Annotated in this window: 46 protein-coding genes (1 of these 46 running past the window's edge); 25 read left to right on the top strand and 21 right to left on the bottom strand. The window is 71.4% G+C overall.

Translation table 11 applies throughout. The features are described from left to right. Window positions 1–1011: the end of a protein kinase domain-containing protein gene (locus ACWD3H_RS03900; protein WP_451953930.1), read on the top strand. Its footprint begins 1038 nt before the window's first position; only the last 1011 of its 2049 coding nucleotides appear in the window; the start codon falls outside the window, past its left edge; it ends in the stop codon at window positions 1009–1011. 93 nt (window positions 1012–1104) lie between these two features. Here ACWD3H_RS03900 and ACWD3H_RS03895 read toward each other — a convergent pair whose 3' ends face one another. After that, complete coding sequence (locus tag ACWD3H_RS03895) at window positions 1105–1638, bottom strand: TetR/AcrR family transcriptional regulator (protein WP_451953929.1); 534 nt, start codon at window positions 1636–1638, stop codon at window positions 1105–1107. A gap of 126 nt (window positions 1639–1764) precedes the next feature. Between ACWD3H_RS03895 and ACWD3H_RS03890 the strand changes: the two genes are divergently transcribed. Continuing rightward, window positions 1765–3999, top strand: a complete 2235-nt coding sequence (locus ACWD3H_RS03890; protein ID WP_451953928.1) for an MMPL family transporter — start codon at window positions 1765–1767, stop codon at window positions 3997–3999. 41 nt (window positions 4000–4040) lie between these two features. Here ACWD3H_RS03890 and ACWD3H_RS03885 read toward each other — a convergent pair whose 3' ends face one another. Further along, the gene (locus ACWD3H_RS03885) at window positions 4041–5144 is read right to left on the bottom strand and encodes an alcohol dehydrogenase catalytic domain-containing protein (protein ID WP_350912792.1); all 1104 of its coding nucleotides are present in this window, start codon (window positions 5142–5144) and stop codon (window positions 4041–4043) included. Window positions 5145–5403: 259 nt separating this feature from the next. On the opposite strand from ACWD3H_RS03885, the gene ACWD3H_RS03880 reads away from it, so the two are divergent. From ACWD3H_RS03880 to ACWD3H_RS03850, 7 genes are all read left to right on the top strand, one after another. Next, entirely contained in the window at window positions 5404–6660 is a 1257-nt protein-coding gene (locus ACWD3H_RS03880) for an ABC transporter substrate-binding protein (protein ID WP_451953927.1), read from the top strand. A gap of 230 nt (window positions 6661–6890) precedes the next feature. Then, window positions 6891–9617: an ABC transporter permease subunit gene (locus tag ACWD3H_RS03875; protein ID WP_451953926.1), complete on the top strand. Its 2727-nt coding sequence runs from the start codon at window positions 6891–6893 to the stop codon at window positions 9615–9617. A 1-nt stretch (window position 9618) separates the two neighbouring features. Continuing rightward, the gene (locus tag ACWD3H_RS03870) at window positions 9619–10386 is read left to right on the top strand and encodes an ABC transporter ATP-binding protein (protein ID WP_451953925.1); all 768 of its coding nucleotides are present in this window, start codon (window positions 9619–9621) and stop codon (window positions 10384–10386) included. Between the two features lie 261 nt (window positions 10387–10647). Next, window positions 10648–12366: a trypsin-like peptidase domain-containing protein gene (locus tag ACWD3H_RS03865; protein ID WP_451953924.1), complete on the top strand. Its 1719-nt coding sequence runs from the start codon at window positions 10648–10650 to the stop codon at window positions 12364–12366. A gap of 265 nt (window positions 12367–12631) precedes the next feature. Beyond that, window positions 12632–13786: an acyl-CoA dehydrogenase family protein gene (locus tag ACWD3H_RS03860; RefSeq protein WP_451953923.1), complete on the top strand. Its 1155-nt coding sequence runs from the start codon at window positions 12632–12634 to the stop codon at window positions 13784–13786. Then, the gene (locus ACWD3H_RS03855; RefSeq protein ID WP_451953922.1) at window positions 13783–14769 is read left to right on the top strand and encodes an acyl-CoA dehydrogenase family protein; all 987 of its coding nucleotides are present in this window, start codon (window positions 13783–13785) and stop codon (window positions 14767–14769) included. The genes ACWD3H_RS03860 and ACWD3H_RS03855 overlap by 4 nt, the downstream gene beginning before the upstream one ends. Window positions 14770–14848: 79 nt before the next feature. Beyond that, complete coding sequence (locus tag ACWD3H_RS03850) at window positions 14849–15670, top strand: TIGR03619 family F420-dependent LLM class oxidoreductase (protein ID WP_451953921.1); 822 nt, start codon at window positions 14849–14851, stop codon at window positions 15668–15670. Between the two features lie 13 nt (window positions 15671–15683). On the opposite strand, the gene ACWD3H_RS03845 is transcribed toward ACWD3H_RS03850, so the two are convergent. Beyond that, entirely contained in the window at window positions 15684–17237 is a 1554-nt protein-coding gene (locus ACWD3H_RS03845; RefSeq protein WP_451953920.1) for a CHAP domain-containing protein, read from the bottom strand. A 524-nt stretch (window positions 17238–17761) separates the two neighbouring features. Between ACWD3H_RS03845 and ACWD3H_RS03840 the strand changes: the two genes are divergently transcribed. Both ACWD3H_RS03840 and ACWD3H_RS03835 read left to right on the top strand, forming a co-directional pair. Beyond that, entirely contained in the window at window positions 17762–17971 is a 210-nt protein-coding gene (locus ACWD3H_RS03840) for a DUF5999 family protein (protein WP_350912810.1), read from the top strand. After that, window positions 17968–18513 (top strand): ATP-binding protein, encoded by a 546-nt coding sequence (locus tag ACWD3H_RS03835; RefSeq protein WP_355557563.1) that lies wholly within the window; start codon window positions 17968–17970, stop codon window positions 18511–18513. The genes ACWD3H_RS03840 and ACWD3H_RS03835 overlap by 4 nt, the downstream gene beginning before the upstream one ends. A gap of 162 nt (window positions 18514–18675) precedes the next feature. Here the strand turns inward: ACWD3H_RS03835 and ACWD3H_RS03830 are convergent, their stop codons facing one another. From ACWD3H_RS03830 to ACWD3H_RS03800, 7 genes are all read right to left on the bottom strand, one after another. After that, entirely contained in the window at window positions 18676–21066 is a 2391-nt protein-coding gene (locus ACWD3H_RS03830; RefSeq protein ID WP_451953919.1) for an ATP-binding protein, read from the bottom strand. A 138-nt stretch (window positions 21067–21204) separates the two neighbouring features. After that, a complete protein-coding gene (locus ACWD3H_RS03825) occupies window positions 21205–21954 on the bottom strand; it encodes a glucose 1-dehydrogenase (RefSeq protein ID WP_343966456.1) in 750 nt (249 codons plus the stop codon). A 1-nt stretch (window position 21955) separates the two neighbouring features. Then, on the bottom strand, window positions 21956–24124 hold the full coding sequence (locus ACWD3H_RS03820) for an acetate--CoA ligase family protein (RefSeq protein ID WP_451953918.1): 2169 nt from the start codon (window positions 24122–24124) through the stop codon (window positions 21956–21958). Window positions 24125–24177: 53 nt separating this feature from the next. Next, the gene (locus ACWD3H_RS03815; protein WP_355554906.1) at window positions 24178–25767 is read right to left on the bottom strand and encodes a class I adenylate-forming enzyme family protein; all 1590 of its coding nucleotides are present in this window, start codon (window positions 25765–25767) and stop codon (window positions 24178–24180) included. Window positions 25768–25819: 52 nt separating this feature from the next. After that, the gene (locus ACWD3H_RS03810; protein ID WP_350912823.1) at window positions 25820–26161 is read right to left on the bottom strand and encodes a VOC family protein; all 342 of its coding nucleotides are present in this window, start codon (window positions 26159–26161) and stop codon (window positions 25820–25822) included. Next, the gene (locus ACWD3H_RS03805) at window positions 26158–26532 is read right to left on the bottom strand and encodes a Zn-ribbon domain-containing OB-fold protein (RefSeq protein WP_350912825.1); all 375 of its coding nucleotides are present in this window, start codon (window positions 26530–26532) and stop codon (window positions 26158–26160) included. The genes ACWD3H_RS03810 and ACWD3H_RS03805 overlap by 4 nt, the downstream gene beginning before the upstream one ends. Window positions 26533–26563: 31 nt before the next feature. Further along, window positions 26564–28684: a protein kinase domain-containing protein gene (locus tag ACWD3H_RS03800; RefSeq protein WP_451953917.1), complete on the bottom strand. Its 2121-nt coding sequence runs from the start codon at window positions 28682–28684 to the stop codon at window positions 26564–26566. Between the two features lie 175 nt (window positions 28685–28859). Here ACWD3H_RS03800 and ACWD3H_RS03795 point away from each other — a divergent pair, with 175 nt between their 5' ends. Further along, complete coding sequence (locus ACWD3H_RS03795) at window positions 28860–29480, top strand: isochorismatase family protein (protein ID WP_451953916.1); 621 nt, start codon at window positions 28860–28862, stop codon at window positions 29478–29480. After that, on the top strand, window positions 29480–30271 hold the full coding sequence (locus ACWD3H_RS03790) for an SDR family NAD(P)-dependent oxidoreductase (protein WP_451953943.1): 792 nt from the start codon (window positions 29480–29482) through the stop codon (window positions 30269–30271). The genes ACWD3H_RS03795 and ACWD3H_RS03790 overlap by 1 nt, the downstream gene beginning before the upstream one ends. A 143-nt stretch (window positions 30272–30414) precedes the next feature. Here ACWD3H_RS03790 and ACWD3H_RS03785 read toward each other — a convergent pair whose 3' ends face one another. After that, on the bottom strand, window positions 30415–31773 hold the full coding sequence (locus tag ACWD3H_RS03785) for a serine hydrolase domain-containing protein (RefSeq protein ID WP_451953915.1): 1359 nt from the start codon (window positions 31771–31773) through the stop codon (window positions 30415–30417). Between the two features lie 36 nt (window positions 31774–31809). Here ACWD3H_RS03785 and ACWD3H_RS03780 point away from each other — a divergent pair, with 36 nt between their 5' ends. The 3 genes from ACWD3H_RS03780 to ACWD3H_RS03770 all read left to right on the top strand — a co-directional run bounded on the left by ACWD3H_RS03780 (window position 31810) and on the right by ACWD3H_RS03770 (window position 35173). Then, the gene (locus ACWD3H_RS03780; RefSeq protein ID WP_355554914.1) at window positions 31810–32733 is read left to right on the top strand and encodes a cyclase family protein; all 924 of its coding nucleotides are present in this window, start codon (window positions 31810–31812) and stop codon (window positions 32731–32733) included. A 376-nt stretch (window positions 32734–33109) separates the two neighbouring features. Further along, complete coding sequence (locus tag ACWD3H_RS03775) at window positions 33110–34339, top strand: ROK family transcriptional regulator (RefSeq protein ID WP_355554897.1); 1230 nt, start codon at window positions 33110–33112, stop codon at window positions 34337–34339. 201 nt (window positions 34340–34540) lie between these two features. Then, the gene (locus tag ACWD3H_RS03770; RefSeq protein WP_355554895.1) at window positions 34541–35173 is read left to right on the top strand and encodes a ThuA domain-containing protein; all 633 of its coding nucleotides are present in this window, start codon (window positions 34541–34543) and stop codon (window positions 35171–35173) included. A gap of 59 nt (window positions 35174–35232) precedes the next feature. On the opposite strand, the gene ACWD3H_RS03765 is transcribed toward ACWD3H_RS03770, so the two are convergent. The 3 genes from ACWD3H_RS03765 to ACWD3H_RS03755 form a co-directional block, all read right to left on the bottom strand. After that, window positions 35233–36618 (bottom strand): GH1 family beta-glucosidase, encoded by a 1386-nt coding sequence (locus ACWD3H_RS03765; protein WP_355614061.1) that lies wholly within the window; start codon window positions 36616–36618, stop codon window positions 35233–35235. A gap of 307 nt (window positions 36619–36925) precedes the next feature. Continuing rightward, complete coding sequence (locus ACWD3H_RS03760; protein ID WP_451953914.1) at window positions 36926–38425, bottom strand: AMP-binding protein; 1500 nt, start codon at window positions 38423–38425, stop codon at window positions 36926–36928. A gap of 73 nt (window positions 38426–38498) precedes the next feature. Next, window positions 38499–39557 (bottom strand): LLM class flavin-dependent oxidoreductase, encoded by a 1059-nt coding sequence (locus ACWD3H_RS03755; RefSeq protein ID WP_355554889.1) that lies wholly within the window; start codon window positions 39555–39557, stop codon window positions 38499–38501. Window positions 39558–39724: 167 nt separating this feature from the next. Here ACWD3H_RS03755 and ACWD3H_RS03750 point away from each other — a divergent pair, with 167 nt between their 5' ends. Then, window positions 39725–40984, top strand: a complete 1260-nt coding sequence (locus ACWD3H_RS03750; RefSeq protein WP_355554887.1) for an alpha/beta fold hydrolase — start codon at window positions 39725–39727, stop codon at window positions 40982–40984. Between the two features lie 59 nt (window positions 40985–41043). Here the strand turns inward: ACWD3H_RS03750 and ACWD3H_RS03745 are convergent, their stop codons facing one another. From ACWD3H_RS03745 to glnII, 4 genes are all read right to left on the bottom strand, one after another. Beyond that, window positions 41044–42465 carry an ATP-binding protein gene (locus ACWD3H_RS03745; protein ID WP_355554885.1) on the bottom strand — a complete coding sequence of 474 codons (1422 nt, stop codon included), beginning with the start codon at window positions 42463–42465 and terminating at the stop codon, window positions 41044–41046. Window positions 42466–42499: 34 nt separating this feature from the next. After that, on the bottom strand, window positions 42500–44164 hold the full coding sequence (locus ACWD3H_RS03740; RefSeq protein WP_355554883.1) for an FAD-dependent oxidoreductase: 1665 nt from the start codon (window positions 44162–44164) through the stop codon (window positions 42500–42502). 70 nt (window positions 44165–44234) lie between these two features. Next, the gene (locus ACWD3H_RS03735; RefSeq protein ID WP_355554881.1) at window positions 44235–45146 is read right to left on the bottom strand and encodes a TrmB family transcriptional regulator; all 912 of its coding nucleotides are present in this window, start codon (window positions 45144–45146) and stop codon (window positions 44235–44237) included. A gap of 402 nt (window positions 45147–45548) precedes the next feature. Beyond that, window positions 45549–46562 carry a glutamine synthetase gene (gene glnII, locus ACWD3H_RS03730; protein WP_451953913.1) on the bottom strand — a complete coding sequence of 338 codons (1014 nt, stop codon included), beginning with the start codon at window positions 46560–46562 and terminating at the stop codon, window positions 45549–45551. 445 nt (window positions 46563–47007) lie between these two features. On the opposite strand from glnII, the gene ACWD3H_RS03725 reads away from it, so the two are divergent. Beyond that, complete coding sequence (locus ACWD3H_RS03725; protein ID WP_451953912.1) at window positions 47008–48090, top strand: thiolase C-terminal domain-containing protein; 1083 nt, start codon at window positions 47008–47010, stop codon at window positions 48088–48090. A gap of 88 nt (window positions 48091–48178) precedes the next feature. Here the strand turns inward: ACWD3H_RS03725 and ACWD3H_RS03720 are convergent, their stop codons facing one another. Further along, window positions 48179–48547, bottom strand: coding sequence for a hypothetical protein (locus ACWD3H_RS03720; RefSeq protein ID WP_451953911.1), 369 nt, complete (start codon window positions 48545–48547; stop codon window positions 48179–48181). A gap of 189 nt (window positions 48548–48736) precedes the next feature. Here ACWD3H_RS03720 and ACWD3H_RS03715 point away from each other — a divergent pair, with 189 nt between their 5' ends. The 6 genes from ACWD3H_RS03715 to ACWD3H_RS03690 all read left to right on the top strand — a co-directional run bounded on the left by ACWD3H_RS03715 (window position 48737) and on the right by ACWD3H_RS03690 (window position 54833). Further along, window positions 48737–49621, top strand: coding sequence for a MurR/RpiR family transcriptional regulator (locus ACWD3H_RS03715; RefSeq protein ID WP_343980466.1), 885 nt, complete (start codon window positions 48737–48739; stop codon window positions 49619–49621). 2 nt (window positions 49622–49623) lie between these two features. Further along, the gene (locus ACWD3H_RS03710; RefSeq protein WP_355554874.1) at window positions 49624–50388 is read left to right on the top strand and encodes an SIS domain-containing protein; all 765 of its coding nucleotides are present in this window, start codon (window positions 49624–49626) and stop codon (window positions 50386–50388) included. A gap of 39 nt (window positions 50389–50427) precedes the next feature. Further along, complete coding sequence (ngcE, locus tag ACWD3H_RS03705) at window positions 50428–51837, top strand: N-acetylglucosamine/diacetylchitobiose ABC transporter substrate-binding protein (RefSeq protein ID WP_451953910.1); 1410 nt, start codon at window positions 50428–50430, stop codon at window positions 51835–51837. A 126-nt stretch (window positions 51838–51963) separates the two neighbouring features. Then, complete coding sequence (locus ACWD3H_RS03700) at window positions 51964–52866, top strand: carbohydrate ABC transporter permease (RefSeq protein WP_451953909.1); 903 nt, start codon at window positions 51964–51966, stop codon at window positions 52864–52866. Continuing rightward, on the top strand, window positions 52866–53777 hold the full coding sequence (locus tag ACWD3H_RS03695; protein WP_051751340.1) for a carbohydrate ABC transporter permease: 912 nt from the start codon (window positions 52866–52868) through the stop codon (window positions 53775–53777). The genes ACWD3H_RS03700 and ACWD3H_RS03695 overlap by 1 nt, the downstream gene beginning before the upstream one ends. 183 nt (window positions 53778–53960) lie before the next feature. After that, window positions 53961–54833 carry a chitosanase gene (locus ACWD3H_RS03690; protein ID WP_451953908.1) on the top strand — a complete coding sequence of 291 codons (873 nt, stop codon included), beginning with the start codon at window positions 53961–53963 and terminating at the stop codon, window positions 54831–54833. A 143-nt stretch (window positions 54834–54976) separates the two neighbouring features. Here the strand turns inward: ACWD3H_RS03690 and ACWD3H_RS03685 are convergent, their stop codons facing one another. After that, window positions 54977–55669 (bottom strand): DNA alkylation repair protein, encoded by a 693-nt coding sequence (locus tag ACWD3H_RS03685; RefSeq protein ID WP_451953907.1) that lies wholly within the window; start codon window positions 55667–55669, stop codon window positions 54977–54979. Between the two features lie 87 nt (window positions 55670–55756). Next, entirely contained in the window at window positions 55757–56446 is a 690-nt protein-coding gene (locus tag ACWD3H_RS03680; protein ID WP_451953906.1) for a TetR/AcrR family transcriptional regulator, read from the bottom strand. Between the two features lie 124 nt (window positions 56447–56570). Between ACWD3H_RS03680 and ACWD3H_RS03675 the strand changes: the two genes are divergently transcribed. Then, on the top strand, window positions 56571–57671 hold a 1101-nt coding region (locus ACWD3H_RS03675; RefSeq protein ID WP_451953905.1), incomplete at its 3' end, for an acetyl-CoA C-acetyltransferase.

Genomic DNA, 57671 nt, shown 5'->3' with positions numbered 1-57671 from the left:
TTCGACGAGCCCCGCACTCACCCGGGGCGGGCGGCCACCAGGGCGTCGATGGCGGTCTCCGGGGCGCTGCTGGTGAGCGCCGCGGTGCTGGTGGGGGTGCTGGTCCCGGCACTGAGCGGTGTCACCCCGAAAGGCGCGGCGGTACCGCCGGCGGTGCCGGTGGTGGAGAGCAGTCCCCAGGTCGAGACGGCGCCGCAGCCGAGCAGGACGAGCCCGCCGGTCAGGCCGCTCCCGACGAATCCGGCCAAGCCGCCGCGCGCGGAGGGTGTCAGATCCTCCCCGCTGCCACCGCCCGAGGTCATGACGGTCGTGCCGGCCCTCGTCGGGCTGGACCGTTCCGGGGCGGCGCGCCTGATCAAACAGGCCGGGCTGGTCGCCGGGACCGTCCAGGCGGTCAACTCCAACCGGCCGGTCGGGGAGGTGCTCGCGAGCAACCCGGTGGCGGGGACCACACTGCCGAGGAAGGGCAAGGTCAACCTGGAGGTCTCCGCGGGGATCCAGGTGCCCACGCTGGTCGGCCTCGCCAGGAGTGCCGCCCAGGCGGCGCTTACCCAGGCCGGGCTGGTCGCCGGAGGGGTGAGTACGCGCTGCTCGGACCAGCCGGCCGGGCGGGTGCTGGCGAGCACCCCCGGCGCGGGCAAGCACGTCTCGCCGGGCAGTGCGGTGGCGCTCGTCATCTCCAGGTACGGCGTTCCGGTGCCGTCGATCACCGGCCAGAGCGCGGCCGATGCCTCGAACACGCTCGGCGGGGCGGGTTTCGCGGTACGGACCCGGGCGCGGCTGGTCACCGACGACGCACAGGACGGTGTGGTGCTGGCGCAGAGCGTGGCGCCGGGCACCTGTGCCCGGCCGGGCGCGACGGTCGTGATCACGGTCGGTGTGGCGGGCCAGAGCGGGCCTGGTCCGGGGCCTGGTCCGGGACCGAGCCACGGCCCGGGGGAGACCACCGCGCCTCCCGATCCGCCCGACCCGCCGGATCCGGTGCCCGGGGAGGCGGCTCCGTCGGGATGACGGCATCCCGGTACGGCGGCGGGCCGGGGCGATGGGCGCCCGCGGGGGAGCGGGGAACTCGGGTGTGGTGTTCGCGGGGCGGCGGGGTAGCGGTCAGATGGCGGCCAGGGTGGTGGCCAGCAGGGCCTTCCTGACGTCCTCCTGGGGGAGGTCGATCGTCTTGACCACCCCGTACTGAAGCGACCCCAGCAGGGCCCAGGCCCAGACCCGGCGGTCGGGATCGGGGTCGGGTCCGGCCAGCCGGTGGTAGATCTCGTCACGGAAGGCGCGGATGATCTCGCCGGGGGAGCCGGGTGGCGCGTCGTCGGCGCCGCCGATGTCCTCCATGATCAGCCGGATGATCGCCCGATACCTGACCACGAAGGTCACCAGGGCCTCGACGAAGGCGTGGTCGTCGTCGAAGTCGCTCTCGATCAGGACCATGATGTCCTCGGCGGCGGGTGCGAGCAGCTCGGCGGCCAGCCGGTCCTTGGGATGGAAGTGGTAGGCGACGGCGGTCTTCGTCAGGCCGACGGCCGCGGCGATGTCGGCCAGCGAGGTCGCCGCATAGCCGCGCTCGGCGAACAACCGGCGAGCGGCGTCGAGGATCCGGCCGCGCGTGTCGTGTCCATGTTCAAGTGTGGTCATCGTCTCAATCCCACGCTATTGGGAGTATTTCCCAGTTTGCGCGCCTACTCTCGTATCGTAGGTTCTGTACGGCCGTACAGTACGGCGTTTCAGGCACATTTCAGACTTTAATAGGGCGGTCACCGAATGTCTGGTTTGCTGGGGCGGCTGGGGAGTTGGTGCGCGCGGCGCGGCAAGGCGGTGCTGGCGCTGTGGGTCGTCGCCGCGGCACTGCTGATGGCGGGCTCGGTGCTGTTCCCCGGACCGGCCACCAACGACACCAGCCTCCCCGGCACCGACGCCCAGCGGGCGATAGACCTGCTGAAGGACGGCTTCGGCCCCGGTTACGAGATGGGTGGTTCGGTCCAGCTCGTCCTTTACTCTCCCGACGGCTCCCTCATCGCCGAGCCGAGGAAGAGCGCGGTGGAACGCGCCGCGGAGCAGATCCGCAAGGTCCCGCACGTGGTGGAGGTGACCCCTCCCTCCCGGACGGGCGGGATCGCGCCCAGCCTGGAGATCGGTTTCATCGCGGTCAAGCTTGAGGGGCACGACACCACCAAGACGGCCGAGACCGCCAAGCTCCTCGTCGAGGCGGCCGAGCCCGCGCGGGCGGCGGGCCTGGAGGTCGTGCCCGCCGGCTCGTCGAGCCCGGCGAACAAGGAGATCAAGACCGGGACGAGCGAGATCATTGGAGTGATCTGCGCGCTGCTGGTCCTGCTGTTCGCGTTCGGCACTCTGGTCGCCGCGATGATCCCGATCTTCGTCGCGCTGGTCAGCATCGCGACCGGGCTCGGCACGATCGGCCTGCTCGGCCACCTGGTGGACGTGCCCAAGCAGGCGCCGATCCTGGCGACGATGATCGGCCTCGGCGTCGGCATCGACTACGCGCTCTTCCTGCTCAGCAGGTACCGCAAGCTGCTGGCCGACGATGTGCCCGTCCACGAGGCGATCCGCCGGGTGGTCGCCAGCTCCGGCGGTGCGGTGGTGTTCGCCGGCGGCACGGTGATCATCGCGCTCAGCGCGCTCCTGCTCGCCGACTTCCCCATGCTGCAGACACTCGGCTGGATCACCGGCATCTCGGTGGTCTGCGCGGTGCTCACCGCCGTCACGCTGGTCCCCGCGCTGCTCGGGATGCTCGGACAGCGGGTCAACGCGTTCCGCCTGCCGTTCATGGGGCGCCGGGGCAGCCACGGCTCCTCCGGCTGGGCCTCGCTGGGCAACTGGGTGGCCAGGCGTCCCTGGAGCGTGCTCGCGCTCAGCGTCGTGCTCCTGGGAGCGCTCGCCGCCCCCGCCCTGGGACTCAAGCTGGGCACGCTCGACAACGGCTACGGCGATCGCGGCACCGACGCGCGGCGCTCCTACGAACTGCTGCAGGCCGGGTTCGGACCCGGCATGAACGGCCCGCTCATCGTGGTGGCGGATCTGGAGACCCCGGTCGTCGACCGGAAGCCCGCCCCGGCCATATTGCAGAACCTGAAGGACCGCGTCGCGGACGTCGAAGGGGTGGCCCATGTCGGCGACCCGGTTCTCAACGAGCGCGGCACGGCGGCCCTGGTCCAGGCGATCCCCGACTACGCCCCCAGTGACCCTCGGGCGCTGGATGTGGTCAAGGCGGTACGCGCGCTCGAGATCGAGGGAGCCAAGGTACACGTGGGCGGTGAGGTCGCGGGCATGGCCGACGCCAACTCCAAGATCGCCGCACGCACCCCGCTGGTCGTCGGCGTCGTGGTCCTGCTGAGCGCACTGCTGCTGCTCCTGGCGTTCCGTTCGCCGGTCGTCGCGATCAAGGCCGCGGTGATGAACCTGATCTCGCTCGGGGCCGCGTTCGGCGCGCTCTCGCTGGTCTTCTCCCTGGGGCTGGGCAGTGGCCTGGTCGGCATGGACCCGCCGGTCAACGTGGACGCCTCCTATCTGAGCACGCTCTTCTTCACCGTGCCGATCGACAGCTACATCCCGCTGATGCTGTTCGCGATCCTGTTCGGCCTGTCGATGGACTACGAGGTCTTCCTGCTCACCGCCGTGCGGCAGGCGTACCTGAGGCACGGCGACAACCGCAGGGCGGTGGCCGAGGGGCTGGGGTCGACCGGCCGGGTGATCACTTCCGCCGCTCTGATCATGGTCTCGGTCTTCGTCGCGTTCGTCGCCTACCCCGATCCGATGGTAAAGATCTTCGGTGTCGGCCTGGCGGTGGCCATCGCGGTGGACGCCACGATCATCAGGGGCCTGCTGGTCCCGGCGACCATGGTCCTGCTCGGCAGGTTCAACTGGTGGTGCCCCGCCTGGCTGGACCGTCTCCTGCCCAACCTCTCCATCGAGGGGCAGGAGGAGGACGAGGAGATCGAGGAGCCGAGCAGGGAACTCGTCGGCGCGGGTCGCGGCTGAGCCGAAGCGGCGACCGGGGAGGTCGTGCACGAGGGCGGTGGTCAGTCGAAGACGATGACGCTGCGGGCCACCGCCCCCTCGCGGACGTGCCGGATCGCCTCGTTGATCTCCTCCAGCGGGAGGCGCTCGCTGACCAGGCGGTCGAGGTCGAGGCGGCCGCGCAGGTACTGCTCGGCGAGCATGGGCAGGTCCCTGATCGGGGCGGCGTCGCCGCCCTGGGTGCCCATCAGGCGTCTGGAGGCGAACAGCAGGCCCGGCTCGACACTGAGCGGCTCGCCCTGCGGCGGGCTGCCGACCATCACCGTCGTGCCGCCGGGCTGGGTGGAGGCGAGGGCGGCGCCGAGCACGCCGGCCACGCCGGTCACGTCGAAGGCGTAGTCCACGCCGCCCCTGACGATCTCGCCCACCTGCTTGGGCAGGTCGGTGACGAGGATCGTGTGGGTGGCGCCGAACTCCTCGGCCAGCTTCAGCTTCTGTTCGGCCACGTCCGCGGCGACGATGGTGGTGGCTCCGGCCAGCGCGGCGCCCTGGACGACGTTCAGCCCGACCCCGCCGCAGCCGACCACCAGCACGCTGGAGCCGGGGGTGACCTGCGCGACGTTCAGCACCGCGCCGACGCCGGTGATCACCCCGCAGGCCAGCAGGCACATGGTGTCGAACGGCGCGTCTTTTGCGATCTTCACGCACATCGCCTCGTTGACCACGGCGTACTCGGCGAACGAGCCGATGCCGATCATCGTCCTGGCACCGTCGCCGTCCACGGTGATCCGGGTACCGCCGTCGCGCATCGTGCCCATGATGGCCGCCATCCTGGCGGGGCCGCCGCACAGGTGGAACCGGCCGGCGCCGCAGTTGCGGCAGCGCCCGCAGGCGCCGTTCATCGCGATGATCACATGGTCACCGGGTCTGACGCCGGTCACCCCGGCTCCGGTGCTCTCCACGATCCCGGCGCTCTCGTGGCCGAGTACGAAGGGGAGCCGTCGCACCACCGGGCTCTTGCCGTCCAGCGCCTTGATGTCGGACCCGCAGACGCCGGACGCCTTGATCCGCACCCGCACCTCGCCGGGTCCCGGGTCGGCGATCTCGACCTCGCGTACCTCCAGCGCCGTGCCGAACCCGGTGAGTACGGCCGCACGCATCAACATGTCCGCTCCCGTCGAGCCGAGGGCCCCGTGTGCTCCGCACGCTAGCCCGGAGCGGCGTTATAAGCAAGCAGTTGCTTGGTTATCTACCGTGCCGGGGTGCCGCCGCGCCTTCCAGGTGGTCGGGTGGCCCGTGTGGGGGGTGTGGTGATCTTCCATTGACACCCCCGGATGCCAAATCTACGCTGACGAAACCAAGCGAGCGCTAGGCCAAATTGCGTCAAGCGCGCGCCGCACGGCACGGCACGGCAGGGAGCGACCTATGAGACGGCAGGCAGTGCGACTCATCGGCCTGGTGGCCGCGGCGGCGCTCGCCGCAGGCGGCTGCGCGGCCGAGCAGAAGGCCGCGGGGGGCGGTGGCTCCGAGGGGGCGGCGGGGGTGACCGCCACGACGGTCAAGGTGGGTGGCGTGCTCACCAAGACCAGCGCGAGCGGCTACTCCACCAAGGACGCGGAGATCGGGGCCAGAGCCAGGTTCCAGCGCGCGAACGAGGCCGGCGGCGTGCACGGACGCACCATCGAGTTCATCGGGGCCGAGGACGACAACCAGGACGCGGCCAAGGGGGATGCGGCGGCCAAGAAGCTGGTCCAGAAGGACAGGGTGTTCGCGCTGGTCCCCGTGCACGCGCCCAACTTCGGCGGCGCGACCTTCCTGGAGCAGCAGGGCGTGCCGTGGTTCGGCTGGGCCACCGGGCCGCAGTGGTGCGGCACGAAGACGGGCTTCGGCTACAACGGCTGCCTGGCACCGCAGCCGGGCGCGGGCTCGCAGACCTGGTGGGGCAACCAGATGGCCGAGCTCATCGGCGGCTCGGCGGGCAAGAGCGTCTACATCCAGACGAGTGACTCCAGCGGCAGCAAGTACGGGGGCAAGACCATCTCGCAGTCCTTCGAGGCCGCGGGCTTCAAACTGGTCGGCCTCAACTCGGGTCTGCCCGCCGCGGCCCCGCCGCCCGACTGGCTCCCGTACATCAACAAGATCATGACCTCCGACGGCGGCGGGCCGCCGGACCTGGTGGTCTCGATCATCGCCGGCACCAAGTTCAACGTCGGCCTGTACGGCGCGCTGAAGAAGGCCGGCTACCAGGGCCTGATCTCCGACGCGACCAGCTACGACGCCGCGATCCTGGCGGACCCGGCGATCGCCCAGGCGCTCGAAGGCGTGATCGCGGCCCCCATGTTCGAGCCCTTCGAGTCGCAGGCCCCGGAGATCGCGCAGCTCAAGGCGGACGTGGAGAAGGCCGCACCGGGGACTCAGCTCACCCAGCATCTGGCCATCGGCTACTGGGCGGCCGACATCTTCCTCAAGATCCTGGAGCAGACCGGCAAGGAGCTGACCCGGGAGAGGTTCCTGGCCGCGGCCAACGGCTCCTTCGACTACGAGAATCCCGGCTTCGGCCGGATCCGCTATCCCAGGGACCACACCGAGCCCAACGGCTGCGGCGCCCTGGTCAAGCTGGAGGGGGGCGTCTTCAAGGTGGCCAAGAACATGAAGTGCTTCGACAACGTCCCGCTGAAATAGCGGGCGCGGGCTTGCCGCTCACGCGTCTGGCGGGCCACGTGAGCGGCGAGCCGGGGGCACCTCCGGCCGCCCCGCCGGCCCTCACCCGTCAACCCCACCATCCGACCGTCGTCCTCTTCGGGGAGCGGCTCCGGCCCGCGCGAAGGCCGGCCGTACCGGTCCCGCAGGCGAACGGGTCACACCCGTGAGCAGTCAGCAACCAGGCGCGAAATTCCGGGGTGATGGCCCTTATGTCCGAGCTTGTTGGTTACATTCTCAGCGGCCTCGTCACCGGAGCCGTCTTCGCGGTCATGGCCTCGGGGCTGACCCTGTCCTACGCGGCGACGGGCGTGTTCAACTTCGCTCACGGAGCCATCGGGTTCCTGGCCGCGCTGCTGTACTTCGAACTCAACGTGGGCCTCGGGCTGCCCGCCTGGGCGGCCGGGGTGGTCGCGGTGGCGCTCTTCGCACCGCTGCTCGGATACCTGCTGCACAGGGTCATGTTCCGCGGCCTCGCCCAGGCGGGGGAGACGGCGCAGATCGTCGGGACCATCGGCCTGACGATCGCGCTCCCGGCACTCGGGCTGCTGGTCGTCGACCTGGTCGCCGAGCCGCTCGGGCTGCCCCGTGCCGACGCGACCTCGCTGCCACGCGGCCTGGGCCCCTACCCGGCGGCCACCTACGCCTTCGGCGGCGTCCACCTCGACTCCGACCAGCTCATCACCTTCGCCTTCGCGGTGCTGGCCGCCGCGGGGCTGTGGGCCTTCATGCGGCACACGCCGTACGGCCTGAGAATGCGCGCCTCGGTGGACTGCCGCGGGCTGGCCACCCTGCGCGGGATCGACGTCGACGCCTCCTCGGCCATGGCCTGGACGCTCAGCTCGACACTCGCCGGGCTCGCCGGGGTGCTGGCGGTCTCGACCCTGGGCCTGGATTCCACCGCGTTCACCGTGATGCTGTTCGTCTCGGCGACGGCCGCGGTGTTCGGCCGGCTCCGGTCGATCCCATGGACGTTCGCGGCCGGGCTCGGGCTCGGCGTGGTGCAGAACCTGGTCGCGGGGTACGCGGACTTCGCCGAGGACGTCACCGGACTGCGCACGGCGGTACCGGTGATCCTGCTGTTCGTCGGGCTGATCCTGCTCAACCGGTCCAGGGGCCGCATCGCGGGGTCCGCCGCCGAGGACGCGCCGCCGCCCGACCACCTGGCCGACCTGCCGCCGTGGCGGCGGCGCCTGCCGTGGGTGCTCGGCCTGGTCGCGCTGCTGGCCTGGACCCTCACCCGCCCGGCCGACGACTTCTACGTGAGCGTGGTGGCCCAGGGGCTCGTCCTCGCGCTGATCTTCTGCTCGTTCGTGGTCGTCACCGGCATCGGCGGCATGGTCAACCTCGCGCAGGCGTCCTTCGCCTCGATGGCCGCGCTCACCTGCGGCTGGGCGTTCTCCTCCGGCCTGCCCCTACCGGTGGCGATCCTGCTGGGGGTGCTCGGCGCGACAGCGGTCGGCGTGCTCGTCGCGCTGCCCGCCCTCCGGCTGGGCGGCCGGATTCTCACCCTGGCCACGCTCGCCCTCGCCCTCCTCGCCGACCAGGTGCTCTTCCAGATCGACGAGTTCAGCAACGGCACGATCGGCTGGCCGCTGCCCGCCCTCGGACTGGGGTTCGCCGACACCACCGACCCCCGGGTACGGGTCCTGCTGTTGCTGGCCCTGATCGGGCTGGTCGGGCTCCTGGTGCGGAACCTGGAACGGTCGGCCTCGGGCCGGGCGGTCCTGGCGGTCCGCTCCGCGCCCGCCGCCGCGACCACCTCCGGCATCTCGGCCCCCCGTACCAAGATCATGCTCTTTGCCCTGGCCTCCGGGATCGCGGGGCTGGGCGGAGTGCTGTTCGCGATCTCCAAGGGCTCGGTGACGGCCACCGACCTGCCGGCCTTCTCGGGTTTCGTCTGGCTGGCCGTGGTCGTCCTGCAGGGCGTCCGCAGGATCGGCGGCGCGGTGCTCGGCGGGCTGATCGCCGCGATCTTCCCCGAGTTGCTGGCCGGGTGGCACGTCTCCGCGCACGTCGGGGCGATCCTCTTCGGGGCCGGCGGGATGATCCTGGCCAGGCATCCGGACGGGGTGCTCGCCCAGCTGGGCGAGGCCCGCCACCGCCGGCGCACGCGCGGTGACCGCGCCGTGGCCCTCCAACGCGAGACACCCCCGCGCGAGGGGGACGAGAGCGCGGGGCCCGCTCCGGAGCCGAAGGCGATGAACGGGACCGGCCACCGCCCGGTCACCGCACCGCCGCGGGCACCCGCCGTCGAGGACGCGCTGTTCCGGCTGGAGGGTGCGGTCGCCGGGTACGGGGACGTCACGGTGCTGCGCGGGGTGGACCTCGCGGTACGGCCGGGAGAGGTGGTGGCGCTGCTCGGCGCGAACGGCGCGGGCAAGTCCACCACCTGCGCGGTCGCCGCGGGGGATCTCCGGGTGACGGCGGGGCGGGTGGTCCTGGACGGGGTCGACGTGACCTCCTGGCCCGCCCACCGCCGCGCGCGGGAAGGTGTGCTGCTCGCACCCGAGGGGCGCGGTGTCTTCCCCGGGCTGACCGTGGACGAGAATCTGCGGACCTGGCTCGCCGATCCGGGTCCCGTCTACGAGCGGCTGCCGCAACTCGCCAGGCGCCGGGGGCTTGCCGCCGGGGCACTCTCCGGCGGTGAGCAGCAGCTGCTCACCCTGGCTCCCGCTCTGGTCAGGCCGCCTCGGGTCCTGATCGCCGACGAGCCCTCGCTCGGCCTGGCACCGCTCGTCGTCGAGCAGCTCTTCGAGGTCTTCGCCGAGCTGCGCGAGCGCGGCGTCGCGCTGCTCCTGGTGGAGGAGAAGGCCACCTCGGTGCTCGAACTCGCCGACACCGTCGCGTTCATGCGCCTGGGCAGGGTCACCTGGACCGGCCCCCGGGCCGAGGTGGACGGCGCCAGGCTCACCGCCGCCTATCTGGGGGTGTCGTGACATGAGAGACGGGGTGGCGATGAGCGTGGCGCTGCGGGTCGAGGCCGTGTCGGTCTCCTTCGGGGGCGTCCACGCGCTCACCGATGTCTCCTTCGAGGTGCCGGCGGGCCAGGTCTGCGGGGTGATCGGGCCCAACGGGGCGGGTAAGACCACGCTGTTCGACGTGATCTCCGGACTGCGCCGGCCGACCTCGGGTTCCGTCTCGGTGATGGGCCGCGAGAGCACGGGGATCCCGGCGGTGCGGCGGGCGCGTGCCGGACTGCGCCGTACCTTCCAGCGGACCCAGGTGTTCGGCCGGCTGACCGTGGCGGACAACGTGCTGGCCGCGATGGAGTGGCGGGGCGGGGGAGGTGGGCTCCCGGCCGACCTGGTCGGCTGGCGGGGACGCCGGAACCTGGAGCGGGCACGTGGGGAGCGGGTGGACGAGGTGCTGGAGCTCTGCGGGCTGAACGGGCTGCGCGACGCCTACGCGGCGGCACTTCCCGCCGGGTCGCGACGCCTGGTCGAGCTGGCCCGCGCCCTCGCGGACGCGCCGTCGCTCCTGCTGCTCGACGAGCCCACGTCCGGTCTGGACGCCGACCAGACCGCTCGCATCGAGGAGGTCATCGGGGCGTTGGAGACGACGATCCTGCTGGTCGAACATGACATGGGATTCGTGATGGACACCTGTGACCGTCTCGTCGTCCTCGACCTCGGCCACGTCATCGCCTCGGGCGCTCCCGCCGAGATCCGCGAGGATCCCGTGGTCCGTGCCGCCTATCTCGGCTGACCTCGTTCTCCGTGCGGGTGAGATTCCGGGGCGATCGGGGGCCGCGCGGCGCGTACGGATTCGACGCTCGCCGTTGTGGGCATATACTCGCCCATACCTTGATCGCTTACCGGCGCGAGGCCGTCCTGCCCGTTGAGCGCCGGGAGGGTTCCAGCACGTCGTCGGGCGCTCTCGGCGGCCTACCAGTCGCTTCCAAGTACTCCCCAAGTGGTCCCCGTCATGCTCTCGCCTCGGGAAGCAAGTTTTGGGGAGAGTACGAAGATGTGGGGAAGAATCAGCGCCGTCGCGGGCCTGGTGCTGGCGAGCACGCTGGCACTGCCGGGTACAGCGGTGGCCAAACCCAAAGAGGTCGACGTCCCCGTCGGGACGTGGCTGGCCGCCAGGACGCACCCGTCCGTCCAGCTGACCTCGGTGTCCTACACGGCGGATGTGGCCGTGCCGACGCCCGAGGCGAACCTGGAGGCGATCAGGACCCTGACGCAGCAGGGGATCAACGCCGTACAGAGCGGCAAGATCTCCTCCGACGAGAACAGCATCTACCGCTGGGTCGTGCAGCAGATGGCCAAGAACCCGGGCCGCTACTTCTCGCCCGGCGGGCAGGAGCGGGTCGTCGAGGCGACGGCGGGCGGGCTGTGCACCGGCTGGTGGATCACGCCGGACGGCTACATGGTGACCGCGGCGCACTGCGTCGGCCAGGAGGACACCGAGCTGGCCCAGACCTTCGCGGCACAGGCGCTCACGAAGATCAACGAGAAGGATGCCGCGGACCTGGTCGCCAGCCTCGGAGACATCGCCTCCGACGAGGAGATCCTCCGGAACGCGGCGAAGATCTTCCAGATCTGGAACGCGGAGAACATCAAGATCCGCAATGTCCAGAGCTCGCTCTCGCTGCTGCAGAGCCTGCCGGGCGGCGGCGTCGACAAGACCACCAAGACGGTGCCGATCGAGCTGGTCGCCAAGGGCACGGTCTACCCGGGCAAGGACGTCGCGATCCTCAAGGCCAACGGGCAGAGCAACCTGCCGACCGTGCCGCTGGGCGAGGACTCGGACGTGCGCGTCGGCGACACCCTCTACATCAGCGGGTTCCCCGGCACCGTGACGCAGACCTCGATCTTCAACCTTGAGTCCAAGCTCGACCCGGCGTTCACCGAGGGTCCCTACAACGCCAGCCGCCAGACCCCCGAGGGGGTGCCGTACATCCAGACCCAGGCGCCCTCCTACCCGGGCAACTCCGGCGGTCCGGTGTTCAGCAAGGACGGCAAGGTCATCGGCATCCTGGTCGGCGGCCTGATCCAGCAGGACGGCGGTTCCACCGAGGGTGAGAGCTTCGTGCTGCCGGTCAGCATCGTCAAGGAGAAGCTGAACGAGAAGAACATCAAGCCGGCCGAGTCGACGACGACGAAGGCCTACAACGAGGCGCTCGACTTGTTCTTCCAGAACAGGTACTCCGACGCGCTGCCCAAGTTCCGCGAGGTGCAGGCGCTGCAGCCGAACCACCCGTACGTCGCCAAGTACATCAGCGACTCCCAGCAGGCCATCACCGCGGGCAAGGACGAGAGCGGCACCCCGATCCTGCCGTGGCTGCTCTGGGGCGGCGGCGGCCTGGTCGCCGCGTTCGTGATCGGCACGATCGTCGCGGTCGCCAGGGGCAAGAGCCGCTCCAAGGGGCCGGCCTCCTTCCCGCCCGCTCCGTACGGGGCGCAGCCCGGCTACCCGGCGCAGTTGCAGGGCGGCCAGCCACAGTACGGCCAGCAGGGGCAGCCGTACGGCGCGCCGCAGCAGCAGTACCAACAGCGGCCGCCCTACCCGCTCCCGACGGGGCCCGAGACCCGGGCGGTCCGCCCGCAGTCGCCGTACGGCCCGCCGCAGCCCCAGCAGGGGACGGGCGGACCAGGAGCGAACACCCGGATCGCAGGTCTGGAGGCGGAGCTGGAGCAGCTGCGCCGGAACATGGGGCAGCGCCCGCCCGAGCAGCGCTGATCACGTCCGCTCGGGTGGGTGCCCGCTCCTGGGGGGGAGCGCTGGCGGCGCCCGCCCGAGCGGAATCGGCGTCACCCGTCCGAATGCGCCGGACGGTCGTCCGCGCAGCGGCGTTCGGACAGGTGACGCCGGGCAAGCACACGGGTGGTGCCCTTCGGGCGAGGGGCACCACCCGTGTGTCGAGGTCCGGAGCGGAACCACCGCTCCGGGCCTTTCGCGGTACGGCCCGCTGTACGCTTACCCAAGCGTGCGCTAGGTTGGTGTAGTGGATCTGGACTTCACTCCCGCGGAGCGGGAATTCCGGGCCGAGGTGCGGGACTGGCTGGCCCGGCATGTCCCGGCCGTCCCGCTGCCCTCGATGGACACGAGGGAGGGCTTCGAGGCACATCGCGAGTGGGAGCGCCTGCTCGCGGCCGACAGGCTGTCGGTGGTCTCCTGGCCCGTCGAGTACGGCGGGCGGGGGGCGAGCCTCGTCGAGTGGCTGATCTTCGAGGAGGAGTACTGGGCCGCGGGCGCCCCCGGCAGGGTCGGCCAGAACGGCATCTTCCTGCTGGCCCCCACGATCTTCTCGTACGGCACGGCGGAGCAGCGGGAGCGCTTCCTGCCCGCGATGGCCAGGGCCGACGAGGTCTGGGCGCAGGCCTGGTCCGAGCCCGAGGCGGGCAGTGACCTGGCCGCCCTGCGGTCCCGCGCGGAGCGGGTGGAGGGCGGCTGGCGGCTGTACGGGCAGAAGACCTGGAGCTCCCGGGCCTGTTACGCGGGCTGGGGCTTCGGCCTGTTCCGGACCGACCCCGCCTCGGCCAGGCACCGGGGCCTGACCTACTTCATGTTCCCGCTGGCCGACGTCACCGTACGGCCCATCGCCCAGCTCGACGGCGAGCACGGGTTCGCCGAACTGTTCTTCGACGGTGTCGAGGTCCCCGACGACCTGGTGCTCGGCGCCCCCGGCGAGGGCTGGCGGATCGCGATGGCGACCACCTCCTCGGAGCGGGGACTCACCCTGCGCAGCCCCGGCCGGTTCACGGCCACGGCCGACCGGCTGGTCCGGCTGGCCCGCTCGGGTGGCACCGAGGGCACCGATCCCGCCCTGGCCGACCAGGTCGCCCGCGCCTGGCTGGACGCCGAGGCCTACCGCCTGCACACCTTCGGCACCGCCCGCCGTCTGGCGGCGGGGGAGGAGATCGGCTCCGCCGCCAGCATGGGCAAGGTCTTCTGGTCCGAGCTGGACGTGCGCATGCACACCCTCGCCCTGCGGCTCCTCGGCGAGCGCGGCCTCCTGGACGGGGGTGCCCCCGAGGCCGAGGACGGCGGGCGCTGGCTGGACGGCTTCCTGTTCTCCCTGGCCGGACCGATCTACGCGGGCACCAACGAGATCCAGCGCAACATCATCGCCGAACGCGTCCTGGGGCTTCCACGATGAACTTCGCCTTCACCGATGACCAGCTCGCACTGGCCGCCACGGTCAGGGAGGTACTCGCCGCGCACTGCCCGGCTCGGGCCGCGCGGACGGAGCGGACCCCCGCCTGGTCCCGGCTCGCCGAGATCGGACTGTTCGGGCTGCTGGTCCCCGAGGAACACGACGGCCTCGGGCTGGGGCTCCTCGACGCGGTGCTCGCCTTCGAGGAGACGGGCAGGGTCGCGCTCCCCGGTCCGGTGGCCGAGACCGCGGTGGCGGCCCCGATGCTGCTCGCCGGCGACCCGGGGCTGGGCAAGCTCGCCGCGGGCTCGCTGCGGGTGAGCGTGCGCATCGGCGACCAGGTCTACTCTCCCGACGCGGACCTGGCGGACCTGCTGGTCGTCGAGCGCGACGGCGTCACGTACGCGGTGCGGCCGGGGCGGGCGCGGCTCACGCCCCAGTCGGGGGTCGATCGGACCAGAAGGCTGTTCGCGGTGGACTTCGACGCGGGGTCCGGCGGTGTGACCCGGCTCACGGCCCCGGTGGCCCCCGCGGTCCGCGCGGTCACCGTGGCGGTCGCCGCCCAGCTGGTCGGGGCGGCCAGGCATCTGCTGGAGACGAGCGTCGGCCACGCGCTGACCCGCAGGCAGTTCGGTGTCCAGATCGGGTCCTTCCAGGCGGTCAAGCACCTGCTCGCCGACGTGGCGGTGGCCGTCGAGTTCGCCGCGCCGCTGGTCTACGCCGCGGCCTTCGCGGTGGACAGGGAGTTGCCGACCGCCGGCCGGGACGTCGCCGCGGCCAAGGCCGCCGCGGGAGAGGCCGCCGAGCTGGCCGCCAGGACCGCGCTTCAGGTGCACGGCGCGATCGGCTACACCGAGGAGCTCGATCTGCACCTGTGGCTCGCCCGGGTGTGGTCCCTCTCCGCCGCCTACGGCGGCACCGCCCTGCACCGGTCCCGGCTGAGAGCCGAGATCCTCGGTTCCGCCGGACCGGTGAGGTGGCCGTGAGCCGGGAGGTCCCGGCCGGCCACGAGCGGGGCCGGTCACACGGGGGCGCGGTTCCCGCACGGTCACCGAGGGAGGCGTCGTGAGGTTCGGGGTCCCGCTGGGGCTGATCCATCCGGACGCGTGGCGGGACGTCGCGGTCGCCGCCGACGAGCTGGGGTTCGAGTCGGTCTGGCTGCCCGAGCACCTGGTGTTCACCACCGACCTGTCGCTGGCCGTCTATCCGGGAACCGACAGGCCGGGTATCTCCCCGGTCACCCCGCTCTTCGACGCCCCCGCCTACCTGTGCTGGCTGGCCGGGCTGACCTCGCGGGTACGGCTCGGCACCGCCGTGCACCTCTACGCGCTGCGGCATCCCTTCGTCTCCGCCCGCGCCTTCGCCACCCTGGACAGGGTCTCGGGAGGGCGGGCGATCTGCGGGGTCGGCGCCGGTTGGTACGAGGGGGAGTGGCTGGCGGCCGGGGTGGACTTCGCGACCCGGGGCCCACGCCTGGACGAGGCGATCGAGGTGACCCGGCGGCTCTGGTCCGAGCCGGTCGTCGCGCACGCGGGACGCTTCTACGACTTCCCCGAGGTCGCGTTCGAGCCCAAACCGGTCCAGGACCGGCTGCCGATCCTCGCCGGGGGCGAGTCGGGCGCGGCCCTGCGGCGGGCCGCCCGGCTCTGTGACGGCTGGATCAGCATGCCGCACTCCCTGGAGACGATCCGCTCGCAGCTCGACAGGCTCGCCGCGCTCCGCGACGACCGCCCCTTCTCGGTCACCGCGCACGCCTACGAGCTCGGCGGCCCCGCCGAGATCCCGCGCTGGGAGAGGCTCGGCGTGGACCGCATGATCGTCCGCCCCTGGCGACGCAGCCGCGACGCCGTGGCCGCGCTGGCCGCCTTCGCCGCCGACCATTTCTAGATTCATCGGGTCCCTAGGCCGGCACCCCTGTCCTGCGGCGGCGCCCCCGGTAGCCGCTGTGCACCAGGACGTCGCCCGGTTCGGCGGGTGAGGTGAGGGAGCCGGCCGGGATGGCGGGACCGCCCCAATCGCCCCGACCGCCCCGACCGCCCCGACCGCTCCGGGCCACCGGGAGGGAGGCGGAGACGGTGGCCGTTCTCGGGCCGGTGGCCCGGTGAGCGGGCATGGTGGAACGGGCGGGGTGGGCGGAATGGGCCGGGGTGGCCGGGATGGTGGTGGTGATCACGGGGTCGGCCCGGCGGTGGCGGCGGCCGCGTAACGGGGCGTCCTGCATGAAGGTGGACGACTCCACCACGGGACGCTCGTGCAAACGACGCCTGCCCCGGTAGGGCGCGTTGGAACGGCCGGCGGCGCCGGTCCGGGCGGGGGTGCCGGTCCGGCCGGGGGCGCGGCGGCGGCCCGGAGCCCCGCGGGACGGGGTGGCCGGCGCGGTGCGCTCGGCGGCGAGCGCGAGCCGTACCCTCGACTGCTTGGCCCTGGTGTGCGCGATGATCGCCGCCGCGGCGAGCAGCACCGGCGCGAGCACGGCGGGGGTGCCGAGCTCCGGGGGATGCACGGTGAGATCACGGACGGTGGCGGTCGGCGAGACGGCGAGCGCGCTGGTGTCGGCGGTGGAGGCCTTGGCGTGCTTGCCCGGCGAGGTACGGCCGGCGGGGGCCGGCACCTGGGCCTGACCGGGTGTTCCGGCGGCCGCCCGGTCACCGTCCGAGGTGTTCGCGGTGCCGCTCTGCCGCGATGCGGCGGCCCCGTCGCCGTTTCCCGGGACGGTCCTGCCGTCATCTCCCGAGGCGGTCTTGCCGCGGTTCCCCGAGGTGGACTCCCGGCCGTTTCCGGCGGCTGTCCCGGTGGCGTGCCCGGGGGCCTGTCCGGCCTTGCCGGGGCCCGCGGACGCCGGGGTCTTTCTCGCGGGGACGGGGGCGGGGACCAGGGCGAGCAGGTCGGGTCCTGGATCGATCGCCACCAGGTTGCCCCCGCCCCCGCCCCCGCCCCCGCTCGCGGTGGTGGCGGCGGCGGGATCGAGAACCGCCTGCTTCTCGGTGGCCTCCCGGTCCAGCCGGGCCTTGATCTTCTCCGGATACCCGTAGCCGACGACCTTGCCGGTGTCGCGCTCCTTGCGCTTGGCGATCCCACCGTCGATGTTGCCCTCGATCGTGTGGATCCTGTCCCCCTCGACCCGGGTGACGATCCCCACGTGGTCGATGCCGTCGATCCTCTTCGAACCGCTCCAGTCGAAGAAGACGATGGCCCCGGGCTTGGGAGTGGTGCCCCAGGCGTCCTGCTGGCGGAACCACCGGGCGTGGTAGACGGTGTAGGCGAACTGGCCGATCCACTCCTCGTAGCCCAGCTTGGCGGCCGCCCAGGAGAGGTACATGTCGCACCAGGGGGCGGCGGTGTAGTCGGCGTCGAACTCGACGGTCCTGCCGTACCAGTCGCCGAACTTGGTGTAGCCGCCGCTCTTCTCGGAGTATCCGAGCTGGCTCTCCAGCAGCTTGATGAACTTCTGCATCTCAGAGGTCATATGAGGTTTCAGGGGACCCCCGGTGGCCGTGCGGGCATGGTCGCTCCGCCTCGCGACCTGGCCACCGGGAACGGGGTTGAGCGACGGCGCGTTCACGCGAGCCTCCCGGGGACGGGTGAGACGCGTGCGGCGGCACCACTGGCCGGTTGTCTTCCGTGACGAGGGAGGCTACCCGGCCTCAAGGACAGGTCACGACAGTCTAAAGTGCACGCAAAGTCACTCGGCGTCATATACCTAGACAAAAGGCGACGTCAGGGGGCTTTCGCGCGATCTTGCGTGAGTAGAGCATTTGGCGAAAAGATCTACGGGGCGTCCGCAATCGGAGCCAGGAGCGCTGTCTCCGCGCGGATCGGTCCTGTTGACCATCCCCCCTGCCGAGGGCCGATCTCTTTACCATCGGCGAAATGGGTATGGATATGGGTATTTATCCCGATATGCCGTGATCGGTGCTGGGAGATGCTCGTCACATCGAAGGCTCAACTGCAACCAATGAAGGATCAAAGGTACGAGCCATGTGTCAGCACCAGCCGCGATGCCCTCTCGCAAGCGCCCCCGATCACGAAGCCGCGTCCCTCGTGGCCTTCCACCCCGAGCAGGGGTGGGGTCTGCTCTGCAACGGCGTCGTGGTCTTCGATGACACCGGAGCGCTCCTGCCGGACGGGCGGAGCACTCCCGTCCACGACATGCCCACTCACCGCGTTCCAATGAGGCAGGCGGCATGAGTCCGGTTCGCGTTTCCGCCGGCCAGGGGGCGAGCACGCCGCTCCAGCGGGTCACCCAGCCGTGGCCGGTCGCCGACGGTGGCCGCGTGCGCGAGCCGCACCCGGTCGAGGTGGCGCCCATGACACTCTTCCCTGAGAAGCCGGACGTGCAGGAGACGTCGTTCTCCCTCACTCCCGAGTCGTCATCCGTGCCCCGGGCCCGCCGGATGACCCGCGCCTGCCTGGCGGACTGGGGGCTGCGGGAGGAGCACAGCACGGTCGCCGAGCTGCTCGTCAGCGAGCTGGTCACCAACGCGCTGCACCACTCGCGGGGGACCATCAGGCTCGCCCTCTCCTTCGAGGACGGCCTGCTGCGCTGCGAGGTCGAGGACGCGGACACGGACCCCTCCCCGATCCGCGTGTACCAGGCCTGCGAGGACGACGAGCGGGGACGCGGGCTGCACCTGCTCGACCTGCTCTCCTGCTGCTGGGGTAGCGACCGTACCTGCGACGGCAAGGCCGTCTGGTTCGAGCTTCCCGCGCACGCCGCCGCCGAGTGCTGACCGCGGGTCCGCCATACGCGCCGGTGACCCCCGCCCCCGCCGGGAGCCGAACCCACGTACCACCTCCGAAAAGCGGAGGCAGAGTTCCCCGACTCGCCGTCCGCCGGCCGCCGGAGCCGACGAGATCGCCGCACTCGTCGGCTCCGGTGTCCCCTTCTCCCATCAGGTGTCGGATGGGTGACTCCCGTCCGTGTCCCGGTTGCGCTCGCCGATCCAGACGGCGATCTGGGCCCGGGAGTGGAAGCCCAGTTTGGTCATGATGTGCTCGATGTGACCCTCCGCGGTGCGCTGGGCGATCGTCAGCGAGGCCGCGATCTCCTTGTTGCTCAGCCCCTGGGCGACGAGCTGGGCGATCTCGGTCTCCCTGCGGGTCAGCGGGGACGGCGACGGCTCGGCCCTGTCGGGATGCCTGCCGGAGCGAGTGCCCTCGTCGAGGGCGAAGGCCAGCGCCTCGTCGCAGGGCAGCTTCGCGCCCCGCCTGACGGTGGCGTCGAAGGCCGCTTTCCCGAGGGTCTCACGCGTACGGGCCTCGCACTCGTCGTGGTAGTGCATGAGGTGTCCGAACCCGGACATCGGCGCTCCGATCGCCTGCCAGATCGTCTCCAGGATCCCCAGTAGTACGGCCGCCCGCCGGTGGTCTCCCTCCGCGGCGGCGATCCAGGCCAGCACCTCCAGGTTGACGCCGACGCCCAGCAGGTCGTCGAGCGAACGGTTGAACCTCAGGCTCTCCTTCTCCAGCTCGATCGCGCGCCGGGCGTCGCCCCGGGACCAGACCCCGATGCCGAGCGCCATCATCGCGTAAGCCCGGTGCCAGCCCTCCCCGTGGGCTTCGCAGAGCGTGAGGCACTCCTCGCCCGCGGAGACGGAACTCGTCCAGTCGCCCAGGAAGGAGTGGGCGAGGCAGAGCCGGATGAGCGTCAGGGCCAGGCCCGCCGGGTCGTCGTCGATGCGGTGACGCGCCGCCGCCTCCTCGTAGAGCTCGATCGCGGCTCCGAGGTCTCCCCGGGACATGGCGATCATTCCCGAGTAGAGCGCGACGTAGCCCAGGATCGGCTCGTGCCCCGGCCGGTCCCCCAGCACCCGGGCCTCCTCCAACATCGCCGCGGCGGCGGTGACGTCGGCCTGGATGATGGCCAGCCAGCTGTTGGACCACAGCGCGCGGCCCCGGATCTCGTCGGGCCCGGTGACGGCCGACAGGCTCCGGTCCAGCCAGTGGCGTCCCTCGCTGAGATAGTGGCTCGTGATCCAGTGGTAGAGCAGGTCGGCGGCCATGCCCAGGGCGGCGGGGGTCCCCTCGGGGTCGGTGAAGCAGTACTCCAGCGCGGTGCGCAGGTTGGCGTGTTCGAGATTCAACCTGCCGAACCAGGCCACCTGGAACGGGCCGAACCGCTGCACGTACGCCTCCACGGACAGCCGCCGGTAGTGGTCGCGGTGCAGCCGCCGGAGCGCGGTCTCCTGCCCCAGGTCCACGAGCCGTTCCCGGCCGTACTGCCGGATCGTCTCCAGCAGCCGGTAGCGGGTCACCGAGGGGGTGGCGGGGGAATCCTCCTTGATCAGGACGGACTTGCCCACCAGCCCGATCACCAGGTCGATCACCTCCTCGCGATCGATGCCGTCCCCCGAGCAGACCGCCTCGGCCGCCTCGAGGTCCAGGCCGTCGGCGAACACCGAGACGCGCGCCCACAGCAGCTGCTCCTTCTCCGTGCAGAGGGCGTAGCTCCAGTCGATCAGCGCGCGCAGCGTCTGCTGGCGGGGCAGCGTCGTGGGCGAACCTCCGGTGAGCAGCCGGAACCGGTCGTCCAGCCTGGCCAGCAGGTCCTCGGGAGAGAGCGCGCGCAACCGTGCGGCCGCCAGCTCGATCGCGAGCGGGATGCCGTCCAGCCTGCGGCAGATCTGCTCCACGGCGGCCCGGTTGGCCTCGGTGACCGTGAAATCCGGTAGGACGGCGCAGGCCCGCTCGGCGAACAGCCGTACCGCCTCGGACTGCGTGGCGGGCTCGGCGGGCAGTCTCGGACGGTCGGAGTCGGGTGCCGGCGGCGGCAGCGGCAGCGTCGGCACGGCCAGCGTCTGCTCGGCGGCGATGCCCAGCGCCTGCCGGCTGGTGGTGAGGATCCGCAGGCCGGGGGCCGAGCACACCAGGATCTCCACCAGCACGGCGCAGTCCCGCAGGAGGTGCTCGCAGTTGTCGAGGATCAGCAGCGCACGCTTCTCCCCGAGGTGCTCGACGACCATCTCCACCGGGGGGCGGTGCGAGGTGTCCCTGATCGTCAGGGCCTCGCTCACCGACGCGCCGAGCAGTTCGGGGTCCTTCAGCCCGGCGAGCTCGACCAGCCACACCCCGTCGGGAAAGGCCCGCTGGACGTCGGCCGCGACGCGCAGGGCCAGCCGGGTCTTGCCGACACCGCCGGGGCCGGTGAGGGTCACCACGCGGGCTTTGGACAGCAGGCGCCTGACCTCGGCCACCTCATGCCGACGTCCTACGAAACTGGTCACCTCGGGTGGCAGCCCCGCTGTCTGCCACCGTTTCGGGGTGGCCGGTGCCACCTCATCCATCAGCGTTCATCAGCGCCTCACGCCGGCCTCGGCAGGCGAACCGTCACATGTTCGGGTCCGACCGGCACCATCCACACTATGCGCAGGGGGGTTCGCCCCCGTACGCGCCGTGACCGTGACCGGATGGGCGCCGGTGGATCAGTAGCCCGCGCCGGTCAGCAGGCCGCCGTCCACCGTGAACTCGCTACCGGTGCAGTAGCTCGCCCGGTCGGAGGAGAGGAAGGCCACCACATGAGATACCTCGACAGGCTTGGCGAAACGCTTGATGACCATGGACTTCATGAACGCCTCCGCGTCCACCTTGGCGATGATCTCCGGATCCAGCACCATGGAGGTGTTGATCGCACCGGGGTGCACGGAGTTCACCCGGATCTTGAACTGGGCGAGCTCGCGGGCCGCGGCCTTGGTCACCCCGCGTACGCCGAACTTGGAGGCGGAGTAGGCGGACATGCCCTCGGCGCCGATGAAACCCTCGACCGAGGAGATGTTCACGATCGAGCCCCGGCCGGCGGCCCTCATGGGCTCGATGACGGACTTGACGCCGAGCCAGGTGCCCTTGAGGTTGACGTCGAGGACGCGCTCGAACTCCTCCAGCGCCATGTCCTCGATCCGACGAAATTTCAGGATTCCGGCGTTGTTGACCAGGACGTCGAGCTTGCCGTAGGTATCGACGGCGGCGCCGACCGCGCGCTCCCAGTCCTCGGGCCTGGTCACGTCCTGGTGGACGAAGAGCGCCCCGGTCTCCTCCGCGAGCGCCTTGCCCTCCTCGTCGAGCACGTCGCCGAAGACGACCCGCGCCCCCTCCTGCAGGAACAGCCGTACATGGGACTCGCCCATGCCCCTGGCCCCACCGGTGACCAGCGCGACCTTGCCGTCCAGAAGACCCATGTCAAGCTCCTCGGATGAAACGTGCGGCGGCGGCGACGGCCACGGCGGCCGCCTCCATCGAGCGGTAGACGGGGATTCCCGCACCGGCGGCGATCGCGCGGACCTCGTCCTCGACTCCGGACGGCGCGCACTCGCCGTTCCTGGTGACCAGGGTGATCCTGGTTCCCGGCAGGTCCCGCTGTGCCCGGGCGAGGTTGTGCGCGTACGCGTAGAGAGGGTCGGCGGAGGTTCCGAAGGTGAAGAAGCTCTGCACGTTCACGTGCGCCACGACGTCGGGGTACGGCCGGCGCGCCACGATCGCCCCGATGACCTCCCTGACCAGCTCAGGGCGGCCTCGCGGACCGACCGGGACCTCCAGCGGATTGGCCGGAGAGGTGCCGGCGGCCCCCGCGCCCAGGGCCTTCAGCACGTCCCGCGTCTCGTCGGGCAGCGCCGCCAGCACCAGCCCCGCCGCGTCGAGGACGTCCGCCGCCAGCACGCTGGCCCCGCCGCTCGGGCCGATCACCAGCACGGAGGGAAGGCCGTCCTCGCCGTGGCCCGTCCACGGCCCCCGCGCGGTGTCCGCGACGGACCCGGCGGGGGGAGCGATCCTGGAGGCGTGGGACTGGAAGAAGGACAGGGCGCCGATCAGGTCGTCCTGGCTGCCGACCAGGACGGCGCCGGTCTGGTCGGCCAGGGCCCGCCAGACGCGGCCGTCGCCGACCATGCCGCCGGTGTGCGAGGCGGCCGCCCTGCGCCCCTGGCCGCTCCGGCCGCCGACCAGCAGGACGACCGGGAGCCGTCCGCGCACGGACATCAGGGCCTCGAAGAGGGCACGGCCGTCCCGGGGGTCCTCCAGGTACATGCCGACGACCGAGGTGTGCTCGTCACCGCCGAGCCAGCCGAGCAACTCGGCGGGGGTCACGTCGGCGGAGTTGCCGACCGTGGCCACCCGGCTGAACGCCAGCCCGCGCCGCTCGCCCACCCTGACCACCTCTCCGGCCAGGCCGCCGCTCTGCGAGATCAGCGCCACCTGACCCGGAGGCCCCGGCTCGCCGCCGATGAAGGTCTGCCCGCCGCGCGGGCTGTAGACGCCCATGCAGTTCGGTCCGAGCAGCCGGGCCCCGGCCTCCCGTGCCGCCCTGACCAGGTCGGCCTCCAGCCCGGCGGCCCCGGCCTCGCCGAACCCGCCGCTCATCACCTGGACGAACGAGAGGCCCTTCGCATGGCGTACCACCTCCGCGCAGCGGTCGGCCGGTACGGCGACCAGCGCGTAGTCGGCGTCCGCCTCCGCGAGGGTCGGCACCGTGGGCACACCGTTGATCTCGTCCGCCTCCGGGTGCACCGCGACCAGCGGCACGCCGGTGGCCTTGTAGAACTCCAGGAACATGTTCCCGAAGTTCGGTCTGCTCGCGGACGCGCCCACCACGGCCACCGCCCTGGGCTCGAACAGCGCGGTGAAGTCCTGCCCGGACCCGTGCCGTCCCGGGGTTTCCGGCCCGGCGGGCTCCGCCGGGCCGGGAAGGTAGCGCGCGTCCACCGCGACCACGCCCTCCTCGGTGGCGATCACCGGGTTGAGTTCGAACTCGCCGAGATCCAGCCGTTCCCACACTCCTCCGGCCCCGCCGATCGCGAGCAGCAGCCCGACCAGGGCCTCCGAGTCCACGGCGGGCCGGCCGCGGTGGCCGTGCAGCAGTGGCGCGCCACGCAGTGAGGCGAGCATCCGCCGGGCGTCGGCCTCGGAGGCGGGACAGAGACAGAGCGCGGTGTCGCGCATGACCTCGGTCCACACGCCACCGAGCCCGGCGAGCAGGACGGGTCCGAAACCCGGGTCGCGCACCACGCCGACGATCAGCTCGACCCCCGGTGCGGCCTGCTCCTCCACCAGGAACCCGTCGGGCGTGATGCCCCGCGAGACGAGTCCGGCCAGCATCTCGTCGGCGGCGGACGCCGCCTCGGCCGGCCCGGACAGCCCCAGCCGTACCGCCCCCGCGTCCGACTTGTGCACCAGGCCGGGGCCGTGGGCCTTGAGCACCAGGGGAGGCGTCAGTCCCCGGGCCGCCGCGGCGACCTCGGCGGGGGAGGCGGCCGTGGCGCCTCGGGGCACCGCCACCCCCCACTCCCGCAGCAGGGCCTTGACCTCGTGCTCCGCGAACCGTGCGGGGGCGGGCTCCTGAGATGCTCCGGACATCGTGGATATCGCGGATACGCCGGACATCTCGGGCGGCCCGCCGGTGGATGCGGTCACGCCTCGTCCATCCGGTTCTGGTATCTCTCCCGGATCTCCCGCCTCAGCAGCTTGCCGGGTCCGCCGGAGGCGTCCTGGAAGTGCGGGAGTTCGGTGGCGACGACGACGTGGTCGGGGCGCTGGTGCGCGGGCAGCGTCTCGGCCAGGGCGAGGGCGATCTTGGCCGGGTCGGCCGGGTGTCCCGTCCTGGCCACCACCGCGAGCAGGATCCGCTGCTCGACCGCCTCCTGCCCCTCGGTCTGGGCGGGCACGCCGACCGCACCGGCCTCCGCCACGCCGTCCAGCGCCACCGCGGCCTCCTCGATCACCGAGGGCTGGGACCAGATGCCGCCCTTGAACACGGACTCCTCGCGGCGGCCGAGCACCATGAGGTTTCCGTCCTCCGACAGGACGCCCAGGTCGCCGCCGACGTACCACTCGTCGCGCAGCACCTCGGCGGTCTTCTCCGGCAGGCCGTCGTACCCGGTCATCCGGTGCGGCCCGGCGAGGTTGATCTCACCGACCTCGCCGGCCGGCCGGGCGCCCGAGGGGCCGGTGATCCGCACGGCGTTGCCGGTCCGCGCCCTGCCCGAGGAGCCGAGCGGCGTGCTGCCGTCGTCGACCCGGCCGAAGCAGGTGTAGGGGGCCTCCGTCTGGCCGTAGTAGCAGTAGACGCCGGTGTCGGGCAGCCGCTCCTTCATCCTGGCCAGCAGCGCCGCGGGGAGCGGCTCGCCGCCCAGCATGATGACCCGCAGGGACGACAGATCGGCGCCCGCGTGGTCGTCGGAGCCCAGCAGCGCCGCGTAGAAGGAGGGGATCTGCGAGACGTGGGTGACCTTCTCCCGGGGGACCACCCTCAGGAAGTTCGCCGGTCCCCAGTCCTGTTCGAGCACCAGTCGCATGCCCGCGTAGAGCGCCGGCCCGACGAGGGCGGGGAAGCCGATGCCCCAGATGATCGCCCCGGTGCCGAGTACCGAGTCCTCGGTGCGCGGCACGTCGAGCCAGATCTGCGCGATGGCCAGCGACGAGGCGTGCGTGTGGACCACCGCCTTGGGCAGGCCCGTCGTCCCGGAGGTGTAGTAGAGCGCCAGCGGATCGTCCCAGAAGCCGCCGAGGGCCATCTCGTCCTCGGCGGCGCCCGCGGTGAGCGCGTCCAGGTCCACGGCGTCCTCGCCGGGGCCGCCGACCCTGATCCAGCGGGTGATCTCCGGCAGCCGGGGGCGGATCTCCGCGACGGCGGCCTCCACCGTGGAGTCGTACACGAACGCGGTGGCGCCGGAGTGCGCGACGACCGCGGCCAGGGTGTCGACGGACCAGTACGGGTTGAGCGCCGCGGTGACGGCGCCGAGCTTCGCCGCGGCCAGGTAGACCTCGGCCACGTGCAGGGTCTCGTTGAGCAGCGCGGCCACCCGCTGCCCGGGGGCGAGGCCGGCCTCCGCCAGCGCGTGGGCGCGCCGGTTGACGAGCCGGTCGAGTTCCGCGTAGGTGAAGCTCTGCTCACCGCAGTAGGTCAGCGCGACCCTGTCGGGGGTGCGCATGGCGTTGGCGGTGAGGATGGCGTGGGCGTAGTTGCCGTACGGGGTGCCTGCCGGGGTCGGGCGCGCCATCTCTGGCCTCCGTTCGGAGCGAGGGGTGGATCGGTGCGGGGGGTGAGGGGTGTCAGTGCGAGGAGTAGAGGACGAAGACGTTTCCTGACGGGTCGCGCAGTACGGCTCTGATCTCGTGCGGCCCGGTCTCCGGCTCCCGTACGAGCTCGGCCCCGGCCCCCGCCAGCTCCCTGGCGGCCCGCGCGACGTCGTCCACCTTGTACGAGGGCGCGGTGACCTCGCCCGCCACCCGCTCCTCGGCCGCGACCAGCGCGACCGTGGCGCCCCCGCCGTCCAGGGCGGCGAACCGGTCGCCGTCGCGGAACCTGACCGCCAGCCCGAGCGTCCCCGAGTAGAAGGCGATCGCCGTCTCCAGGTCGTCCACGGGGATCAGGACGTTGCCGAGCTTGCTCACGCGGGCCTCCACTGGGGCAGGTCGTCGACGAAGGTCACGCGCACCGGCATGCCGATCCGCACCAGGTCCGGCGGGCACTCCACGACCTGCCCGAACGCCCGCACCCCTTCGGGAAGGTCGATCCAGGCCAGCACGTACGGCTCCCGCCCCCGGAACTCGGGCACGAACGAGCGGTGCACGACCGTGAAGGTGTGCACCGTGCCGTCGCCGGAGACGGGTTCGTAGGGGAGGTCGGTGCCGCCGCAGCCGGGGCACTCGGGGGCGGGCAGGTGCACCCGCCGGGCGCAGGCGGTGCAGCGTTGGACGACCAGCTCGCCGCGACGGCAGGCGTCCCAGTAGGCGAGCGTGTCGCCGGTCATCGATCCGGTCATCGATCGCCAAGCTAGCGCACGCTTGGTTGCCTCACAAGATGCCGTCCACGCCGGTTCGCTCGGGGCCGGGCTCGTCCACGGTGGGCCGTTCGGAGTCCTGTGGTCTCTCCGAGGCCGGGTCCGGGGTCGGGCCGGAGGTGGGAGTGCAGGAGGGCAGATCGATCCGGACGGTCCGGGAGGGCATGTCGCCCGCGGGGACCGTACTGATCGTCACCAGCCGGGTGACACGCTCCCCGCACCGGGGCAGCTCGGCGAACTCCCCCTTCACCTCCCGCGCGTACTCGGTGGCGCCGGACAGCTCCAGCTCCCGGGTGCCGCTGGTCACCGCGCCGTCGAGCCTCTGGGCGAACCCGAGCCGCACGGTCACCGGCGCGGTGCCCGAGGTCCTGACCAGGAAGCCGACGGTGGTGCCGTCGAAGGCGGTGATGGAGACCGAGGGCGGCGGACACGGCTCGCCGTGGACCTCCTGGGTGCGGACGGCGGTCCCGCCCGAGGAGCGGGGTGAGGTGGAGACCGTGACCCGGCGGTAGAGGGTCTGCCCGCAGGCCGGAACCGTGAAGGCGTGCGGGACGGTGTGCGAGTAGGCCGCGGACCCGTCGAGGACGGAGGTGCGCGGGGGTGCCTGGACGAGCCGGTCGCGCTCCGGCCCCTCGGCGAACGTGACGGTCACCGCGACGTCCGCCGCGGTGGAGGCGCGGAAGGCGACCGTGGTGCCGTTCCCGTCGATTCCCACGATCCGCAGACCGCTGACCGTGTGCGCGGGCTCCGGCGGCATCACCGTCACGCTCGGCGCGGGTGTCGGGGTGCGCGTGGCGGTGGGCGTCGGCGGCCGTGGCGTGGGTGTCGGTGTGGCCTTCGGCGTGGGCGTGGGTGTGGGTGTGGGGGTCGGTGTGGGCTTCGGCCGGGAGGTGGAGGGGGTGGGGTCCACGGTCCGGCTCGGCGCCGGCGAGGGGAACGTGACGGGGAAGGGGGCCGTGCTCTCCGCGGGGGGCACGGGCCGCCCGACGGCGGCGCTTCGCGAGGGGCTCGGCCCGACGGACGGCTCCGGCGGATCCGGCACCCGGCTCCGTCCCGCCGGTGTCTCCTGGATGATCGCTGAGCTGGGCGGCGGGGTGAAGATCGTGTCGGCGGAGAGCCGGTCATGCGGCCGGTTGGCCGCGATCACACCGGCGGTCATCGCGACGGTGACCACCCCAAGCCCGGCCAGCGTCCTGGGGCCCAGCCGGGGACGGCGCACCCGCCCCATCCGGCCGAGCACGGTCTGGGCCACCGAGGAACTCGCCCTCGGCGCGGGCTTGGCCAGCGGGAACGCCAGTGCCAGCAGCGTGGCGAGCTCGGCCAGGTGCCGCCGTCCGCGCTGCTCCCACTCCGGCCCGTACGCCGACAGCGCCGCGGCCTCCAGCTCCTCCAGGAACGCCCGCGCGTCCTGCGGCCGGTCATTCGGGTCCTTGGCCATGCCCCGCATGACCAGGGCGCGGACCGAGCCGGGCACCTCCGCCACCGGGATCGGCGCGGTCAGGTGCCCGTGCATCAGCGCCGCGCGGTGATCCGCCAGGTACGGCCTGCGCCCGGTGAGGCACTCGAAGAAGACGCAGGTGGCCGCGTAGACGTCGGTCGCGGCACTCGCCGCCGCTCCCTCCCACTGCTCGGGAGCCATGTAGGCGGGGGTACCGGCGGTGATGCCGGTCTCCCCGACGTGGGCGGCGATGCCGAAGTCCGCCAGCTTGCTGCCGCCGTCGGCCTGGATCAGCACGTTCTCCGGCTTGTAGTCGCGGTGCACGACCCCGGCCGCGTGCGCGAAGGCCAGGCCGAGCAGCGAGCCCTTGAGCACGGTCAGCGCCGCCTCCGGGCTGGTGCTGCCGTGCTCGCTCAGGATCCGCCTGAGCGCGACCCCGTCGACCAGCTCCATCACGATCGCGGCTTCGAGCACGTCCTCGTAGTACTCGTACAGCTGGACCACGTTCGGGTCCTGCAGCTCCACCATGACGCGCGCCTCCGCACGGAAGCGCGCCAGGAAGCGGTAGTCGTCCTTGAGCGTCGCGTTGAGATATTTGATAGCCACGTAGGCGCCGGTGGCGGCGTACGTGGCCAGCACCACGCGCCCGCCCCCGCCGACGCCGAGTTCCCGAATCTCGCGGTATCCCGGAACCATCCAGCCCCCTTCCGAGTGCCGTCGACTTGTTCGACGGTCTCACCCATGGGGTTGGTTGTCACGGTTGGTCAACTTTTGCGAAGGGTAACAATCGAAATCGTGCTCGATGGTCGATCCGGTCGCGTGTTAGGCTCCGATGGTTAACCAAGCAAGCGCTCGGGTTAGTGGAGGTCGCATGGCCGTCGATCTGGGCGCGCTCGCCGCGCCGGACCGCAGTGCGGTGCTGGTGATGGAGATGCAGCGCGGCGTCGCCGGAGACCTCGCGAAGTTCCCGGACCTGGTGGAGGTGTGCGCCCGGCGCGACGTGGTGGCCAACGCCGCCGCGGTCCTGGCCGCGGCCCGCGCGGCCGGGGTGCCGGTGATCCACTGCACCGCGGCCTTCCGCGCCGACCGCGCCGGGTCGCACACCGCGAACAGCCCCTTCATCGCGGCCCTGCTCAAGGACCCCGCGCACATGCTGGAGGGCAGCGGCGCGGTCGAGGTGCTGCCCGGCCTGCGCGACCCCGGCGACCTGGAGTCGCGCCGCCACCACGGGTTCTCGCCCTTCACCGGGACGTCGCTGGACATGACCCTGCGCTCGCTCGGCGTCTCGACGGTCGTCGCCGTGGGGCTCTCCCTCAACCTCGGCATCCCCGGGCTCGCCCTGGAGGCGGTCAACCTCGGCTACCGGGTGGCGGTGGTGACCGACGCCGTGGCGGGAGTCCCCGACGACTACGCGCAGGCGGTGCTGAGGCACACCGTGAGCCTGCTCGCCGCGCGGGTGCGGGCCGCCGACATCGTGGAGGCCTGGAAGTGATCGACGGCCTGAGGCTGGACGGGCGCACGGCGGTGGTGACCGGGGGAGCCGGGGCGATCGGCGCCGCGGTCTGCCGCGACCTCGCCGCGCTCGGGACCGGGGTCGTCGTGGCCGACGTGGACGAGTCCGGTGCCGCGGCGATCGCCGACGAGCTGAACAGCGAGTCGATCGGCCTGGGGCCCGGGGCCAGGGTGCCGAGGGGGCCGAGGGCCCCGGCCACGGCCCTGCGGGTCGACCTGGCGGACCCGGCGTCCATCGAGGACTTCTGCGGGCGGGCAGGGCCGGTGGACATCCTGGTCAACAACGCCGGGGTGTCGATCGTCGAGCCGTTCGTCACCGGCGACCCCGAAGGCTGGGAACTGATGTGGCGGGTCAACCTGCGCGCCCCGATGCTGCTCACCCGCCTCCTGCTGCCCGGGATGATCGAGCGCGGCTGGGGCCGCCTGGTCTTCGTCTCCTCGGACGGGGCGCGGGCCGGCTCCGGCGGCGAGGGCGCGTACGCCGCGACCAAGGCGGGACTGTTCGGCCTGGCCAAGACGCTGGCGAGGGAGGCGGCCCGGGGGAACGTCACCTCCAACGTGGTCTGCCCGGGGCCCACCGACACCCCGATGCTCCGCCGCGTGGACGCGGAGAAGCCGGGACTGGTCGACAGGATCGCCAGGGGCATCCCGCTGCGCCGCCTCGGCGCCCCCGAGGACGTCGCCGGGATGGTCGCCTACCTCTGCACCGACAGGGCCGCCTACGTCACGGGCCAGACCCTGTCGGTCAGCGGCGGCGTCACGATGCATTGACACCTCGGGCGAGTGGCCGACGACGGCATCCGGGAACCGGTGCCGCCGGCCGGCGGGGGCGTCACGACGTGTCGACCCGCTCCTTCCCGGGGGCGCCACCGGAGTTCTCCCGGCGTTTCTTCCCGGCGGCGTCCCTGCGGGGTTCAGCGCGTGGGGCGCCCCTGGGGGAGCGACTCGTAGACGGCCTCGGCCAGGCGGTAGGCGCGGAGGCTGCCGGAGACGGCGCCCGCCATCCTGTTCATCGTGTACGCCATGCCCAGGCCGTGCTCGGCGTCGCCGAGGCCCAGCGACCCGCCGAGACCGGTGTGGCCGAAAGCGGTCTCCGCGCCGCCGGCGGGGGTGAGGAAGGTCATCGCCGGACGCATGTAGCCCAGCCCGAAGGAACTGTCGATGAACATCACCCTGTCCGGGCCGTGCACCCTCCTGCGCGTCGCGTCGCGCAGGGTCTCCGGGCCCACGATCCGCCCGGCCACCAGGTCGCGGTAGAACCCGGCCAGTCCCCGGGCACTGGTGACGGCGCCCATCGCGGGCCAGCCGGCCCGCAGGACGACCGGATTGTTGGCGCCGCCGGACAGCCGGTGGATCGGCGGGTTGCCCAGCGCCCGGTTCATCAGGCTGTTCCTGTCGAGCGAGGCCCTGGCCATCTCGTAGACCGGGTCCCCGGGTCCGTGTCCCGGCAACTCCGCCACCGTGGAGACCGTCGCGGGGCCGCCTGCCGCGCCGTTACCGGCCCGCCCGTCCTCCGCGGCCCGCGCGGTGCCGGTGACCTGTCCGGCCTGGTCCGCCGCGCCCGCCGGCGCGGATTCGGCGGGCGCCGGGGCGGAGGGCTTCGCGCGCTCCCGGGCGGACAGCCGGGCCGCCCGCTCGATCATGTCGTCGCCGGCGCCGACCTGGAGATCCAGATCAAGCGGCCCGGAGATCTCCGCGGCCACCAGCTCGCCCACGGAGCCGCCCGACACCCTGCGGACCACCTCGCCGACCAGGAACCCGTACGTCAGCGCGTGGTAGCCGTGCGCGGTGCCCGGCTCCCAGATCGGCGCCTGGCCGGCCAGCCGGTCCGCGATGGCGGCCTGGTCGCCGAACTCCTCCACCGGGACCTGCTCCTCGATCACGGGCAGCCCCGCCTGGTGGGTGAGCAGGTGCTCGACGGTGACGCGCTCCTTGCCGTGCCGCGCGAACTCCGGCCAGACGTCCGCGACCGGGGCGGCGATGTCGAGCAGGCCCCGCTCGGCCAGCAGCAGCGCGACCGTCGCGGTCACCGCCTTGGTGCACGAGTACGCCAGCACGGGGGTGTCACGCTCCCAGGGCCGCCCGCTGTGGCGGTCGGCGACCCCGCCCCACAGGTCCACGACGGGTTCGCCGTCCAGGAAGACCGCGAACGCCGCGCCCAGTTCCTCGCCACCGGTGAAGTGCGCTTCGAACACCTCCCGCACCCGGGAGAAGCGGGGGTCGCAGTGCCCGTACGTGTCCGCCCGACCCTCGATCACACCGTCCGCAGTCATCGTCCGTCCCCGCATCCTTAGAAAGTGAGCACTTGCTTGGTAGCCGAGCCTAACAACTGGGGCCGCTTCGGCCCAGGAGACCAGCGTGGCACCCTCAACCTGCTGACCCCCGGCACGGTCCTGGCCGCCCTCGCCTCCGCCGTCACCGGCCAGGTGATCAGCCTGGCCATGCCCATCAGGGGCGCCACCTCCTCGCCCGCCCCCACGACGGTTCCGCACCTGCGGGGCCGCCCGCTGCCGCAGCACTTCATGTCCGTGGACGGCGGCGATTACGCGGCCGGCACCCGCCCGATCGGGGCCGGGCTGCGGATGGCCGACGACGCCCTGATGGTCACCCACCACGGCACCACGACTCATATGGACGCGCTCTGCCACATGTGGGCGGGGGAGGAGCTCTACAACGGGCACCCCGCCGCCAGGGTCAGGTCCTACGGGGCCACCCGCTGCGGTATCGAGACCGCGGGCGGCGTCGTCGCCCGGGGGGTGCTCTTCGACGTCCCCCGCCATCTCGGCCTCGACCACCTGCCGGTGGACTTCCGCGTCTCCGGCGACCTGCTGGCGGAGATCCACGACGATGTGCGCCCCGGCGACGTGGCGGTGGTCCGCACCGGCTGGCCCCTGGTCTGGGAGGGCTCGCCGCAGGACTACTGGGCGGGCCAGCCGGGCCTGTCCGCGGACGGCGGCAGGTGGCTCGCCGCCCGCGACGTCGCCGTGGTCGCCTCGGACAACGCCGCCATCGGGGGCCTCAACGCCCGCCAGCTCGCCGACGAGGACCTGACGGACGATCTGCACCTGATCCTGCTCTGGCGGCACGGCATCCATCTGGCCGAGATGCTCTCGCTGGAGGAACTGGGCGCGGCCTGTGCCGGCCGCGGCGGCGGGGACTTCGTCTTCGTCGCGGCCCCGCTGAGGATCGAGGGGGGCACGGGAAGCCCGATCAACCCGCTGGCGATCCTCTGAGGGCGGCGCCCGGTGGCCGTTTCCCGGGCGCCGGGACAGGGGAGACGCCAAACGCCCGTGGAGGAGCGGTAAGACCTGGCACACGCGTCAGGCGCGCACCGGTGAAACGGGAACTCCCGCCACAACCTCGCCTTCTGGCCGTCACCGTCCTGACCCGATCCGCCCGGGAGCGCACCGGGCGGATCGGCGCCTTCGAGACGGTTCCGAGGGTCCGTGCCGGACGTGGCGATTCCCCGTGCGACCTGGGAAACTCTCCTCGCGCCCGATGCGGGTGCGGCGCGCCTCGCCGGGCAGGAGTGTGCTCGATGAGCATTGGCCGCGAGTGGCTAGAGTAGTAGTTGTACTAACATTTGAAATTACTTCCCCGGGGAGAAGCATGAGCCGTCCACAGCGGGGGACCCTTCGTGATGTGCGGAAGGGCAACCGGTCCGTGGTCCTGTGGACGTTGTATTTCGCCAACGAGCTGAGCAGGCACGACCTGGCCCAGACGACCGGTCTCAGCGCCGCGACGGTCAGCAACGTGATCGGCGACCTCATCGCGGACGGCATCGTGGTCGAGACCGGTTCCGTCGACTCCGACGGCGGGCGACCGCGGATCATGCTCAGGGTCGACCCCTCGTACGGATACGTGGTCGGGGTGGGGGTCGGGGAGACCCGCGTCCGTGTCGAGCTGTACGACCTGGCGATGAAGGAGCGGGCGCGGAAGGAGTTCGCCCTCGACCCGAGCCACCACGAGCCCGCCGTGGTGGCCCGTCACATCCTCGACGGGCTGGAGGCGGTCCTGTCGGAGGCGGGGGCGGACGAGTCCGAGGTGCTCGGCATGGGGCTGGGCGTCCCGGGTGTCGCCGAACAGGGGCCCGACCTGCTCATCCACGCCCGCGCGTTCGGCTGGGACGGCGTACCGCTGGGCGCGCTGCTGCGCGAGGGCACCTCGATCCCGGTCTTCGCCGACAACGGGGTCAAGACCACCGGCCAGGCCGAGCTCTGGTTCGGGGCGGGTAAGGGCGCCCAGCACCTGGTCATGACCTTCATCGGTACCGGCGCCGGGGCGAGCATCATCAACGGCGGCGTCACCTACCGGGGAACGGCGAACGGCGCGGGGGAGTGGGGTCATACGAAGATCGTCCTCGACGGGCGCCCCTGCCGCTGCGGCGGTCAGGGCTGCCTGGAGGCGTACGTCGGCGCCGAGGCGATCCTCGCCGGCGCGGGCAGGGACCTGGGGGACGACGACGAGGAGAGCGTCTTCGCCGCGCTTCTCGCCGATCCGCTGGCCAGGCCCGCGTTCGAGGAGGCCGTCCGCTGCCTCGGGGCGGGGCTGGCCAACCTCATCAACCTGTTCAACCCCGAGCGTGTCATCCTCGGCGGCTGGGCCGGGTCCCTGCTCGGGCGGGAGTTCCTTGCCGAGATCCGTGCCGCCGCCGCCAGGTACGCCCTGCCGCTGCCCTTCTCGCAGGCGTCGATCGAGCTGGGCCGGCTCGGTCCCGAGGCGGTCGCCCTGGGCGCGGCCACCCTGGTCGTCGAGGACTTCCTGCTGCGCAGCCACGCGGTGCGCCCCGCGGGGCGGGGCGAGACCCCGGCGCGGGCGGCCGGGCCCGCGCACAGCTGACCGGTCTCCGGCGCCGCGGCTGTTGACGCCGTCCCGCCCAGCACTTATTTTGCATTCTGTACTAAGAGTGGCGACGGGGGGAACGACTGTGGACGGGTCGCACATCGACGGGACGTTCCAGGGCGCCTCCGGACGCGCCGTACCCCGCGGGGGAAGGCCGTCGTCAGGTGAGCGCCGGGCGAGCGGCCGGGCGGGCCGCCGATGAGGAGGGCGCTGGTCGTCCGTGGCGGCTGGGAGGGGCACGTCCCCGTCGAGGCGACCGAGCTGTTCATCCCCGAACTGGCCGCCGCCGGCTTCTCGGTGACCGTCGCCGACGACCTGGAGGTCTACGCCGACCGGCCGCTGCTGGCCGGGACCGACCTGGTCGTGCAGTGCTGGACGGGCGGCACCCTGACCCGGGAGCAGGAGGCGGGGCTGGTGGCCGCGGTCCGCGCGGGTACCGGCTTCGCCGGCTGGCACGGCGGCCTGGTGGCCACCTTCGACGGCAGCCATGACTACCTGCGGATGGTCGGCGGGCTCTTCCTGCACCACCCCGAGGACTTCCTCAGCTACGACGTCGTCATCGACCCCGCGCGCGCCGACCACCCGATCGTCGCCGGGCTGGACGACTTCACCGTCGAGACCGAGCAGTACTGGATGCTCACCGACGCCCACAACGAGGTTCTCGCCACCACGCGGTTCGCCGCACCGGAAACCGTCATGCCGGTCGTCTGGACCCGCAGGTGGGGGAGGGGAAAGGTCTTCTTCTCCGCCGTCGGCCACCGGCTCGCGGACCTGCGGCATCCCACCGTGTACGAACTCACCCGGCGCGGCCTGATCTGGGCCGGCCGGTGACCGCCTGACGTGACGTTCCCCGCGCCTCCCTCGGGGACGGGGGCGCGGGGAACGTCGCCTCAGATCCCGTTCCTGCCGATGACACCGCTGTACCACAGGGCGCTGTCCTTGGGGATGCGCCGTTGGGTGTCGTAGTCGACGTGGACCAGCCCGAACCGCTTCTCGTAGCCGTACGCCCACTCGAAGTTGTCCATCAGCGACCAGGCCAGGTAACCGCGCAGGTCGGCTCCCTCACCGATCGCCTGGTGGGCGGCGAGCAGATGGGTGCGCAGGTAGTCGACGCGCTCGGCGTCGGCCACCCGGCCGTCCTCGGCGGAGTCGTGGTAGGCCGCCCCGTTCTCGGTGATCATCAGCGGGGTGGTGGGATAGTCCCGCGCCAGCCGCACGAGGAGCCTGCGCAGGCCGTCGGCCTCGACGGGCCAGCCCATGGCGGTCACCGGCAGGTCGGGGTCGAGGTGTTCGACGCCCTCGGTGCCGGGGAAGCGGTTCGAGGAGGGCGTGCCCACCTTCGCCGCGACGAGGGTCGGCGCGTAGTAGTTGACTCCCAGCAGGTCGATCGGGGCGCCGATCAGCTCCTCGTCGCCGTCGGCGATGTGCTCCAGAGTGGTGAAGCGGGCCATGTGCTCCAGCATGTCGGCGGGGTAGCGGCCGTTGAGGATCGGGTCGAGGAAGATCCGGTTGTGCAGGCCGTCGACGAGCCCGGCCGCCGCGACGTCGTGCCGGTCCTGCGGGTCACGGGGGGACACCGGGGTGAGGTTGACCGTGATCGAGACCTCTCGGGCTCCCGCCGCACGCAGGGCGCGGGCCGCCAGGCCGTGGCCGAGCAGCAGGTGGTGCGCCGCGCGGAAGGCCGCGTCCGGCTCGGTCCTGCCGGGCGCCTGATCGCCGGTGGCGTACCCGAGGAAGGCCGAGCACCACGGCTCGTTGAGCGTGGTCCAGGTCCTGATCCGGTCTCCGAGCCGGTCGTACACCGCTCCGGCGTACTCGGCGAAGTGGTGGGCGGTCTCCCGCACGGTCCAGCCGCCCCGGTCCTCCAGGCACTGCGGCAGGTCCCAGTGGTACAGGGTGGTCATGGGCTCGATGCCGGCGGCCAGCAGGGTGTCTGTCAGCCGGTCGTAGAAGTCGAGACCGAGGGGGTTCACCGGTCCGGTGCCGTCGGGCCTGATCCGGGGCCAGGAGACGGAGAAGCGGTAGGTGTCGATGCCGAGGTCCCGCATGAGGGCCACGTCGTCGGCGTAGCGGTGGTAGTGGTCGCAGGCGATGTCGCCGGTCTGCCCGAGGTGCACCCGGCCGGGGGTCCTGGCGAAGGTGTCCCAGATGGAGGGGGTGCGTCCGTCCTCCGCGGCGGCGCCCTCGATCTGGTAGGCCGCGGTGGCGACCCCCCAGCGGAAACCGGGGGGGAACAGGGCCAGGCCGGTGCCGGTCCGGTCGTCGGTCTGGGTCATCCCTTGATCGCTCCTTGCGTGGTTACGCGGATGGGTCGCCTGCCGGGCGGCGTCAGGTCGACGATCGGTGGCAGGGGCGCCGTTCCACCCTCCCGCGCTCTGTGGGCGCCCGAGGGGAGTGGTGGCTGCTCAACTTTGAGGCTTAATTCATAATGAAATTTAAGGGGAAAAACTCCGTCTGCGTCAAGGTGGAGTTACCGAGTCGTGCCCAGGCCGTGGACGATTCCGATCGTGCCGGAACGGCCGACGAGAGCCGGCTCCCGGGAGCCGGCTCTCGTCGCGGACCGTGCGGGACCGGGGCGGGCCGTCAGGTGCCGGGGTAGCCGCCCCCGCCGTGGGCGGCGTCGAGGGCGTCGTAGTCGGGGGTGAAGCCCTTCTTGGGAATGGCCGCCACGAAGTCCACGTGCCGTGGCCTCTTGTACGAGGCGAGGCCGCCCCGCACATGCTCGACGATCTCCTCGGCGGAGGCCGTGGCCCCGTCCCCGAGGACCACGACGGCCTTCACCGCCTGCCGCCACCGCTCGTCGGGGACGCCGATGACCGCGGCGTCGGCGACGGCGGGATGGGTCTTCAGCACCCGCTCGACCTCGGCCGGGTAGATGTTCTCGTTGCCAGACTTGATCATGCGGAGCCGGGGGCCGATGAAGGTGATCGTGCCGTCGGCCTCGCGGCGGCCGAGGTCACCGGTGTGGTGCCAGCCCCCGCGCGTCTTCGCCTCGTTGAGCTCAGGTCTGTTGAAATATCCGGAAAAAAGGGACTTGCCGCGGGCGCAGATCTCGCCCACCTCTCCTGCGGGCACCTCGTCGCCGTCAGGGGCGAGGATGCGCACCTGGACCAGCGGTGACGGCCGTCCGGCGAACCCCGCGGCCCCCGGGGCGAGCCCCAGGAAGGTCAGCATCCCGGCCACCTCCGTCTGCCCGTAGCCGCCCATCCTCGACCGGCACCAGGGGGAGTCGTCCACGCTCGTCATGGCGTCCCACTCGGCCGAGTGGGAGACGAAGCGGAGCGACGTCAGGTCGTACTTGCCGCCCTCGTTGGCCTTCACCACCGCGTCGATCATCTGCCCGAACAGGAACGCCTGGGTGACCTTCTCCGCGTCGACGAGGCGGCAGACCTCCTCGGGGTCGAAAGCCGGCGTGAACACGTTCGTCCCGCCGATCTGTAGCGTGGCCAGGCAGAACATCATCGTGCCCACGTGGAACAGCGGGCCGCTGTTCAGGAAGGTGAAGCCCGGCTCCATCTGCCGCACCACCAGCAGCGAGGCGCTGTGCGCGACCAGGGCGGCGCTGCTGAGCAGCGCCGCGTTGGGACGGCCGTCGAAGGCGGCGGTGTAGAGCGCGAGCACCGGCGTTGTGTCGTCGGCGTCGTCGGCGAACCCGTCCGGCACGGCGTCCGGGGACCCGCCGGCCAGGAACGCCTCGTAGCCCGCCCCCGCGAGGATCCAGTCCTCGCCGCTCAGCGGGGCGGCGACCTCCGACTCCTCCCAGACGACGACCTTCGGAGCGAGGTCCGAAAGGACGAAGGAGAGCTCTTCGGCCGACTGCCGCCAGTTCGCCGGGCAGAGGATCGCGCCGAGCCTGGACGAGGCGAGCAGCAGTTCGAGCACCGCGTGGTCGTTTCTGCCCAGCCAGAGCACCCGCTCCCCGGCCGTCACGCCCCGCGCGGCCAGCGCGCCCGCCAGGCGGGTGACCCGCGCGTCCAGTTCGGGGTAGGTGAGCCGCAACTCGCCGTCCACCACCGCGGTCACCCCGGGGCTGCTGCGGGCGTGTTCGGCGAGGACGTCGGACAGGGTCAACTGGTGGATCATCGCGCCTCCTGGTGGGGGTGGCGTACGGCCCGCGACCTCCCGCCTCGGCCGGTGCGAGCCGTACGGGGACGGATCATTCGAAAGCCGGCATGACCTCGGCGGCGAAGAACCGCATGACCTTCCTCATCTCCGCCAGCGGCATCGGCCTGGTGCTGCCGAAGTCGCAGAGCAGGTTGGCGAATCCGGCGTCCCGCAGCAGCCGGATCTGGCCGATCACCCGCTCGGGGTCGCCGATGACCTCCAGCTGCTCCCAGCGGAAGTCGTTGGAGACCGAGCCGCCCTTGAGGTAGCGGTCCTGGTAGTACTCGAAGCCCTGTGCGGCCTTGCCGGTCCTGGGGTCGATCGGGGCGCTCTTCTCGTTGAAGATCCGGCTCCGGTCGAACCCCGCCTCGAACCTGGCCTGGTCCTCGCGGGCCGCCTCCGCCGTGGCGGCGACGTAGACGCTGCGCGCGACCACCAGTTCGTGCCCGGTCACGTCGTGCCCGGCCAGTTCCGCGGTCGTCCGCCAGGTCTCCGCCGCCTTGACCACCTTGCGGAACGGCGCCGCCGGGTCGGCCAGGATGGGCAGGCCGCGCTCGGCGTACATGGTCACGGTCTCCGGGGACACGGCGGCCACATGGATCGGCGGGAACGGGGTCTGCAGTGGCCGGGGGACGAGTTCGACCTCGGTGCCGGTCCGGTAGAACTTGCCCTCGTGCCGGAAGGTGGGGCTGCCCCAGAGGCCGAGGATGACCTCCAGCGCCTCGTTGAACCGGTCACGGGCCTCGGCCAGGTCGATGCCGAAGCCCTCGAACTCGAAGCTCTGGTAGCCACGCCCGATGCCCAGCTCCAGCCGCCCGCCGGAGAGCACGTCCACCATGGCCGCCTCCTCGGCGACGTGGATCGGGTTGTGCAGCGGCAGTACCACGATGCCGGTGCCCAGCCGGAGCCGCTCGGTGCGCGCGGCCATGGCGGCCAGCATGGTGAACAGGTTCGGGACCACTCCGTAGTCGCGGAAGTGGTGCTCGGCCAGCCGCACGCCGTGGAAACCCAGCTCCTCGGCCAGCTCGACCAGTTCGAGATGGTAGTCGTAGACATCCTTGAAGCTCTGGCCGTCGAACCGGTGGAAGAGGTGGAAGGTCGAGAACTTCATCGGCTTGTCCCCTGGCGGTCGTCTCCGTCTGTCCCGTTCCGCGGTCTCGGTTGCGGCGGGCCGCACGAAACCAAGCGCTCGCTTGGGAAGCGTACCAGTTCTCCGCCTCCGGGGAAGTGCCGCGCCCGTCAGGAAATGGCGGTCGTGGGGTCGGGTAGTTTTCCGGGGTGACTGTCCTTCTGCCCGGTGTGGCGCTCACCGACCACGTGTTCACCGTTCCCCTCGACCACGCCGACCCCGGCGGCGAGACGATCGAGGTCTTCGCCCGGGAGGCGGTCGACCCGGCCAGGCAGCGGGAGGACCTGCCGTGGCTGCTCTTCCTGCAGGGAGGTCCCGGCGGCAAGTCGCCGCGCCCGACCGCCGCGGAGGGATGGCTGGGGCAGGCGCTGCAAACCCATCGCGTCCTCCTGCTCGACCAGCGGGGGACCGGTCGCAGCACTCCCGTCACCGCGAAGACGGTGCGCGGCACGGACGCCGAGCTCGCCGCCCGCCTCGGGCACTTCCGGGCCGACTCGATCGTGGCCGACGCCGAGCTGATCCGGCGCGAGCTCGCCGGTGACCGGCCGTGGGAGACCCTCGGCCAGAGCTACGGCGGCTTCATCACGCTGACCTACCTCTCGCTGGCCCCCGAGGGCCTGGCGACCTGCTACGTGACCGGTGGCCTGGCCGGGCTCGACGCCACCGCCGACGACGTCTACTCCCGCACCTACCCGCGGGTCCTGGACAAGGTGCGCCGCCACTTCGCCCGTTACCCGCAGGACTCGGGCCGCCTGGACGCGATAGCCGCCCACCTGCGCCTGCACGAGGTCTCGCTCCCCGACGGTGACGTGCTGACCGTACGCCGCCTGCAGACCCTCGGCATGTGCCTGGGGATGAGCGACGGCGCCGAATACCTGCACTGGTTGCTGGAGGAGGCCTGGACCGGTGACAGGCTCTCCGACCTCTTCCTGTACGAGGTCATGATGGCCACCGGTTTCGTCGGCAACCCGCTCTACGCGGTCCTGCACGAGTCGATCTACGCCCAGGGCGCCGCCACGGACTGGGCCGCGCACCGGTTGCTGCCCGAGGAGTTCCGCGAGGACGCGGGACCGACGCTCCCCACCGGGGAGATGATCTACCCCTGGATGTTCGACGAGATCGCCGCGCTCCGCCCCTTCAGGGGCGCCGCCGAGATCCTCGCCACCGTCTCCGGCTGGCCGGCCCTCTACGACCCGGCCCGGCTGGCCGCCAACCGGGTCCCGGTGGTCGCCGCCGTCTACTACGACGACATGTACGTCGACGAGGGCCTGTCCATGCGCACCGCGCGCGCGGTGGGCAACGTGCGGACCTGGGTGACCAACGAGTGGGAGCACGACGGCGTCCGGGTCTCCGGCGGCAAGGTCCTCGCCCGCCTGATGGACATCGCGGGCGGCGTCCACGGCTCCTGAACGTCTCGGGGCCTGCTGAGCCCGTGCCGTCCAAAGCGCCCGCTCCGGACGGCACGGGGTCAGGCCGGGCTGGACGCCTCGGTGACGGGGAGGCGTACCTGGAAGCGGGTGTCGCCGGGCTTCGACTCCACGCGCAGGTCGCCACCGTGGCGGCCGGCGACGATGCGGAAGGAGATGTCCAGGCCGAGCCCGGTGCCCTCGCCCACCGACTTCGTGGTGAAGAACGGCTCGAAGATCCGCTCGCGCAGGGCCTCGGGGACGCCGGGGCCGGTGTCGCAGATCTCGATCAGCGCGATCGTGTCGTGTTCGAGGCGGGTGCGGACGGTCAGGACGCCGCTGCCGGCCATCGCGTCCAGCGCGTTGTGGATCAGGTTGGTCCACACCTGGTTGAGTTCTCCCGCGTAGGCGGGGATGGGCGGCAGCCCGGGGTCGTAGTCGGTGGCGATGGTGATCCCCGGCGGGATCTTGCCGCGGAACATGGTGAGGGTGCTGTCGAGCAGTTCCCGCACGTCCACCGTCTGGTACGGCGCCCGGTCCATCTGGGAGTACTGCTTGGCGGAGGCGATCAGCGAGGAGATCCGCTCGGTCGCGTCCGTCACCTCGTTCAGCATCTGGGAGATCTCGGTGGCCTCCGACAGCCAGTGCATCGCCGCGTCCAGGTGCCGGTCGCCGATCGCCTCGCGGACGGCGTCGAGCTTGCCGACCTCGAACCCGGCCGCCACCAGCGCCGGCGCGATCTCCCAGGCGTCCGAGACCCCGGCCTCCTCCAGGGCATCGGACAGCTCGTCCTCGGCGTCGGAGGTCTCCAGCGGCGAGCGGGGCGGCGCCTTCGAGGCGCTGTCGGCGCACGCCTCCTGCAGGTCGACCAGCTCGCGCAGCCGCTCGGGCTCGATGCCCTCCTCCGCCAGCGCGGCCAGCCGCCTGCGCGAGCTCCGTACCTTCACCCGCAGGTCGTCCACGGCCCGTACCGCCGCCGCGGCCGGGTTGTTGAGCTCGTGGGTGAGCCCGGCGGTGATCGTGCCGAGCGCGGTCAGCCGCTGCCGCCGGTCGATGAGCTCCCGCTGTGCCATCCCGCCCAGGCGGGCCCCGTCGAGCAGGTGCACCGCCATCGGGAACCACTCGGCCATGATCATGCCGTACTTCCTGGCCGGGAGCATGAACATGCGGGTCGGCTTGGTGGCGCGCAGCGAGTGGGCGTAGGTGGCCGGGGCGCGGTCGCCCAGGTAGGCCAGGACCGCGCCGCCGTAGACGCCGGGCTGCGAGGTCGGGGTCATCGTGACCGGTCCGGCGGGGGTCTCGGTGATCATCACCACCTCGCCGTCGATGAGCACGGCGAAGCAGTCGGCCGGATCACCCTGCTTGATGATCGGCTCGCCCGCCTCGTACTCCTCCTCGGTCCCGTGTTCGGCGAGCCAGCGGAGCTTGTCCTCGTCGAGCCGCTCGAAGAGGAACAGCCCGCGGAGCACGTCCGTGTCGATCATGTGACCTCCTTGCCGAGCACGGAGAGGGACCTGGTCACGTCTTCTCCAGGTAGCGGTGGACGAGGGCCACGGCCATCGCGCCCTCGCCGACCGCGGAGGCGACCCGCTTGATCGAGTCGGCCCGGACGTCGCCGGCGGCGAACACCCCGGGAACGTTCGTCTCCAGGTGGTACGGATCCCGCCGGAGCGGCCAGTTGCGCGGCCTGTTCTCGTCGGCGGTCAGGTCGGGACCGGTCAGGACGAAGCCCCTGGCGTCGCGTTCGACGGTCTCGCCGAGCCAGTCGGTGAACGGCTCGGCGCCGATGAAGACGAACAGCCACTCGGCCCCGACCGTGCGCTCGCCGTCCGGGCCCTTCAGCGTGATCCGCTCCAGGTGCCCCTCGCCCTCGGCGCCGACCACCTCGGTCTCGGTGAGCACCTCGATGTTCGGGATCTGCGAGATCTGCTCGATCAGGTAGTGCGACATGGTCCGCTCCAGCCCGTCACCCCTGACGACCAGGTAGACCCTGCTGGCGTACCCGGACAGGTAGACCGCGCCCTGCCCCGCCGAGTTGGCGGCGCCGACGATGTAGACCTCGCGGTTGCTGCACTCGGGCGCCTCGGTCATGGCCGCGCCGTAGTAGCAGCCGGAGCCGATGAACTCGTCGAGGCCGGGGGCGTTCAGCCGCCGGTAGGAGACGCCGGTGGCCAGGATGACGGTGTGCGCCGCGATCGTGCCGCCGTCGGCGAAGCCGACCACCCGGGCCTGGCCCTTGACCTCAAGGCTGGTGACCGTGCGGGCGGTGAGCAGCTCGGCGCCGAATTTCAGGGCCTGGCGCCTGGCCCGGTCGGCGAGTTGCGCGCCGGAGACGCCGTCGGGAAAGCCCAGGTAGTTCTCGATCCTGGAGCTCTGGCCCGCCTGCCCGCCCGAGGCGTGCTGCTCGACCATCACCGTGCGCAGTCCCTCGGAGGCGCCGTAGACCGCGGCGCCCAGCCCGCCGGGGCCGCCCCCGATCACGATCAGGTCGTAGAAGTCGGTGGCCGGGGCGGTGGACAGCCCGACGGCATGGGCCAGCTCGGACAGGTTCGGCGCGGTGAGTTTCGCACCGTCGCCGGTGACGACCAGCGGCACCCTGGCCGGACCCGTACCGCCCTTCTCCCCGGCCGCCGCGAGCAGCTCGGCGCCCTCGGGGGAGTCGTCCAGCATCCAGCGGTAGGGCACCTGGTTGCGCGACAGGAAGTCCCTGACCTCGTACGAGGGAGCCGACCAGCGCGCGCCCACCACCCGCAGCTCGTCGGACTCGCGCCGGTCGGTGCGCTGCCAGGCGTCGAGCTGGGCGTCCAGCACCGGGTAGAACTTCTCCTCCGGCGGGTCCCACGGTTTGAGCAGGTAGTGGTCGAGGTCGACCACGTTGATCGCCTGGATCGCGGCCTCGGTGTCGGCGTAGGCGGTCAGCAGTACGCGGCGGGCGTACGGATACAGGTCCATGGCCTGTTCCAGGAACTCCACGCCGTTCATCTGGGGCATTCGGTAGTCGGCGAGAATCGCCGCGACGTCGTCGCCGCGGAGCCGAAGTTCGCGGACGCTCTCGATGCCCTGGACAGCGGTGTCGGCCCGGACGATCCGGTAGGAATGGCCATAGCGGCGCCGCAGGTCGCGCGCGACGGAGCGTGATACACCTGGATCGTCGTCGACCGTCATGATGACCGGTTTATCCATGCGCTGTCTTCCCCCACAGATAGAGACCCTCGAGATGGGGACAACCTCTCCGAAGGATGCCACATTCGTGTTAAAGCAATCGTCCATCGGGCGCGGTCGTGGGGGCCGGATCGGGACCGTGGCCGGGTATCCCGGCGGCGCGTAGCAGGGCGGTCGCGCAACCGTGGTCGGTGAGGAAGCGCCTGAGCTCGGGGTCACGGGCACAGAGTTCGCCCATGCTCTCGTGGCCGATCCGGTCGGCGATGATCTGCAGGGCGATGTCCTGCCTGACGTACTGGACGGCCATCGCGACGACGGCCGGGTCCTCGGTGTAGACGCCCCACGCGGTGCCGCCGGCGAAGCCGCCGACCAGGGCCTCCCGCCGGTCGCCCACGACGACCAGCAGCCGATGGTCCAGGCCCTGCCCCTCTTGGGCCTCCGTGGTCGCGCACGGGGTGGGGAAGCGGTGCTCGTAGAGGTTCCCGACCGGCTTCCGCGCCGGTCCGAAGTGCAGCACCGAGGTCTCGACCCCGCGCTCGACGGCCCGCCCGACCAGTGGGGAGAGCCGCTCCATCTCCTCGGGCCAGATCGACAGGAACAGGTCGGTGTGCGCCTCGGCCACCACGTCCTCGGCCCGCGCGAGCAGTGCCTCCGCGTCCTTGAGGCTGTGGATCAGGTGTGCCCTGGGGGACGCCACGATCACGGGCAGCGAGACCTCCAGCGACTCGATCGAGTCGTCGAACTCCCGGCGCATGCGTTCCAGCAGGGAGCGCGGTGGCAGCGGCAGGTAGTCGACGGCGTCGTCGGCGCCACGCAACTCGTAGGCCGCGCTCTTGGCCACCAGCTTGCCCAGGGTCGCGTAGACCATGCTGCGTGGCACGCCTGAGCGCTTGGCGACCTCGTAGCCGTTGAGGGGCTGGCCGGCACCGACCAGGGTGACGTATGCCTTGGCCTCGTAGCCCGACATCCCCAAACGCTGTAATTGCTCCACTACGTCCTGCATCGCAGTTATGGTACGGCGCAAGCTACCCCTTTAGCGCTGTCCTAAAGCAGCTGTTTCGTGGGATTTTCGTCACGCACCCGGGTTGGAGGCCATCGTTTGGCGAGAGGGGGCCTGCCGGGTTTACCCGGCAGATGAATCGCCTGCCCGTTTGTGGTTCCTGTGTTCGAAACGGTCACGGGCTTGGCGCCCGCCTATCTCGGCCGGGCGGGGCGAGAAGCCGCTCCCGCCGGGGGCGGGGGCGCGGAACGGCCCGACGGGCGGTATGCCGACATTTTGCTTTTATTTGGGCTGCGCTATTTCGGTCCGGCCGGTACCGGTCGCTGTGCGGTCCCCACCGGGAAAGCGGAAGGCCGCGGACGCCCCCGGCAGGACGTTCGCGGCCTTCGCGTTCTTCGGTCGGGATCAGACCTGTTCGGCCTTCTCCAGAGCGGAGCAGCAGGTGTTCACGATGAGGCGGGTCACCAGGTAGGGGTCGACGTTGGCGTTCGGACGCCGGTCCTCGATGTAGCCCTTCTTCTCCACCTCGACCTGCCACGGGATGCGGACCGAGGCGCCGCGGTCGGAGACGCCGTAGCTGAACTCGTTCCAGGGAGCGGTCTCGTGGAGGCCGGTGAGACGGTCCTCGATGCCGGCGCCGTAGTACTTGACGTGCTCCAGGGCGTTCGCCGCGAGGGCCTCGCAGGCGGTGACGATCGGGTCGTAGCCCTCGCGCATCGCCTTGGTGGAGAAGTTGGTGTGCGCGCCCGCGCCGTTCCAGTCACCCTTCACCGGCTTGGCGTCCAGGGTGGCGGCGATGTTGAAGTCCTCGGCGGTGCGGTAGAGCAGCCAGCGGGCGATCCACATGTGGTCGGAGACCTCCAGAGGACCGGCCGGGCCGATCTGGAACTCCCACTGCCCGGGCATGACCTCGGCGTTGATGCCGGAGATGGCCAGGCCCGCCTCGATGCAGTAGTCGAGGTGCCTCTCGACGATCTCGCGGCCGAAGACCTCGTCGGCGCCGACGCCGCAGTAGTAACCCCCCTGCGGGGCGGGGAAGCCGCCGAGCGGGAAGCCGAGCGGACGGCCCTCCTTGAAGAAGGTGTACTCCTGCTCGATGCCGAACCACGACTCCTGGTCGGCGTACTTCTCCGCGACCTCGACGAGGGCCGCACGGGCGTTGCTGGAGTGCGGGGTCATGTCGGGGTTGAGCACCTCGCACAGCACCAGCACGTTGCTGCCGCCGCGGATCGGGTCCGGGCAGGTGAACACCGGCTTGAGCACGCGGTCGGAGGAGGAACCGTCGGCCTGGTTGGTGCTGGACCCGTCGAAGCCCCAGATCGGGAGTTCGGCACCGTCCGCCATGACCTTGGTCTTTGAGCGGAGCTTGGCGGTCGGCTCGGTACCGTCGATCCAGATGTATTCGGCCTTGAAGGTCATCGGCGGAGTCCTTGAGGGTGGAGGTGTCTGCTGCCACCAAAGATTTGCAAGTCGCGATTTCGCAACTGTTGCCCGTATGTGAACAGAGTGTTACCCAGCCTCATCCGGGCAGGCAGCGGCCGCCCCGAAAACCGCACATGCCATTCTCTACCCCTGTGAGCTGCCCTTTTACGGGACGATTGGAACGATGTAGACGTCCATCGCGGAGGAAACGGCGTGCCGCGGAACGGTGGGCGGAGGTCGAGGGCGGCCGGTCCGGAGCCCCCGGCCAATCCGCCGCCCACTTAACCGAGCAAGCGCTTGCCTAAGACAGGTGGCCGCGTTACCGTGACGGGCGATGGCCGAGATCCGCCCGCGTCCACGACGTCCCGGCGGTCCACGGACGTCGTCCGCCGGGACGGATCGCGCCCCGTCTCGGCGGGCGACCCGATCTGTCAGGAGCCGGATGCGAGGTAGGGCGGCCGTCGCGGGCCTCGGGATGACGGCCCTGACACGGGCCTCGGGCAGGACCGAGCTGGAACTCGCCGTCGAGGCGTCCCGCGCCGCGCTGGCCGACGCCGGCCTGGAGGCCGGGCAGGTCGACGCGGTCCTCAGCTACCACATGAACGACTCGGCCCCCGTGGTCGGTGTCGCGAGGGCACTGGGCATCGAAAGGCTGGGCTGGCACAACGACATCTCCGGCGGCGGTACCCAGACGGCGTCCATCCTCGGCGACGCGGCGATGCTCATCGCCTGCGGCGTCGCGGGCAGCGTGCTGGTCTACCGGGCGCTGAACGGCCGCTCGGGCAGGCGCATGAACACCGTCTCCACCGGTCCGCAGGAGCGCTTCACGGTCCCGTACGGGATGGCGGGACCGATCCCGATGTTCGCCCTGGCGGCACAGCGCTACCTGCACGAGACCGGTCTGGGAGAGGAGCATCTGCACGCGGTCGTCGCCCAGTCACGCGACAACGCCGCGGCCAACCCGCGCGCCCTGCGGCGCGATCCGCTCTCGCTGGAGGAGTACCTGGCCAGGCCGTACGTCTGCGCACCGCTGCGGACCGTCGACTGCTGTCAGGAGACGGACGGCGCCTGCGCGCTGGTGATCCGCGACGCGCGGCTCGCCCCGGAGGCTCCCCGGATCCACGCCGTGGTCAGGGGAGGGGGGCCGGGCTGCTCGTCCATGGACCGTTCGCCCGACGTCACCGCGATCTTCTCCGCCCATGTCGCGGCTCCCCTGTGGGAGACGTCGGGCATGCGGCCCCGGGACGTGGACGTCGCCCTGCTCTACGACGCCTACTCCTGGCTGGTGCCCAGGCAGCTGGAGGACTTCGGCCTGGCCGGCCGGGCCGAGCTGGGCGAGTTCCTCCTCGCCCGCCGCCACGCCGGGGTCAATCCGCACGGCGGCCTGCTGTCGGAGGGGTACGTGCACGGGCTGAACAACGTGGCCCAGGCCGTAAGGGAACTCAGAGCGGGTCGCGAGACCGCGCTGGTGACCGGATTCGGCGGCAGCTACGGCAGCGCGGCCCTGCTGGTCCGCCCCGGCTGAGGCCGCGACGCGCGCGGGGGGTGGGCGAGTGCCGGCCACGCCGGGTCGGCCACTCGGCGGGGCGCGGCGGGCGCGGGGCCGGACGGGCTCAGCTGGACTCGTCCCAGTCGTCCTCCCGAGAGCCGGCGAGCTCGGCCTCCATCTCCTCCAGATCCCGCATGAACCCCTGGAACCCCCTCGGGCCCAGGCGGCGCCAGACGAGCAGCTGCAGGGAGCGCGTCTCCTCGTCCAGCGTCGGCTCCTCGTGGCGTGGCGCCCCCGTCTCCTGGGCCTGCCGGTCCACGGCCTGGAGCTCCTCGACCGTGAAGCGGACTCCGTGCTCGCGTTCGAGCAGCCGGAGGTGCGGGTCGTTGCGCAGTCTCTGGTCCCGGGCGCGCCGGGCGCGCCGGGCGGCCAGCTCGTCGTGGACGTGCGCACTGGAAACCTGGGGCGGCGTGTCGGCCGGACGTCGAGTCATCGTGGGTTCGCCTCCGTCGGGCGGCTCCTTTTCTGGAACCTCTGCCATGAACGACGCCCGACGGGCGGCGTAGGTTGTCGGAACTTTTCCCGCGGACTCCGGGGCCACCGGCGTCACACCCTCCACCATGCCCCCGATGGTCTTGACGCGGCCCCGAGTTGAGAATAATTTTCACCCATATGATTTTTGATGAAAGGAATGCTTGTGGCCGCAGGTGCGCTCGGACGCATCCAGACCGAGACGCCCGCGCTGCCGGAGGCGCTGCGCCGGGTGGGTGAGGCGATCCTGGCCGACCCCGCGGAGGCGGCGCGATCCACGATCATCACGCTGGCCGAGCGGAGCGGCAGCTCGCCCGCCACGGTCACCCGTTTCTGCAGGGTGTTCGGTTTCGCGGGATACGCCGGGCTACGGGTCGCGCTGGCCACCGAGACCGGCCGCGCGGCGCAGGCCAACTGGGACATGGGGGTGGGCCACGAGATCGGCCCCACCGACCCGCTCGACGCGGCGATCGGCGTGATGGCCGCCGCCGACTCGCGGCTCATCCAGGAGACCGCGGCCCAACTCGACGCGGGCACCGTCGCCAAGGTCGCCGAGGCCATCGTCGCGGCCCGCCGCGTCCTCATCTTCGGGGTCTCCACCAGCGGGGCGGTGGCCGGGATGATGGGCGGGCGGTTGCGCCGCATCCGGGTCCCCTGCTGGAGCCACGCCGACGCGCACGAGGCGCTCGCCGACGCGGCGCTGCTCGGCGAGGGCGACGTCGCCATCGGCATCTCCCACCAGGGCCGCACCCGCGAGGTGCTGGAATCCCTCGGCGAGGCCGGAGACCGGGGCGCGCTGACCGTCGCGGTCACCTCCTTCGCCCGTTCCCCGCTGGCGGAGTTGTCGGAGCTGGTACTGACCACCGCCAGCCGCGAGACCACCTTCCGGCTGGGTGGCCTGGCCGCGGTCCACTCCCAGCTCTTCGTCCTCGACACCGTCTACGTCGCGGTCGCGCAGCGCACCTACGAGCAGACCAACGAGGCGTTCGAGCTGACGATCCGGGCCCTCGAGAGCCACCGCGTGGAGAGGAACTGAGTGTGGACATCAATATCGGGGCCGTCGAGTACGTCCATGAGGTGAAGGCCCTGGTGGACGAGGTCTCCCGGACCCAGGAGGCCGCGGTACGGGACGCGGCCGCGTTGACGGTGACCTCCCTGCTCGACGGCGGCGTGATCCAGGCCTTCGGCTCCGGGCACTCCGAGGCGATCGCCATGGAGATCGCCGGGCGCGCGGGCGGCCTGGTGCCCAGCAACCGTCTGGCCCTGCGTGACGTCGTCCTGTACGGGGACGCCCCGGTCGGCACCCTCCTCGGAGCCCCCGGCGAGCTGGAGCGCGATCCGTCGGTCGCCCGGCGGATCTACGACCTGGCGCCCGTCCGGCCGCAGGACGTGTTCGTGCTGATCTCCAGCTCCGGGGTGAACGGCTCGGTGGTCGAGCTGGCCTCGATCGTCAAGGAGCAGGGGCACGGCCTGATCGCCCTGACCTCCGTACGGCACAGCACCGCGATGACCTCACGCCACCCCTCGGGCCGCAAGCTGCTCGACCTCGCCGACGTGGTGCTCGACAACCGCGCCCCGTACGGCGACGCGGTACTCCCGCTCCCGGACGGCGGCACGTTCGGGGCGGTCTCCACGATCACCTCGGCGCTGCTGGCCCAGATGGTCGTGGCCGAGGTGGTGCGCACGCTGATCGAGGCGGGCCACACTCCGCCGATCTACCGCTCCGCCAATGTGACCGGCGGAGACGAGCACAACCGTGTTCTCGAGAATCGCTACGCCGGAAGGATCCGGCGAGGTGCCTGACCACTGCCTGTCACTTCCAGGCCACCCCCAGGAGGAAGCATGACCCAGCTATCCAGGCGCGAGCTCCTGCGCAGCGCGGCCCTGGCCGGCCTCGCCCTGCCCGCCCTGTCCGCGTGCGCCACCCCCGCGGGCAACGGCGGCGCCGCGCCCTCGGCACCCGCCGCCGGGGCCACCAGCGCGGCCAATCCGCTCGGCTTCGCCGAGGACAGGCCCCTGGAGATCTGGATCTTCGACGGCGGTTTCGGCGACGCCTACGCCAAGGACGTCCACGAGAAGCTGCTCCAGGCCAGGCACCCCAAGCTGGAGATCAAGCACAACGCGACCAAGGAGATCGCCAAGACCCTCCAGCCGCGCTTCGCCGGTGGGAACCCGCCGGAGTTCATCAACAACTCCGGCGCCAACGCGATGGACTTCGGTGCCCTGGTCCAGGACGGTCAGCTCGCCGACCTCACGCCGCTGTACGACGCGCCCAGCTGGGACGACCCCGCGGTCAAGGTGCGCGACACGATCGACCCGAACGCGATCGAGCTGGGCAGCTACGACGGCAAGCCCTACGTCCTCAACTACGCCAACACCGTCTGGGGCATCTGGTACTCGCAGAAGCTCTTCGAGGCCGAGGGCTGGCAGGTCCCCAAGACCTGGGCCGACTTCCTGGCCCTGTGCGAGACCATCAAGAAGGCGGGCAAGATCGCGCCCTTCACCTACGCAGGCAAGCACCCCTTCTACATCTACGAGACCATCCTCACGCTCGCCGCGAAGATCGGCGGCAAGGACGTGCTGAAGAACATCGACAACCTCGAGGACGGCGCCTGGAAGGCCGAGCCGGTCAGGCAGGCCGCGGCGGCCTTCGCCGAGGTCGGGTCGAAGTACCTGCTCCAGGGCACCGCGGGGCTCGACCACGTGCAGACCCAGACGGCGCACAGCAAGGGCCAGGTCGCCATGTTGCCCTGCGGCTCCTGGCTGGAGAACGAGCAGAAGGACTCCACCCCGGCCGACTTCGGCTACGCGATGTTCACGCTGCCCGACTTCGGCTCCTCGGACGCGCTGCCGTACGGCACCCTGCACGCCCGGCCCGGCGAGGAGTACGTCGTCTCGGCGAAGTCGGCCAACCCCAACGCGGGTCTGGAGTACATGCGCGCCATGCTCTCCAAGGAGGGCGCGGGCAAGTTCATGGAACTGGTCTCCACGCTCACCGTCGTCAAGGGCGCGGGGGAGGGCAAGACGCTCAAGCCCGGTCTCAAGAGCGCCTCGGCCGCGCTGAACGCGGCCGGCGACAACGTCGTCTGGTTCCTGTTCCGCAAGTGGTACGTCGAGATGCACGACGAGGTGGCCGCCGCGACCGGGCAGCTCATGGCCGGCAAGCTGACCGTCGACGCGTGGGCGGACCGCGCGCAGCGGAAGGCCGACGCGATCAAGAAGGACACCTCGGTGAAGAAGTTCAACCGTTGACGTCCGCCCCCGTTCGGTAACGGGGGACGCCAGTGCCGACACCACCCCTAGGCAGGAGATCGCGTTGAGGTCCACGGTTCACCGGCCCGCCCGGCGACGGGCCGATCACCGGACGGCGAGTCGCTCATGAACCACGGCAGGACACGGTTCGTCGTGGGATTCCTGGTGATCCCGGTGGCCCTCTACGTGATCTACGTGATCGCGCCCTACGCGCAGGCCTTCTACATCGCGTTCACCGACTGGCGCGGGGTGAACGCGAGCCCGCGGCTGGTGGGCCTGGAGAACTTCCAGCGACTCCTGGCCGACAACGTGTTCTGGAAGGCCGTCAGTCACAACCTCATCCTGCTGGTCCTGATGCCGATCCTGACCCTGGGGATCGCGCTCTTCTTCGCCTTCCTGCTCAACGCGGGCGGGCGGGGCGGCACCGGGGGCATCTGGGGGTCGAAGTTCTACCGGGTGGTGTTCTTCTTCCCCCAGGTGCTGGCCGTCGCCGTGGTCGCCGTACTGTTCCAGCAGGTCTTCAGGCCCGACCGCAGCGGGATGCTCAACGCGCCGCTCATCGCCCTGGGGTTCGAGCCGATCGGCTTCCTGTCGGACACCAGGGTCGCGTTCTGGTCGATTCTCGCCGTGCTGGTCTGGCAGGCCGTCGGCTTCTACGTCGTGCTCTTCTCCGCCGGCATCTCCTCCATCCCTCGCGACCTGTTCGAGGCGGCGGCGATCGACGGCGCGGGAAGGGTGCAGCTGTTCCTGCGGGTCACGCTGCCGCTGCTCTGGGACACGATCCAGGTCGGCTGGGTCTACCTCGGCATCGCCGCGCTGGACGTCTTCGCCATCGTGTGGGTGATGACGGCGGAACACGGCGGGCCCGACCACTCCACGACCGTGATGGCGGCGGAGATCTACCGCACCGCCTTCCAGTACTTCAAGTTCGGCTACGCCTCCGCGATGGGCGTGGTGCTGTTCTTCTTCACCATCGGGTTCGCGACACTGGCCCTGCGCCTGTCGCGACGTGAACGGATCGAGTTCTAGTGGCGGACGCCGTGATTCCCCGGAGCCGGGCCTGGGCCCGCGAGGAGCGCAGGAGGCGGCTCGGCCCCCTGTCGGCCCTGACGCACGTCGCACTGCTGGTCTGGACGGTCCTGGTCGTCGTGCCGATCGTGTGGACCTTCCTCGCCTCGGTGAAGAGCGAGGACGAGATCTTCGGCGACGCCTGGTCGCTGCCGGCCTCCCTCCGCTTCGACAACTGGGCTCGTGCCTGGGAGCAGGCGCACATCGGCCAGTACATGATCAACAGCATCGTGGTGGTGGCCTTCGGCACCTTCGGCACGATGCTGTTCGGCTCGATGGCCGCGTACGTGCTGGCCCGCTACCGCTTTCGCGGCAACCGGGCGATCTATCTGCTGTTCGTCTCCGGCCTGGCCTTCCCGGTCTACCTGGCGCTGACCCCGCTGTTCTTCGTCGTGCAGAACATGGGGACGGTTCCGGTGATCGGCCGGTTCATCGGCCTGAACACGCACGGCGGGCTGGTGCTGGTCTACATCGCCTACTCGCTGCCCTTCACGGTCTTCTTCCTCGCCGCGTTCTTCAGGACGCTGCCGGGCGCGGTGGCCGAGGCGGCCTTCGTGGACGGGGCCTCGCATGCCCGGGTCTTCTTCCGGATCATGCTCCCGATGGCCAAGCCGGGCATCATCAGCGTGACCATCTTCAACGTGCTCGGTCAGTGGAACCAGTACCAGCTGCCTCTGGTGCTGCTCACCTCGGACAGGGACAAATGGGTGCTCACCCAGGGCATCGCCGACATCTCCACGGCGGCCGGCTACGACGCCGACTGGTCGGCCCTGTTCGCCGCGCTGAGCATGGCCATCCTGCCGATGATGATCGTCTACACGCTCTTCCAGAGCCAGATCCAGAAGGGCCTCACCGCGGGCGCGCTCAAGTAGGCCGCTTGAGCCTTTTGAGGCTTTCATAAGGCAGCCTTGAGGTTCGATTCGTGCGAACGGGTTGACTGGCGGGGCTTGTTGGCGGTTAGGTTCGTTAGGAAAGTTTCCTAACGAGCGAGATACTCCCCGCCCGCGTCCCGTCATCGGAGAGATCGTTCCTCCACCATCCCCTTGGAGAGACACGTGTCCATCTCATCGAACTCCCGCCCCGGCCGCCGCACCCCGCGCCTCCTGCTGGCCTCGGCCGCGATCGCGGTCCCGGCCCTGATCGCCCCCGCCGGCGTCGGGCACGCGGCCACGCTCTCGCCCGCCGCCGCGCCCGCCGGGCTGGTCGCCGACTCCGCGGCGGCCGACCTCAACGACCCGCGCAAGAAGGACATCGCCATGCAGCTGGTGTCCAGCGCCGAGAACTCCTCGCTGGACTGGAAGGCGCAGTACAAGTACATCGAGGACATCGGCGACGGCCGCGGCTACACCGCCGGGATCATCGGCTTCTGCTCCGGAACCGGCGACATGCTCGACCTCGTCGAGCTCTACGCCCGGCGCAAGCCGGGGAACGTGCTCGCCAAGTATCTCCCCGCCCTGCGCAAGGTCGACGGCACCGCCTCCCACAAGGGCCTCGACCCGAACTACACCAAGGACTGGAAGACCGCCGCCAAGGACACGGCCTTCCAGCAGGCCCAGCACGACGAGCGTGACCGGGTCTACTTCAACCCCGCGGTCAGCCAGGCAAAGAAGGACGGCCTGCGCGCCCTCGGCCAGTTCGCCTACTACGACGCCATCGTCATGCACGGCGACGGCGGCGGCCCGCAGAGCTTCAGCGCGATCCGCAAGAACGCCCTGAAGAAGGCGAAGCCCCCCGCGCAGGGCGGCGACGAGACGAAGTACCTGCACGCCTTCCTCGACGCCCGCAAGGCCGCCATGAAGGCCGAGGAGGCTCACGAGGACACCAGCCGCGTCGACACCGCCCAGCGGGTCTTCCTCAACAAGGGCAACCTCGATCTCAACACCCCGCTGTCCTGGAAGGTCTACGGCGACTCCTTCAAGATCAGCTGACCTCGCCAAGCCCCGGCGGCCCCGCCCCGCCGGGGCACTCCGCCTCGACATTCCCGGTCGGCGTCGTTGACGCTCTCGAATACCGAGAGACATCGTCGGCTATCCGCGACAGTGGAGGTCCTGGAGGGGGATTCGGAGCGCGATCACCCGGAACGCCGCGCCGGGAGGTTCTTCAGGGCCTCGCGGCGGCTCAGGCCGCTGATGCCGGTGTGGTCGACGTAGCGGACGACCTCGTCGGGGTTGGTCTTGGCGTACTCGCGCAGGGCCCAGCCGATCGCCTTGCGGGCGAAGAAGTCGTTGTCCGACAGGCTCGGCTCGATGCAGGCGTACAGCAGGCCGGTGTCGGTGGCGGCCTTGAAACGGTTCTGGGAGAGGATGGCCGTCCGGCGCTTCCACAGGTCGGTGCCGCGGGCCCAGCGCAGCATGAGGGGGCGCATGGTGTCGGGGAAGGCCGCGAGCAGGCCGCCGACGCGGTGGACGGCGAGGTCGTCGACGTAGTCCCACCAGGCTCCGGTGACGATCATCTCCTCGTACATCGGCAGCGCGTCGAGCGTCTGGAAGCCCCGGTAGAGGCGGAAACCGGTCAGCTCGATCGCCGCGTAGCGCTCCTCGCGGTACTCGGCCCCGTGCCACAGGGCCAGCGTCGCCTCCCGCCACGCGGGCGCCGTCTCCACGTAGTACTCGGTGAACACCCGCTTCAACGCCGCGCGGCGAGGTGCGGCCTGCACCCCGAGGAAGGGCATCTCCGACTTCATGTAGGCCCGCATGGCCGGGGCCTTGGCGGGGTCGGCCACCTCGGTGAGTGCCATGCGCACGGCCTTCTGCAGTATCTCCACGCTCGCCTACCACTTCCCGTTCGCTTCGCGGACGGCTTGATTCTCACAGGCCGCGTCGCTCTCCGCGCGGGGTTCCGCTCACGGGTGTCAAGCCTGCTGGCTGCTCCGCTCACCGGTCGCCAGGCCGTCGAACAGGACGGTGATGTAGTGCTCGGCGAGACCCGCGGTGTTGAGGCGTCCTCCCGGACGGAACCAGCGCACCGCCACCCAGATGGTGTCGCGGATCATGCGGTAGGTGAGCTTGGGATCGACGTCGGCGCGGAACAGGCCGGCGGCCTGGCCGAGCTTGATCTGCCCGACCCACATCCGCTCGACCTCGTCCTCGGCCTTGACCAGGTAGTCGAAGCGGTCACCGGGGAGTGAGCGCAGGTAGTTCCAGTCGTTCTGCATGACGGTGATCGCCGCGCGGTGGGGCTCCAGAGTGCTGAACCCGATGCGCACCATCTCTGAGAGGATCATGCGGGAGTCACCGTCCTGTTCCAGGGCGGCGCGGTAGCGGCCGACGAGGTCGTCGAGGAAGGTGGTCAGCACCTCGTCGACGATCGTCTCCTTGGAGTCGAAGTGGTGGTAGAGACTCCCGGAGAGGATGCCGGCCTCTTCGGCGATCTCCCGGACGGTGGTCGCCTGGAAGCCCTTGCGGGCGAAGAGCTCGGCGGCGAGTTTGACGAGATGATCGCGGCGCTCTGACGCCGGGCCGGATGCGGTCGCGCGCTTGGTCCCACCCTGGCGCTTGACCGGGGTCGTGGTCGCGCCGCCGGAGTTCTTTCGCGTGTTCACACCCCCATTATGAACCCTTGCGCAATCGCTTGTTCACCGAAACGCGCCAGCTCATCGCGGCTTCTGTTTTTAACCAAGCGCTTGCTACGCTTGTTGCCAGGTGAAGACCGAAGGGATTCAGACAATGACCGAGGCATACATCGTCGGCGCGGTCCGTACCCCGGTGGGCCGCAGGAACGGCGGTCTCGCCGACGCACACCCCGCCGACCTGGGCGCCCACGCCATCCGCGAGCTTGTCGGGCGCACCGGAGTGGATCCCGAGGCCGTGGACGACGTCGTGTTCGGGTGCGTCGACACCGTCGGCCCGCAGGCCGGCGACATCGCCCGTACCTGCTGGTTGGCCGCCGGGCTGCCCGAGGGGGTGCCCGGCGTCACCGTCGACCGCCAGTGCGGCTCCTCCCAGCAGGCACTCCACTTCGCCGCCCAGGCGGTACTGTCGGGCACCGCCGACCTGATCGTCGCCGGTGGCGTGCAGAACATGAGCCGGGTCCCGATCGGCTATGCCATGACCGCCGGGCAGGCGCTCGGCTTCGACAGCCCGTTCGCGGGCTCCAAGGGCTGGCAGGCCCGGTACGGCGGACAGGAGGTGTCCCAGTTCCGGGGCGCCGAAATGATCGCCGAAAAATGGGATATATCGCGACTTGAGATGGAGGAGTTCGCGTACGAGTCCCACCGGCGGGCGCTCAGCGCGATCGACGAGGGTCGCTTCGCCGCCGAGATCGTCCCCTACGAGGGCGTCTGCACCGACGAGGGCCCGCGCCGTGACACCAGCCTGGAGCGGATGGCCGGGCTCAGGACCCTGGTCGAGGGGGGAAGGCTCACCGCCGCGCTCTCCTCGCAGATCTCCGACGGCGCGGCCGCGCTTCTCGTCGCCTCCGAGCGGGCGGTCAAGGCCCACGGACTGACCCCGCGCGCCCGGATCCACCACATCTCCGCCCGCGGCGACGACCCCGTCATGATGCTCTCCGCGCCGATCCCCGCCACCGCGTACGCCCTGCGCAGGGCGGGTATGACGATCGGCGACATCGACGCCGTCGAGATCAACGAGGCGTTCGCCCCCGTCGTGCTGGCCTGGCTGAAGGAGACCGGCGCCGACCCCGGCCGGGTCAACCCCAACGGCGGTGCCATCGCCCTCGGCCACCCGCTCGGCGCGACCGGCGCCCGGCTGATGACCTCGCTCCTGCACGAGCTGGAGCGGACCGGCGGCCGGTACGGGCTGCAGACG

Source organism: Streptosporangium sp. NPDC002607, assembly GCF_053592655.1.
This window is presented reverse-complemented; position numbering and strand designations above follow the sequence as displayed.

What these genes read in the sequence shown, in the direction of transcription:
- ACWD3H_RS03895 (WP_451953929.1), bottom strand. Translation starts at nt 1,638, where the DNA reads ATGACCACACTTGAACATGGACACGACACGCGCGGCCGGATCCTCGAC.
- ACWD3H_RS03890 (WP_451953928.1), top strand. Translation starts at nt 1,765, where the DNA reads ATGTCTGGTTTGCTGGGGCGGCTGGGGAGTTGGTGCGCGCGGCGCGGC.
- ACWD3H_RS03885 (WP_350912792.1), bottom strand. Translation starts at nt 5,144, where the DNA reads ATGTTGATGCGTGCGGCCGTACTCACCGGGTTCGGCACGGCGCTGGAG.
- ACWD3H_RS03880 (WP_451953927.1), top strand. Translation starts at nt 5,404, where the DNA reads ATGAGACGGCAGGCAGTGCGACTCATCGGCCTGGTGGCCGCGGCGGCG.
- ACWD3H_RS03875 (WP_451953926.1), top strand. Translation starts at nt 6,891, where the DNA reads ATGTCCGAGCTTGTTGGTTACATTCTCAGCGGCCTCGTCACCGGAGCC.
- ACWD3H_RS03870 (WP_451953925.1), top strand. Translation starts at nt 9,619, where the DNA reads ATGAGAGACGGGGTGGCGATGAGCGTGGCGCTGCGGGTCGAGGCCGTG.
- ACWD3H_RS03865 (WP_451953924.1), top strand. Translation starts at nt 10,648, where the DNA reads ATGTGGGGAAGAATCAGCGCCGTCGCGGGCCTGGTGCTGGCGAGCACG.
- ACWD3H_RS03855 (WP_451953922.1), top strand. Translation starts at nt 13,783, where the DNA reads ATGAACTTCGCCTTCACCGATGACCAGCTCGCACTGGCCGCCACGGTC.
- ACWD3H_RS03845 (WP_451953920.1), bottom strand. Translation starts at nt 17,237, where the DNA reads ATGCAGAAGTTCATCAAGCTGCTGGAGAGCCAGCTCGGATACTCCGAG.
- ACWD3H_RS03840 (WP_350912810.1), top strand. Translation starts at nt 17,762, where the DNA reads ATGTGTCAGCACCAGCCGCGATGCCCTCTCGCAAGCGCCCCCGATCAC.
- ACWD3H_RS03835 (WP_355557563.1), top strand. Translation starts at nt 17,968, where the DNA reads ATGAGTCCGGTTCGCGTTTCCGCCGGCCAGGGGGCGAGCACGCCGCTC.
- ACWD3H_RS03830 (WP_451953919.1), bottom strand. Translation starts at nt 21,066, where the DNA reads ATGGATGAGGTGGCACCGGCCACCCCGAAACGGTGGCAGACAGCGGGG.
- ACWD3H_RS03825 (WP_343966456.1), bottom strand. Translation starts at nt 21,954, where the DNA reads ATGGGTCTTCTGGACGGCAAGGTCGCGCTGGTCACCGGTGGGGCCAGG.
- ACWD3H_RS03820 (WP_451953918.1), bottom strand. Translation starts at nt 24,124, where the DNA reads ATGTCCGGAGCATCTCAGGAGCCCGCCCCCGCACGGTTCGCGGAGCAC.
- ACWD3H_RS03815 (WP_355554906.1), bottom strand. Translation starts at nt 25,767, where the DNA reads ATGGCGCGCCCGACCCCGGCAGGCACCCCGTACGGCAACTACGCCCAC.
- ACWD3H_RS03805 (WP_350912825.1), bottom strand. Translation starts at nt 26,532, where the DNA reads ATGACCGGATCGATGACCGGCGACACGCTCGCCTACTGGGACGCCTGC.
- ACWD3H_RS03800 (WP_451953917.1), bottom strand. Translation starts at nt 28,684, where the DNA reads ATGGTTCCGGGATACCGCGAGATTCGGGAACTCGGCGTCGGCGGGGGC.
- ACWD3H_RS03795 (WP_451953916.1), top strand. Translation starts at nt 28,860, where the DNA reads ATGGCCGTCGATCTGGGCGCGCTCGCCGCGCCGGACCGCAGTGCGGTG.
- ACWD3H_RS03785 (WP_451953915.1), bottom strand. Translation starts at nt 31,773, where the DNA reads ATGACTGCGGACGGTGTGATCGAGGGTCGGGCGGACACGTACGGGCAC.
- ACWD3H_RS03775 (WP_355554897.1), top strand. Translation starts at nt 33,110, where the DNA reads ATGAGCCGTCCACAGCGGGGGACCCTTCGTGATGTGCGGAAGGGCAAC.
- ACWD3H_RS03770 (WP_355554895.1), top strand. Translation starts at nt 34,541, where the DNA reads ATGAGGAGGGCGCTGGTCGTCCGTGGCGGCTGGGAGGGGCACGTCCCC.
- ACWD3H_RS03765 (WP_355614061.1), bottom strand. Translation starts at nt 36,618, where the DNA reads ATGACCCAGACCGACGACCGGACCGGCACCGGCCTGGCCCTGTTCCCC.
- ACWD3H_RS03760 (WP_451953914.1), bottom strand. Translation starts at nt 38,425, where the DNA reads ATGATCCACCAGTTGACCCTGTCCGACGTCCTCGCCGAACACGCCCGC.
- ACWD3H_RS03755 (WP_355554889.1), bottom strand. Translation starts at nt 39,557, where the DNA reads ATGAAGTTCTCGACCTTCCACCTCTTCCACCGGTTCGACGGCCAGAGC.
- ACWD3H_RS03745 (WP_355554885.1), bottom strand. Translation starts at nt 42,465, where the DNA reads ATGATCGACACGGACGTGCTCCGCGGGCTGTTCCTCTTCGAGCGGCTC.
- ACWD3H_RS03740 (WP_355554883.1), bottom strand. Translation starts at nt 44,164, where the DNA reads ATGGATAAACCGGTCATCATGACGGTCGACGACGATCCAGGTGTATCA.
- ACWD3H_RS03735 (WP_355554881.1), bottom strand. Translation starts at nt 45,146, where the DNA reads ATGCAGGACGTAGTGGAGCAATTACAGCGTTTGGGGATGTCGGGCTAC.
- glnII (WP_451953913.1), bottom strand. Translation starts at nt 46,562, where the DNA reads ATGACCTTCAAGGCCGAATACATCTGGATCGACGGTACCGAGCCGACC.
- ACWD3H_RS03725 (WP_451953912.1), top strand. Translation starts at nt 47,008, where the DNA reads ATGCGAGGTAGGGCGGCCGTCGCGGGCCTCGGGATGACGGCCCTGACA.
- ACWD3H_RS03720 (WP_451953911.1), bottom strand. Translation starts at nt 48,547, where the DNA reads ATGACTCGACGTCCGGCCGACACGCCGCCCCAGGTTTCCAGTGCGCAC.
- ACWD3H_RS03715 (WP_343980466.1), top strand. Translation starts at nt 48,737, where the DNA reads ATGAAAGGAATGCTTGTGGCCGCAGGTGCGCTCGGACGCATCCAGACC.
- ngcE (WP_451953910.1), top strand. Translation starts at nt 50,428, where the DNA reads ATGACCCAGCTATCCAGGCGCGAGCTCCTGCGCAGCGCGGCCCTGGCC.
- ACWD3H_RS03700 (WP_451953909.1), top strand. Translation starts at nt 51,964, where the DNA reads ATGAACCACGGCAGGACACGGTTCGTCGTGGGATTCCTGGTGATCCCG.